Annotated in this window: 44 protein-coding genes and 2 pseudogenes; 9 read left to right on the top strand and 37 right to left on the bottom strand. The window is 39.7% G+C overall.

Annotation, left to right across the window (positions count from 1 at the left end):
- Window positions 1–145: 145 nt before the first annotated feature.
- The 11 genes from GZ996_RS06745 to GZ996_RS06795 form a co-directional block, all read right to left on the bottom strand.
- Entirely contained in the window at window positions 146–4102 is a 3957-nt protein-coding gene (locus GZ996_RS06745) for a glycoside hydrolase family 2 TIM barrel-domain containing protein (protein WP_162011658.1), read from the bottom strand.
- Window positions 4103–4149: 47 nt separating this feature from the next.
- Complete coding sequence (locus GZ996_RS06750; protein ID WP_162011659.1) at window positions 4150–5454, bottom strand: response regulator transcription factor; 1305 nt, start codon at window positions 5452–5454, stop codon at window positions 4150–4152.
- On the bottom strand, window positions 5447–7096 hold the full coding sequence (locus GZ996_RS06755) for a sensor histidine kinase (protein ID WP_156805337.1): 1650 nt from the start codon (window positions 7094–7096) through the stop codon (window positions 5447–5449). The genes GZ996_RS06750 and GZ996_RS06755 overlap by 8 nt, the downstream gene beginning before the upstream one ends.
- 11 nt (window positions 7097–7107) lie before the next feature.
- Window positions 7108–7704: a DUF624 domain-containing protein gene (locus GZ996_RS06760; protein WP_162011660.1), complete on the bottom strand. Its 597-nt coding sequence runs from the start codon at window positions 7702–7704 to the stop codon at window positions 7108–7110.
- Window positions 7705–8408: 704 nt separating this feature from the next.
- Window positions 8409–9887, bottom strand: a complete 1479-nt coding sequence (locus tag GZ996_RS06765) for an ABC transporter substrate-binding protein (protein ID WP_161978505.1) — start codon at window positions 9885–9887, stop codon at window positions 8409–8411.
- A 160-nt stretch (window positions 9888–10047) separates the two neighbouring features.
- Window positions 10048–10968, bottom strand: a complete 921-nt coding sequence (locus tag GZ996_RS06770; RefSeq protein WP_156805340.1) for a carbohydrate ABC transporter permease — start codon at window positions 10966–10968, stop codon at window positions 10048–10050.
- 12 nt (window positions 10969–10980) lie between these two features.
- Window positions 10981–11916, bottom strand: coding sequence for an ABC transporter permease (locus GZ996_RS06775; protein WP_156805341.1), 936 nt, complete (start codon window positions 11914–11916; stop codon window positions 10981–10983).
- A gap of 289 nt (window positions 11917–12205) precedes the next feature.
- Window positions 12206–14050 (bottom strand): beta-N-acetylhexosaminidase, encoded by a 1845-nt coding sequence (locus GZ996_RS06780; RefSeq protein ID WP_162011661.1) that lies wholly within the window; start codon window positions 14048–14050, stop codon window positions 12206–12208.
- Window positions 14047–14925 (bottom strand): ROK family protein, encoded by an 879-nt coding sequence (locus GZ996_RS06785; protein ID WP_162011662.1) that lies wholly within the window; start codon window positions 14923–14925, stop codon window positions 14047–14049. The genes GZ996_RS06780 and GZ996_RS06785 overlap by 4 nt, the downstream gene beginning before the upstream one ends.
- Before the next feature lie 110 nt (window positions 14926–15035).
- Window positions 15036–17672, bottom strand: coding sequence for an alpha-mannosidase (locus tag GZ996_RS06790; RefSeq protein ID WP_162011663.1), 2637 nt, complete (start codon window positions 17670–17672; stop codon window positions 15036–15038).
- Between the two features lies 1 nt (window position 17673).
- The gene (locus GZ996_RS06795; RefSeq protein WP_161978508.1) at window positions 17674–18960 is read right to left on the bottom strand and encodes a glycoside hydrolase family 125 protein; all 1287 of its coding nucleotides are present in this window, start codon (window positions 18958–18960) and stop codon (window positions 17674–17676) included.
- Window positions 18961–19305: 345 nt separating this feature from the next.
- On the opposite strand from GZ996_RS06795, the gene GZ996_RS06800 reads away from it, so the two are divergent.
- Both GZ996_RS06800 and GZ996_RS06805 read left to right on the top strand, forming a co-directional pair.
- Window positions 19306–21429, top strand: coding sequence for a GH92 family glycosyl hydrolase (locus GZ996_RS06800; RefSeq protein WP_156805346.1), 2124 nt, complete (start codon window positions 19306–19308; stop codon window positions 21427–21429).
- Window positions 21426–22826, top strand: a complete 1401-nt coding sequence (locus tag GZ996_RS06805; protein ID WP_162011664.1) for a glycoside hydrolase family 1 protein — start codon at window positions 21426–21428, stop codon at window positions 22824–22826. Before GZ996_RS06800 ends, GZ996_RS06805 begins: the two co-directional genes overlap by 4 nt.
- A 201-nt stretch (window positions 22827–23027) precedes the next feature.
- Here the strand turns inward: GZ996_RS06805 and GZ996_RS06810 are convergent, their stop codons facing one another.
- The 22 genes and pseudogenes from GZ996_RS06810 to GZ996_RS06910 form a co-directional block, all read right to left on the bottom strand.
- Complete coding sequence (locus GZ996_RS06810; protein WP_162011665.1) at window positions 23028–23711, bottom strand: DnaD domain-containing protein; 684 nt, start codon at window positions 23709–23711, stop codon at window positions 23028–23030.
- Between the two features lie 108 nt (window positions 23712–23819).
- Entirely contained in the window at window positions 23820–24752 is a 933-nt protein-coding gene (gene metA / locus GZ996_RS06815) for a homoserine O-acetyltransferase MetA (RefSeq protein ID WP_156805520.1), read from the bottom strand.
- A 283-nt stretch (window positions 24753–25035) separates the two neighbouring features.
- A complete protein-coding gene (locus GZ996_RS06820) occupies window positions 25036–25554 on the bottom strand; it encodes an adenine phosphoribosyltransferase (RefSeq protein ID WP_156805349.1) in 519 nt (172 codons plus the stop codon).
- A 284-nt stretch (window positions 25555–25838) separates the two neighbouring features.
- Window positions 25839–28631: an isoleucine--tRNA ligase gene (ileS, locus tag GZ996_RS06825; RefSeq protein ID WP_162011666.1), complete on the bottom strand. Its 2793-nt coding sequence runs from the start codon at window positions 28629–28631 to the stop codon at window positions 25839–25841.
- A gap of 300 nt (window positions 28632–28931) precedes the next feature.
- Complete coding sequence (locus GZ996_RS06830; RefSeq protein ID WP_156805351.1) at window positions 28932–29708, bottom strand: DivIVA domain-containing protein; 777 nt, start codon at window positions 29706–29708, stop codon at window positions 28932–28934.
- A gap of 13 nt (window positions 29709–29721) precedes the next feature.
- On the bottom strand, window positions 29722–30513 hold the full coding sequence (locus GZ996_RS06835; protein ID WP_162011667.1) for a YlmH family RNA-binding protein: 792 nt from the start codon (window positions 30511–30513) through the stop codon (window positions 29722–29724).
- Window positions 30507–30785 (bottom strand): YggT family protein, encoded by a 279-nt coding sequence (locus GZ996_RS06840; RefSeq protein ID WP_156805353.1) that lies wholly within the window; start codon window positions 30783–30785, stop codon window positions 30507–30509. The genes GZ996_RS06835 and GZ996_RS06840 overlap by 7 nt, the downstream gene beginning before the upstream one ends.
- A 2-nt stretch (window positions 30786–30787) precedes the next feature.
- Window positions 30788–31348 (bottom strand): cell division protein SepF, encoded by a 561-nt coding sequence (locus GZ996_RS06845; RefSeq protein WP_156805354.1) that lies wholly within the window; start codon window positions 31346–31348, stop codon window positions 30788–30790.
- Between the two features lie 12 nt (window positions 31349–31360).
- Window positions 31361–32038 carry a YggS family pyridoxal phosphate-dependent enzyme gene (locus tag GZ996_RS06850; RefSeq protein ID WP_156805355.1) on the bottom strand — a complete coding sequence of 226 codons (678 nt, stop codon included), beginning with the start codon at window positions 32036–32038 and terminating at the stop codon, window positions 31361–31363.
- A gap of 2 nt (window positions 32039–32040) precedes the next feature.
- Complete coding sequence (gene ftsZ / locus GZ996_RS06855) at window positions 32041–33324, bottom strand: cell division protein FtsZ (RefSeq protein ID WP_161978514.1); 1284 nt, start codon at window positions 33322–33324, stop codon at window positions 32041–32043.
- A gap of 20 nt (window positions 33325–33344) precedes the next feature.
- Window positions 33345–33533, bottom strand: coding sequence for a cell division protein FtsA C-terminal domain-containing protein (locus tag GZ996_RS12215; RefSeq protein ID WP_380433848.1), 189 nt, complete (start codon window positions 33531–33533; stop codon window positions 33345–33347).
- Window positions 33509–34703, bottom strand: a pseudogene (gene ftsA, locus GZ996_RS06860) (cell division protein FtsA); the annotation flags it as partial. The pseudogene ftsA and the gene GZ996_RS12215, both read right to left, overlap by 25 nt.
- A gap of 158 nt (window positions 34704–34861) precedes the next feature.
- Window positions 34862–35551: a 5'-methylthioadenosine/adenosylhomocysteine nucleosidase gene (locus GZ996_RS06865; protein ID WP_156805358.1), complete on the bottom strand. Its 690-nt coding sequence runs from the start codon at window positions 35549–35551 to the stop codon at window positions 34862–34864.
- Between the two features lie 605 nt (window positions 35552–36156).
- A complete protein-coding gene (macP, locus tag GZ996_RS06870) occupies window positions 36157–36411 on the bottom strand; it encodes a cell wall synthase accessory phosphoprotein MacP (RefSeq protein ID WP_156805359.1) in 255 nt (84 codons plus the stop codon).
- A gap of 2 nt (window positions 36412–36413) precedes the next feature.
- A complete protein-coding gene (locus GZ996_RS06875) occupies window positions 36414–36965 on the bottom strand; it encodes an NUDIX hydrolase (RefSeq protein WP_156805360.1) in 552 nt (183 codons plus the stop codon).
- 386 nt (window positions 36966–37351) lie between these two features.
- Window positions 37352–38731: a bifunctional UDP-N-acetylglucosamine diphosphorylase/glucosamine-1-phosphate N-acetyltransferase GlmU gene (gene glmU / locus GZ996_RS06880; protein ID WP_156805361.1), complete on the bottom strand. Its 1380-nt coding sequence runs from the start codon at window positions 38729–38731 to the stop codon at window positions 37352–37354.
- A gap of 302 nt (window positions 38732–39033) precedes the next feature.
- Window positions 39034–41766, bottom strand: a complete 2733-nt coding sequence (locus tag GZ996_RS06885; RefSeq protein ID WP_162011668.1) for a GBS Bsp-like repeat-containing protein — start codon at window positions 41764–41766, stop codon at window positions 39034–39036.
- 51 nt (window positions 41767–41817) lie between these two features.
- A complete protein-coding gene (locus GZ996_RS06890) occupies window positions 41818–42801 on the bottom strand; it encodes a Gfo/Idh/MocA family protein (protein ID WP_162011669.1) in 984 nt (327 codons plus the stop codon).
- Window positions 42802–42871: 70 nt separating this feature from the next.
- On the bottom strand, window positions 42872–43744 hold the full coding sequence (locus GZ996_RS06895; RefSeq protein WP_162011670.1) for a DUF4300 family protein: 873 nt from the start codon (window positions 43742–43744) through the stop codon (window positions 42872–42874).
- Between the two features lie 239 nt (window positions 43745–43983).
- The gene (locus tag GZ996_RS06900) at window positions 43984–44649 is read right to left on the bottom strand and encodes a hypothetical protein (protein ID WP_161981038.1); all 666 of its coding nucleotides are present in this window, start codon (window positions 44647–44649) and stop codon (window positions 43984–43986) included.
- Between the two features lies 1 nt (window position 44650).
- On the bottom strand, window positions 44651–45499 hold the full coding sequence (locus GZ996_RS06905) for an ATP-binding cassette domain-containing protein (protein WP_161978521.1): 849 nt from the start codon (window positions 45497–45499) through the stop codon (window positions 44651–44653).
- Window positions 45496–45864 carry a GntR family transcriptional regulator gene (locus GZ996_RS06910; protein WP_156805367.1) on the bottom strand — a complete coding sequence of 123 codons (369 nt, stop codon included), beginning with the start codon at window positions 45862–45864 and terminating at the stop codon, window positions 45496–45498. Before GZ996_RS06910 ends, GZ996_RS06905 begins: the two co-directional genes overlap by 4 nt.
- Window positions 45865–46030: 166 nt before the next feature.
- Between GZ996_RS06910 and GZ996_RS12110 the strand changes: the two genes are divergently transcribed.
- Genes GZ996_RS12110 through GZ996_RS06930 form a run of 5 tightly spaced genes read left to right on the top strand, consistent with a single transcriptional unit; the run spans window position 46031 to window position 48214 of the window.
- Complete coding sequence (locus GZ996_RS12110) at window positions 46031–46159, top strand: SPJ_0845 family protein (RefSeq protein WP_269747706.1); 129 nt, start codon at window positions 46031–46033, stop codon at window positions 46157–46159.
- Complete coding sequence (locus GZ996_RS06915; RefSeq protein WP_161978523.1) at window positions 46146–46325, top strand: hypothetical protein; 180 nt, start codon at window positions 46146–46148, stop codon at window positions 46323–46325. The genes GZ996_RS12110 and GZ996_RS06915 overlap by 14 nt, the downstream gene beginning before the upstream one ends.
- Window positions 46306–46503: a hypothetical protein gene (locus GZ996_RS06920; protein ID WP_156805369.1), complete on the top strand. Its 198-nt coding sequence runs from the start codon at window positions 46306–46308 to the stop codon at window positions 46501–46503. The genes GZ996_RS06915 and GZ996_RS06920 overlap by 20 nt, the downstream gene beginning before the upstream one ends.
- Window positions 46503–47399: a permease gene (locus GZ996_RS06925; RefSeq protein WP_162011671.1), complete on the top strand. Its 897-nt coding sequence runs from the start codon at window positions 46503–46505 to the stop codon at window positions 47397–47399. The genes GZ996_RS06920 and GZ996_RS06925 overlap by 1 nt, the downstream gene beginning before the upstream one ends.
- Entirely contained in the window at window positions 47399–48214 is an 816-nt protein-coding gene (locus GZ996_RS06930) for a TIGR03943 family putative permease subunit (RefSeq protein WP_161978525.1), read from the top strand. Before GZ996_RS06925 ends, GZ996_RS06930 begins: the two co-directional genes overlap by 1 nt.
- A gap of 206 nt (window positions 48215–48420) precedes the next feature.
- Here GZ996_RS06930 and metG read toward each other — a convergent pair whose 3' ends face one another.
- Window positions 48421–50481, bottom strand: coding sequence for a methionine--tRNA ligase (metG, locus tag GZ996_RS06935; protein ID WP_162011672.1), 2061 nt, complete (start codon window positions 50479–50481; stop codon window positions 48421–48423).
- A 133-nt stretch (window positions 50482–50614) separates the two neighbouring features.
- Window positions 50615–51949: a M20 family metallopeptidase gene (locus GZ996_RS06940; RefSeq protein WP_162011673.1), complete on the bottom strand. Its 1335-nt coding sequence runs from the start codon at window positions 51947–51949 to the stop codon at window positions 50615–50617.
- Between the two features lie 147 nt (window positions 51950–52096).
- Here GZ996_RS06940 and tehB point away from each other — a divergent pair, with 147 nt between their 5' ends.
- On the top strand, window positions 52097–53005 hold the full coding sequence (gene tehB, locus GZ996_RS06945) for an SAM-dependent methyltransferase TehB (RefSeq protein WP_162011674.1): 909 nt from the start codon (window positions 52097–52099) through the stop codon (window positions 53003–53005).
- 84 nt (window positions 53006–53089) lie between these two features.
- On the opposite strand, the gene GZ996_RS06950 is transcribed toward tehB, so the two are convergent.
- Window positions 53090–54760 carry a hypothetical protein gene (locus tag GZ996_RS06950; protein ID WP_162011675.1) on the bottom strand — a complete coding sequence of 557 codons (1671 nt, stop codon included), beginning with the start codon at window positions 54758–54760 and terminating at the stop codon, window positions 53090–53092.
- Between the two features lie 178 nt (window positions 54761–54938).
- Window positions 54939–55389, bottom strand: a pseudogene (locus tag GZ996_RS06955) (GTP pyrophosphokinase).
- A gap of 290 nt (window positions 55390–55679) precedes the next feature.
- Between GZ996_RS06955 and GZ996_RS06960 the strand changes: the two are divergent.
- Entirely contained in the window at window positions 55680–56507 is an 828-nt protein-coding gene (locus GZ996_RS06960; protein ID WP_156805376.1) for an exodeoxyribonuclease III, read from the top strand.
- Window positions 56508–56872 lie beyond the last annotated feature (365 nt).

Here is a 56872-nt window from a genome sequence, read left to right on the forward strand (position 1 = left end):
CTACTTGTATTTTGAATTCAGGTGGATACTTTGTAAATTTACTTCCTTTTTTAGCCATGAGAAAAGAACCTCCTTATAAGAACAGTATAGTACTTTTTATACTGTCCATTATAAGGGGTTCTTTTCATTTGGACTTGCTTTTCCCTTAATCTGACCTTTCATCACGATAAATCACATAGCGTTCTTGGTGACGACCATCTTCTGAAGTGGTTAAAATCAAACTAGTTTTTTTATCCAGATGGAGGACTGTAATTGCCGCATTCTGGTCAGAGGTTGCCACAATGTTAGTCATATCCCAATCAGGATGCCTAAGCTCATGGCAAATAGCTTCACCTTCTAGAAGGTGATTACCGATGGTTAATCGTGTTAGAGCTGCCGATGTCTGACGTTCAAAAAAGGCAATGGCAGTATAAAGTTCTATTTTAGCCATTCTAATCAATGAAACTTCTCTGCTTCTCTGCTCTGCAGCCTCCAAGTGAATGGTGAACTGAACGGCTGGAACTGGTCGTTCTAAATCATAAATCACCTTGATTAAACCACCCTGTATAGGAATTTGAGAAGCACTTACTGAGATGATTTCGAAAGGTCCAGTATCACTCTTTCGCCATGAAAAACAAACGGATCTCGGAAGAGAACTCTCTGATCGACCGTCAAAAAAGATAACCACGCGAGATACATTCTGAGCGGTGTCATAGCTAAAGGTCAGTTTTGAGGTCGTTAGACCAGCTCTCACAGCCTGTTCATTTGACCATAGGGGCTGGTGGTCTGCTATATCTTCTTTCAGTTGTTCTCGAACAAGATTTTGGAGACAATCTATTTGAGTGTTAACATTACTATCGTCAGTTAATTGAACCACCGTCGGCGCAACATTATGGTCGATATGAAGTGTTTTACTAGCGACACGAACAGTTGCCATCACTGGTAACTGCTGACCCAAAACATCCACCTGACCATCTACCGTTTTTATCCCTTCGGTGTTCCAGACTGTACCATTAGGTACTTGCCAAGCAACAGGAAACTGAGCAGAAAGGAGATTAGCTCCCTTATCATAAACACCGACTTTCTGTGGCAGATGCAATGGCTCTCCAACTTCCAAGCCAAAGCTAATGTTTCTCGCTGCAATAACCTTATCCATCACTGTAACAATCACTGGAATTCGAGCCGGCAACCCATCAACTTTGCCGTAAACGATAAAATCTTTTCCTTGTTTTAGCTCCTTATCAAGAGTTGCCTGCTCAAAAACAATTGGTTTGTCACAAACAGTTCCGTCAGCTGTTCGTATCCTAATCGTCTGTGGCAAAGTTAACTGGCTATCTTTTAGCAATAATATCTGCCTTGATAACTGATAGGCATAAGTAGAGCTGGTCTTGGCCTCCTCTAGCTGACTGACTGTAAACGTTAAAGAGTGAGGGAGTAAGCCATCCGCCATTGCTGTCACATTTACATCACCACTACCTCCAGTCATCTTGATAACAGCTAATACTTGACCTGAAAATGCACGACGATTGGTGTCCCCATAAGGTTGATGATCAATAGTATTGCCATTATCCATAGCTAATAAACGAGCTGGCCCCTCTACCTGAACCGTGACACGATGATCCGTTGAGGCAACAGGTTGTCCTCTGTCATCTTCAATAGTAATGGTCAGATAGCGCAAGGATTTTGCTGTAACCTGATGAGGTGAGGTAAAAGGCTCTATTCTAAGATGGTGCGGGTCACCAAAAGTGCTGATTTCAGACCTCCCAACCGTTTCCTTAATGACATTATCATTGGCATCGTAAGCCATTGCAATCAATTTACCGGGTGCATAAGGAATGTTCCAAGTCAAATAAAGGTTTTGATGGGCTTGGGGCTGCTTGTCAGTTCCTTCGTAAAGCTGATAACGCACACCCGCCTTAGTTCTTTTTACCGTAAAAGCCTTGGTACCATAATCAATCACCGTGCCATTCTCATCTTGATGACATAACCTTACCTTTGCGGCATTAGAATACACCACAACCTCTACCAAGCCTTGCGAGTCTTTCCGAATCAGACCCTCTTGCCACACTGGTAATACATGCAAGGTCGTATCTGAAGTATTCCACTGACTACGATAAAAATAATAGGAATCTTTCGGAAAACCAGCTGTGTCTAAAATCCCAAAATAGGAATGTTTAGGCGAAGGCCACTCCGTCACAGATCCTGTTCCAATACCATTCCACGGTGTAGGTTCTCCTAAATAATCAAAACCACACCAAACAAATTGCCCCATTACAAAATCTCGTGTGACAACATCATACCAAGCCTCACTCGCTAAATGGCCCCAACTAACGGTACTCTGATCATAGGAAGTTAGCTGCTTATCCTTGCGCTCCTCACCTCCCATCACATCATAGACACCACGGCTATTGATTGCTGAAGCAACCTCTGAGCCATAAATTAACCAGTTAGGATAGGTTTTATGGCAATCATCATATTGCGCTCCACTAGCATAATTATAGCCAATAATTCCTTGCACCTCCTCGTGCAAGGTCTGTGCCATCTGGATAGCCGTCTCATCCTGCCACTTTAATTTGTTATCTCCAAAGGTCACAGGTCGGCTTCCATCAATGTCAGTAACAACCCTTGCCATTTCCTGCATTAATCCTGGATAATCTCGACAATCTCCAGCATGTCCCTCTAATAATTCATTACCTACTGACCACATCACGATAGCTGGATCATTTTGACCACTTTTAACCATTTGTTTAAGATGAAAATCATGCCATTCTTGCTCTGAACTTTCAGCACCGTGTAAATGCTGAGCAGTCTGTCCAATTGGTTGGTGAAACCATTTAGCATAATCATTAACATTCCCATTTTTGGTATGTTGCCAAGTGTCAAAGGCTTCCTCAATCAACAAAAGCCCTAATTTATTGGCAAGGTCTTTGAAAACACGCGCCGACGGATTGTGGGTAACACGGATACTATTTACCCCCATATTTTTCAGGAGTTTAAACTGGCGTTCAATAGCGTCTGGGTAGGCTGCTGCCCCTAAACTTCCCTGGTCATGATGTAGACAGACACCTTTGAATGTCATTGCCTTATCGTTTAACCGAAAGCCTGTTTCCCGATAAAAACTGAGGTAGCGAAATCCTGTCTCCTGTTCACGACTTTGGATACAAACGCCATCTAGATACAGTCTTACCCTTACCGTATAGCACTGCGGTTGTTCGGGATTCCATAAGATAAGGTTAGGTACCTTGATAACCTGACTAACTCGCCCACCTTCTCCTGGGGCTAAGATCAATGCTGGCGATAGACAGGGGAGTCCGACCTCAATCAGCTCTCCGTTTGGCAGTTGTTCAAAGAGGCTAACATCTACTGTCACAGGAACATTGTCATTACCATCATTGCGTAGCGCTGATACTACCATAATCGTTACTTCCTTATTAGCGCGTATCTCCTCTTCTAAGTGAGGGGTTGTGATGGTGATGCCGTATTCTTCCAAGTGGACAATCGGTTCAACAATAAGAGTTACCGACCTGTAAAGACCACTTCCTGAATACCAACGAGAACTTGGAACAGCATTGACTACCTTAATGGCAAGGCTATTTTCTTCATTAGCCATCAGGTAGTCTGTTAAATCAAAACTAAAAGGAGTATATCCATACGGATGCATTCCAAGACAATGCCCGTTGATAAAAACGGTCGTCTCCATATAAGCCCCGTCAATATGGAGGGAAACACGACCAGAAAGCGCCTCTGGGCTGACTGAAAATACCTTTCGGTACCATCCTATTCCGCCAAGTTTATAACCGCTCTCTGATTCGCCATTGGGATGATAGTCTTGCCCAATACTAAAATCGTGTGGTAAGTCAACCACCTGCCACTGACTATCATCACAATAAGGCTCAGCAGCTTCTGAAAGGTCCCCTAAATAGAATCGCCAGTTACTATCAAGACACACTTGCTGATTGGTTCCTTCAACAACTAGAACTTCCTGCCAAATCCCTGGAGACAACATCTCCTGCTCCTTGTCCATCAGGCATCGGCTGTTCCCCTTTGCAAAAACTTCTCTATCTCCACCTAACGCCAGCGTTTCTTGATCCTCTGAGACATAACCTCCCTCTGTCTCTACCATACTACTTTTCCTCCTAACTGTAACCGACAGATGTCGCTAGAAAAGTCTTAAGAAAGACTAGTTTCTTTCCGACTCCTAATTTGTTCACGATAAGATTTTGGGGATTCTTGACACAGCCGTTTAAAAATTTTATAAAAATAGCCAATATTAGTGTAACCAACTTGAAAACAAATATCTTCAATATTATCATTAGTTGACAATAGCAAACTTTGAGCAATTCTAATCCGTTCCTGGTTCAGCAATTCTGAAAAAGTTGAACCTGTTTCTTTCTTGATGATTTGCCCTAAGTAAACCGCATTAAGAAAAAGGCGTTCACTAACCAATTTCAAGGTGAGTTCCTTTTGGTATTCTTGGCGAATGATGTCAAGCACCTGACCAACATGGCTATTATATTTGTGCTGCGTAATTAATCCTAACAAACGCTGAATCACTTCTTCTACGAGTTGTTCTAACGTTTGACACTGTTTTGCATTGGTATAAAGTGGTGCAATATCTTCATTACTAATACGATTAAACTGCTGGTAACTATCAACCATCAACTGAATGAAAAATTGACGCGTCAAATGAACTGGTGGGCACTTATCATTAAATTCCTGCTTTAACAAGGGAAGCTGGTCTAAAATCCCCTGTATATCTCCAGTTTTAATAAGAGGGTAAAGATCTTGGTAAACAGGCATGACCTGCTCATCCGCAGATACTGCTTTCTCATAAAAGAGGCTTGCTTTGACACTTTCCTTAATGGCATACATGGTTGATGTCACCAGTAACTCCTCTTGATAAATACAGGCTTGCTGCGGCTCTTCACATAATGAAAAAAAGAGAGCATCTTGATCGACATGGCGCAAAACACTGACTAGAGCTGTAGGGATGTCTTCACGACTAACCACCACATAGACTTGTGAGACTCGTAGATGCTCTTTTAGGTCTTGAATAGTAACCTTATCTCCCCGTAAAAAGGCCTGCGCCTGCTGACTTTTGTGCATGCGTTGAGCTACAATAGTTTCTAACAACTGACGGAGCTCCTGCTTATTGATAGGTTTTACCAGATAATCTTTAACTCCTAGCGAGACAGCCTGCCTAGCATAGTCAAACTCCTGAAAACCTGACATGATGATAAAGGCAACATCCGGAGACCGCTCTTTAATAGTAGCAATCAACTCCAAACCCGTTAAATCAGGCATGGAAATATCGGTTAAAATCATGTCCAAATCATGTGTTAAGGCATAATTTAGCGCTTCACGGCTACTATCTGTAGTATAAACCAACTCGATTCCCAAAGCAGAATAGTCAAACAATCTTTTCATCCCTTCCAAAATCATGTACTCGTCATCAACAATCATTAATTTATACATTCTTAGCCATTTCTCCTGTCACAATCGTTTTTATGCGTATACTATAAGTTACCCCACCACCAGGTGTCTCAGATAAGTGAATGTCGTAAGCCTCTCCAAAATACAATAACAAGCGCTCATGGACATTAAGAAGCCCGATAGAGCGTAGCCCTGTCTCCGTCCTCAACGAACGATTGGCCAACAATCTTTGGTAATCTGCCATGATTTCCTCTGACATACCTTTACCGTTATCCCGAATGAGGATTTCTACCCCATCTTCCTGACGCAACACCTTGACACTCAAAGCATTATCACGCTTGGTTAAATCAATACCGTGCACAAAATAATTTTCAACCAAAGGTTGAATACAGAATCTTGGCAATACAATCCCTTCACATCCCTTATCAATTTGGTAAGCATATGCAATGGATTTAGGGTATCTAATCTGGCAAACATAGCTATGCTTTTCACAAAAAGCTAATTCTTCTGCAACTGTCGTTTCTGGTTTTTGTGAAATACTCCCTCTCAGCAAGCTTGAAAATTCATAAATCATATCTGCTAACTCATCTTCATCTCTCGTCACCGCATACATCCTAAAAAATTCCAAGGTATTATATAAAAAATGAGGGTTAATTTGAGCTTGTAAAGCTCTCATATCAGCATCTTTTTGCGCAAGTTGTAGCTGATAAATATCTTTAATGTTTTTATCCAGAGAATCCAACATCTGGTTAATTTGGTTGGCGATGAGATACAATTCCTGCCGTTTTGTTGTCGTATCAATACGAATACTGGTATCCGCATGCGTAATCGTCTGCATAGTATTCACCAGATCTTCAATCTGAGACTGATAATGGTAAAAAATGCGCTTTAAAAGAAGCAACAAAATACCAATAAGCCCCAAACTAGAAAGAAAAATAAAGAAGGCCAGTCGAGAAACCTCTTGAAAAGTATAAGATTTAGGCACACCAACAGCAATGTGAACATTTCCATCAACATAATTTTGAGCGTCCAAGTCATCATCTGTAGGATTCAAGGTATAGAAAGGATTTCCTAAACTATCTGTCATCGCCACAGACATAGGAAATTCGGTTTCATTCTCCACAAGCGTCGTTATGTGATCCATATCAATACTAATAAAAACAGTCGCAAAAAGATGAGCGGAATAAGGCTCATACATAGCCATTGAAAAAGCATTTTGTGGACTCTTATAAGAAGTAGCAGTAACTTTTTTACCACTCTTCAATGATCGTTTAGAAGTAAAGACCTCTTTTTCACCCACGAGAGCCAAATCAATCCCCTCAACAAAAGCATTGTCCATGTAAATCCTATTGATGTTGTCGTGAAAAGATAACTTAATCACATCTGCCAAAGGGTGATGCAAGAGCCACATTTGATAATCAGCTGGAGACAACTGAAAATAGGCTTCAATCCCATCTAATTTATGGCTATCTCGAGAATAATTGTAAACGTCATTTTTCAAGCGACGATAGTAATAGGTCATGTCCTCTGTCAATCTACCTAACACTTCTTGCTCCGCTTGTTCAACTGTCCGCAAATAGCTCACATAATTGGTATAGGCAACAATACTCGCAAAGAAAATAATAATCCCAATAGTGAGATAAGAATAGGTTTTTAGGAGCGAATGAATTAAAATTTTCTTCATAACTTCTCCTGCTAGGATAGGCGTTGTTCAACCTGATAATAAATAGGCTCCAAGACATCAAATAAAAAGACTAACCAAAGCACTGGAACAAATATACCTATGATGAGAGGCAGTTTCCAACCGATAAATAGGCAAATTCCAGTCCCAATCAACAACTTCATAAATGGAACAAGACTTAAAAAAACTGCCATTGCTGATAGTTTCAGCCCTTCTATGAGTGTAAATTCATAATACACTTGTAACTTGAGGTAACTAGCATAAACCGCCCCAACATAACACATGCCAAAAAGGTTAATCACCGTAAGAAAGAAAAATGCTTGTGGTAATTGTACCATGAAAAAAATACCATAACCTAGCAATCCCCAAAAACCAACTGTCATTCCAAAGATGGCATTTGCCTGCCAAAATTGTTTACGAAAAAGCTGAAAGGCTGTCTTGAACTGATACTCCTCTGCGTCAAGACCATGCTCATGGTAAAGGGTTAAGAGAACAGCCGCAGCTGGTGATACTCCCAAAACAAAGCCCGCACAAGCAGACAAAGTAAGTCCTATCATACTAAGCTTCATCATCACAAATAAACGTGCAAAGATACTATCCAATCTATCCATATTTTTCAATCCCTTTCTGATTGCTTCTATTATATCATAAAAACGCTTTCAATTTGATTGTAAGTTAGACATTTTCATCATTTTTGTATGAAACTAATATCTCCTTAGGAATGAGAAATTCAATTTAATTCTCTTTTTACATTTTTAGAAAAATAAATCAACTACTGTCACCGATGGACAATCACTTAATATTTCGTCGTTTCTAGCTATTGTTCACCTTGAGTAAACGCTGTCCACATTTTCACAACAATCGCCAATCTTCTCCATATTATCTCATTCAATTAAATCAAGTTGATAAAAAGACGAGGTTGGGACAAAAAATATCTCAACCTTCTCTTTTTATAGTAATAACAGATAGACGCAGTGGTTGATTGGAAGTTTGCAACTAGACACTTTTTCATTTTCAAGTGTCCACCTAAAACATCCACTGGACTATTTTACAACCATGCATCGTTAGCGGCCATCCTATACGAATGTGATGCACTTCGTTTATCTTATTTCCAACCTCTAAAGGACTGAGAGACCTTTGGAGCTGTGCGGATGTGAGAGTGAATATCCAATGGACAGTTTCAGTCTGATCTTATAAACCAGAGAGCGAGGGGAAGTCAAGACTTCAAAATCATGATTTCTGCCCCACTCTCATATTAATTATACTCAGGGAGCATGAAATAATAGAAATAGGAACTGCATTTACAATGACGAACTTAGTTTTTCTTAGCTAAGAACTCGTCATACTGACGTTGCATTTCTGCTTTAACTTTAGTGTATGAGCCTTCGGAGTTCAATTTATCCATCAATTCTTTAATGCCTTGTTCTGGATCCACTGTACCTGAATTGATACCAGGAGCATATTGCTTGATAATGTTTTGAACGCTAGTTACTTCAGTTTTAACTGGATCAATGTTAAAGTTAAAGCCAAGTGTCGGTGCTTCAACTGCTTCTGCCAAGACTTTTTCAGCTTGCGCAACATCGGCGTCGGTTACTTTATCAGTGACATAAAGGATTTGGCTGTTACCAGTATTCCAAGCTGACATACGTGTATCTGCTGCATAGCCGTCTAACAATTTAATGCGGTTGTCGTCCTTAGGATCTTTTTCCCAGTTTTCACCTTCTGGACCAAAGACAAGGCCATTGAGCAATTCTTTATTAGTGTTCAATAAAGTCAACACTTCCATAGCTTTTTCTTTATTTTTAGAAGTTTGTGAGATAACAAAGTTGGCCACTTGAGTGGTATCATTTGTCTTATAGGCTGTAGTGATTGGCACTGATTGGATTTCGTAGCCTGCAACAGTTGAGAGAAGGCTGTCACCGAAGTCTGCTGGACCTTGTGTTTCTTCACGAACAAACCAGTTTTGAGTCGCTAAATCATAAGCAACATCAGATGTGGCAACGTCAGCTGCAATATAACCTTTTTTGTAGAAATCGTGGAATGTTTTAAGATGTTCAACGTAACCCTCAACTTCATAAGGGTTGACAATTTTGGTTGTGTCACCATCAAGGTTGACAACCAGAGGAAGGTCACTCTTACCTGGAAGGGCAAAGTTCATGTGTGGTAGACTAAATTTTGTCCAGGCAATTGGTGTTACTTCTGGTTCTTTTTCTTTAATAACTTTAAGAAGTGGTTCCAAGTCTTTGTAAGTCTTAACTCCTGAAATATCAAGATTGTGTTTTTTCACCAAGTTCATGTTGAAAGACAACATTTGTTGACTTGCCACATTTCCCTGGACAGGAACAGCATAGATTTTACCGTTGATGGTATTTCCTTTGATATAAGCTGGGTCAAGGACATCGTAGAGGGCTTTTCCTTCTTTTTTATACAAATCAGTTAGGTCAGCATAGGCTCCTTTACCGGCATTGAGGACATAGTTATTGGCAAAGGCAATGTCGTAATTTTCACCCGATGAGGTAATGATAGACATTTTTTCTTCGTAGTCACCCCAGTCAATGTACTGGATATTAAGTTTGGCATCTAGTTTTTCACCAATAATTTTATTGGCATTTTCCATTAATTTGTCAATATTTTTAGGAGGTTGTCCAATTTGATACATCAAGATTGACGTTTTTCCGTCTTCTGTTTTTCCAGTATTATTGGCCTTATTTCCAGTTAAGTTACCACAGGCAGTCAAGCCTGCAATAGCTGACACACCTGCTAGCACTAGTGAGCATTTTTTAAAAAGTTTCATGAGTTATCTCCTTTTTTAATCCATAATAATATGTTTATTAATGATTTTTAGTGACTTTAAGCCACTTGTCACAAGGTCCTAGATTTTTCTATGAGTTAAATGGTTTTCATTCCTAGACGCATAACGCTCTTCACATCACATCCTTTGCACAAATCATTGCTTATTCTTTAACCCCACCTATGGTCAAACCTTTGACAAAGTACCGTTGGAAAAACGGATACAGGCAAGCAATCGGTAGTGTTGATACGACAACGATAGCCATTCGGGTTGCCTCTCTTGGTACACTGGCTGCAACACTAGCAAGGTTGGCACCTGCTCCAGCATTTTGTGCCAAATAATCAATATTTGACTGAATTTTCATCAGTAAGTATTGCAAAGGTACTAAATTGTCACTCTGAATATAGAGGAGGGCATTGTACCAATCATTCCAAAAGGCGAGGGCCGTAAACAAGGAGATAGTTGCAATACCTGGCAATGCCAAAGGTAAACAAATCTTAAAGAAGATCTTTAGTTCACCAGCACCATCAATGCGGGCGGACTCAATTAAGGAATCAGGAATGGTTTTCTTAAAGAAGGTTCGCATCACCATGATATTAAAAGGACTTAACATCATTGGCAAAATCAGGGCTGCGACAGTATCCTTCAAGTTCAGAAACGAGGTCATAATAATGTAAGTTGGAATCGTTCCTGCTCCAAATAACATGGTAATCAATGCCATCATAGTAAAGAACCGACGGTATTTAAAATCTTTTCGTGAGATGGCATAAGCATATAGTGAGGTGAAAAATACATTAACTGTGGTTCCAACCACTGTGATGAACATAGTGATAAAGAGTGCTTGTAAAATCTCATCTTTCAACGTCATCAAGTACTCGTAGCCCGAGCTACTAAAATCCGCTGGCCAGAATGAATAGCCGTTTAGGTTTAGGGATTTTTCATCAGTTAACGAGATGATAATCACGAAGATAAAGGGTAGGATACAAGAGAAGGAAAGAATGCCAACCAGTACACTAAAGATCCAGTCTGTCTTCGTACTAAACGAGTGAATACCGACATGATCAATCTGTTTCTTTTTTGCCATGAGCTCTCCTTTCTAAAATAAGGCAGATTCTTTATCAAAGCGTCTGACAATCAAATTGGTCGTCACCACTAGGAAGCAACCAACGATTGACTGATAAAGACCTGCTGCCGATGCCATCCCGATGTCTCCTGCTCCTGAAATACCGTTATAAACATAGGTATCGAGTACCAAAGTCACATCATATAGGGCACCTGAATTTTTCGTCGTCTGATAGAACAAACCGAAGTCTGCTCGGAAGATATTTCCCACCGCAAGGATGGTTAAAATGGTAATCAAGGGCACCAATTGAGGAATGGTAACATGCTTGATGCGCTGCCATTTCGTTGCTCCATCAACAATCGCCGCTTCGTAGTAGGAAGGGTTAATCCCCATAATACTTGCATAGTAAATGACGCTATTATACCCAAGGCCTTTCCAAATCCCTAAAAAAATCAGAATGAACGGCCAGTAAGTCTTATCGCTGTACCAATTAATTGGATTAAGTCCAAGCCCATGTAGCATCTGATTCACCAATCCCTTATCTGGGCTTAGAAAAGCATAGACGAAAAAGGAAATGATGACCCAAGATAAGAAGTAAGGGAACAGCATCGTTGTCTGATAGATTTTAACCAGCTGCCGTGACCGCATCTCACTAAAGACAATGGCAATCCCAACAGCTAAAATCAAACCCAAGATAATAAAGCCTAAATTATACAGCAACGTGTTTCGAGTGATAATATAGGCATCTGATGAATTAAAGAGAAACTTAAAATTATCAACTCCTATCCACTTACTCTTCATCAAGCTATCAACAAATCCGTTCCCCGTGTGCCGGTAATCTTTGAAGGCAACCACATTCCCAAGTACTGGAATGTAGAAGAACAGAATCAGCCATATCGCACCTGGTAACACCATGAGCAGAAAGATGAGATTACGCTTTAATTCCTGCCACCTTTTTTTCGTTTTCATAAAGACTCCTTTCCTTAGTGTTTTAGACTTGCTTTGACTTTTGTGATATTAGTATAACGCAGTTTTTCACAAAATAACATGTTCTGATTAAAGCTAAACCTATACAAATTATAGTCACTAGATTAAAAATTGGATAATCTTAATATAGACATTACAATCAGAGGCCTCTGAAGTTATTAGGCTTTTTCTGCCCTTTATCCTACACATTCATCCTTCTCCTTGAGTCATCTATCACTAATGTCTAAACAACGCATCCCTCCTAGTAACTAGCTAAGAAGGATGTGCTTTATTAGGTTGTGTAAATGGTTGAGGCTGTTGCCATGAGATGCCATTGATTGGCTGTTGTAGCGATGTGGTCACGGTAAAAATCATTATGTGGTAATAAGTCAACCTCAAGCTCATCAATACGTTTAACATGACCAAGGAGATAGGCCGTTAACCGCTCATGCGCTCTTTGAATACGAGCCAAAAGCCCACCTAAACGAATATCAATAGTATCAAGGCCAAACACCTTGTTCTCAATCAGCCATTGACGACTATAGGTAACATGGAACTCGTGAACAAGATCTGCAAGGGTATCCAAGGTATCAAGACAGTTTTGTAAAGCATTTGTATCCTTAATACGGTAAGCATGACGAATGTCGTTGGACAGCCTTGCCTTAACCGCTAAAATACGGCAGAGTTTCTCTTGCGTTGTAAAGAGGTAAGCTAGACGGTGCTCACCTGTGGCAATTTCCGCCAGATGTTCTGCTACCTGTGCATAATACTGACTGTCCTCTTCATGAGCAATATGCAAATCCAACAAGGGGCAAAGGATATCCTGATACAAAATATAGCGTCCAGGATTCATGCCGTTCAATTGACCTGGGTTGCTTGGTGGGTGATTGGCACTGTCAATCGCAAGGAAATCAGTAGCCGATAGACCAAACAAGGTCTCAAACACCTTCTCCCAGCCTGTAGTACTATCTTGATAAACCAACTGCGCCCAAGCCTGAAGCGTTGCTAAGACAGAAAATTGAGAGCATTCACCACCGTTATCGCCCCACCCCGTGATGGTCACCTGCTCTACCCCTGCCTTCTTAGCGGCATGATGAGCCTCTGGTGCAATCTGCAAACTAAACCGATTATCAGGAGCATAACCAATCCATTTCCACGCGCCGCCTGCAAAGGCAATATTATCAGTCAATTGTTTATGGCGCTCAAAACTCTTCGTATAACGCTCCTCAGTCAACTGGTAATAATCCCAATAAATCAATTGCACACGCTCTTTCAAACGATTTAGATAAGTACGAACCTCTTGGTCAATCTGCAAGGTGTCGTCTTTTGCATCTAATAAATGGAAAAACATGTCACTCCACATGGAGCAAGTAAACCCATATCGGTCTGCAATATCTAGCACACGTTCTAAATGCTGACACATGATAAGGCTGCGTTTTTGGTAGCCATTTTCGGTTAAATACCGTCCCAATCCAAGCATAAACGCCTCGTCCATACCAATATTGATTCGGCGTGTTTTCAGCTGCGATAATGTACAAAACATCTGATCAATCAAGTCATAGACAGGTTCACTACCAACTAATAAAATGTCGTCCACATCACGTAAATCCTGTACCTCTTTAACTTGCCATCTGACAAAAGCACTCAGGTGAGCTAGCGTTTGAATGCAAGGAATGAAATCCATGCCATAACTATTGGCACATTCTTCAATATCCTGTAATTCCTCAGTTGTGTATCGACCACGGAAATACCCAAAATAAGGTTGGTTCTCCAATTCAAAGGTATCTTCTAAGTATAATTGATAGTTGGAATAGCCCATAAGCGCTATGTCTTCAATCAATTGTTTTGAAGAGTCAACAGAAATAACGCAGTTGCGACCACAATCCACCATGTAACCAAAATCAGAATAAGCTGCTTTCTCTGTGATTGCGACCGTTGTCTGTCCTTCTCTGAGAGCAGTAGCTAATAATAGCAAGCCACGATAAAGCTGATGCTCTTTTTCTGCACAAATGGTATAGTGCCCATCAGAGCCTAAAACCAGTATCACTTTTCCTGATACTTGACAGTCTAAAGTCACATCCTGTAAGCCTAGTCTCTCTAACAAGTGTACAGGAAGCTCTTGTTTTATTATTGTCATGCATGCTCCTTTTCTTGACATGTGTTAATATATGTACCAATAAGATTGGCGTGTTTAGTATGATGGCAAGCCTTAATATGAGGAATTTGTGGAAAATCTTCTGGAAATAACTGTTGCAATTCTTGCAAGCGGTCAACCAGTCGTTTGATAAAGGCTTTACTTTGGCTAATGCTACCTCCGATATAAATCAATTCTGGATCAATCACATAATGTAGGTTTAACAAGCCTTGGCAGAGCGCATCCACCATCTCTCCTAGTGCTGTTTGGCAAACCAAATCCCCTTGCTCAGCTAACGCAACAATAGCTTTACCGTCCAGAGAATGGTAGCACTCTTTAGGATGTGCTTGAACACGTCGTACCAAACTGCCTGTTGATGCTAGTTGTGACCAATTTTTCAAGGGAAAATCCATCCCTTTAAGCATCATGTAGCCAAATTCTCCACCATAAGAGCGAGCTCCTCGGACCAATCGACCATTGAGGATTAAGGCACCTCCAATTCCTGTTCCTACTACAACACAGGCACAGTTCTTAAGAGTTGGTTGCTCTGCCAAGGCACTTAATCCAACACAGTTGGCGTCATTTTCAAGATAGATAGGTAAATGATAAGTCTCCAATAAATCATACCAAGAAACCCCGTGAATATAAGGAATGGCTGATAATCCTCCAATCGTTCCATCGCAGTAGTTAATTGCTCCAGGGACACTTAAAGAAATCGCTGTGACACCTTCTTGACAAATGACTGCATCCATGTGAGCTAACAACATTTCTAACTTGTCTGGAGTTGCTATCTCCTGATAAGACCGCAACTGCAAGTCATCTGATATCAAGGCCGACTTCACCCCTGTTCCTCCAATATCAAAACATGCTACTACCATAACATCCTCCTCATAATTGCTTTTATATTATTCAGTGCTAAAGTTTGAGTATTTGCCAGACCATAACAAGCCTTGCTCCTCCTTAGTGTATTACTATACTTCTCAACACCTTAGAAATACAGAGGAGTAACCTTTTCAGTACGAATTTCTTGTGGCCCAAGTTGCTGAGATAGCTCACCTATCTCCTGCTCCAGCAAGTCAACACCACTTGCTAAATGCGACAAGATAACTGTGTCATGTGATAAATTATAGTAACGAAGCAAAATAGTCTCACTTTCTTCTGCCTGTTTCAAGGCTGTCACATAGCAGGCCTCTTCTTGCAAAATAGGATGAGTGAATTGCCCTGATAAAGCAACGGTTCCTGCGTGCTGACAGACTTGTCCCACATAGAGAGGAACAGCTAGATTTTGAGCCCGATGAATGGCTTGGTAACGCTCTTGACTGGCATGACATTCCACTGCATATACAAGCTCCGATGGTCCTAGACACTGAGCATCAGGGGTTGGAAAATCACCCCAATCTCCCAATTCACCAACACTGCGCAAAAGGGTTAAGGCTATGGTTTCCTTATCCAGAATTTCATACTCATGAAGCCCTGTTGAAGACACCGTTAGGCAAATTTCCGCATCTCCCAAGGAGATGAATGTGCGGTGCCGCTGCGAATGATGAGGATTTTTCCAATGAGACGATGGAGTATTTGATCGCTCTACCGTTTCATAAATGCTATCGGCCAAATGGCTTTCAGCTTGCAATCCTGTTGCAATTAAAACCCTTAACCGATGATCCAACATCTGATTATCAAATCGTGTCTTAAAGATTAGTTGAGAACTGTCACGAAAAAGGGTAATCTCCGTTGTCACCAGTAGCGATTTAGTCTGCTGATGACGTCCTGCTTGACGTTTGAAGTATTCTACCAAGCGCTTCTGTTCCTCAAACAATCGCTCATCTGCACTGATTGGTATCTCAAGCTGGTGTATCACACAGGCACGTTGGTAAGTAGGTGCCTCTTCCTGAATATAAAAATCAACTAATTGGCTATAAATTGGCTGGCAAGAGGTAGGGGCAAAGTGGGCATACTCGTTACCCAGTTCTCCCACATCTTCAAACTTCAGTAGGTTAGCAATACGATGACCGAGTTCTTTGTGGGTCAAGACAAGATTATTCCCCTCACGCTGAAGCTTGACAAAATCATTTTCCAGATAGGCAAAAGGACTCACTCCTGGTAGAGCGGCGGCTGGTTTCACTTGATAAGTTTGCCATGACCAAGCTGGTAAGTTTTCAGCAACAAAGGACACCCTTATCTTCCTAGCAAAAACAGCAGAGCGGAAGGTATCTATTGGTAGATGATAATCAAATTGCACTCCCAAATCCTCAATATCTGCCCAAACACGCTCGCCATCTGCTGTAAAGAGTCCGAGTTCTGGTAAGTCAATCGCATCCATCTTGTGATGATGTTCCGCAAGGCGACCATCACGAAAATCAGTCTCATCAACAATCAGATCAACAGTCACCTGCTTAGTCTGAGGAAAGGCAGTCGTATTGACCACCGTAAAAAGATGACCCTCCAACTCACCAGTATCAAGCTTTTGAGACCAGTTGGCAAAAGTCTTTTCCGCTAAATAAGTTCCCACCTGCTCAACCTTATCAAAACGTGTCATCATTTCCCGATGGACCGCATCAACACTACAACCGCAAATACTATCGTGTGGAGCATTTTCAAGCAAGAGCTTCCATGCATAGCGTAGCTCATCTTTAGGATAGGGTTCTCCAGTGATGACTAGTAAGGGCTCAACCACTTGTTCTAGAAGGTTGCTGACTCTGTCATTAACCTGCTTCAGATAGATTCGTGAGGAAGCCGTATTGGCTAGGGTGTACCATCCGTCTGTTTCTTGACTGGTCAATTCTCCAATGACCTGACTAAGTTGCTCTGGTAAATTCTGTTTGACAGCCGATACGTATTGCTCAAAGCTACTGTGAACAAAGTCAATATCAGGATACAAGTCGCTAGCGACCCGAATGGCTTTTGAAAGATTTTTCTGCACTGGCTGATGGTCACACCCATTCATCATTAAGAGATGAGAGGTAGCAGCGTATTTTCTTGCGTCAGCTAATTTCTTATCCCAAAAAACCTTGGCCACTTCTGGTTCAACTGGAATTTCATTCCCATTGCTGTACCAATTAGCGAATAAAATCCCTAAAATGCTAGTTCCATCAGCACCGGTCCATATCATTTCAGAAAACTGAGACTGGAATTGGTCATCTGATAAGACCTGATTATCAAAACCAATCGGCTTCACCCCACGTCCAAAAAAGGCCACATCAATACCTGCCTGCTTTAATAATTGCGGGGTCTGTCCCATATTGCCAAAGGTATCTGGAAAATAACCAATTTTAGGCGGCTTTCCCCAGAAACGACTTTCCAAATGACCAAGGAGGGTATTGCGAACATTGGCTTCGCTACTAATCAAATAATCGTCCTGCAAAATATAAAACGGACCAACAATTAATTTTCCCTCACGGATATACCGTGCTAACTGCTCACGTTTATGTGGTCTAATCGTCAAATAATCATCCAATGCAATCAACTGTCCATCAAGATGAAAACTCTTGAATTCCTCATCCGTTTCAAAAAGCTCACACAAATCATCAATCAAGGTCACTAAGCGCATGCGATGTTCTTCAAAAGGAAGATACCACTCCCTATCCCAATGACTGTGTGAAATAATGTGTACCGTTTCTCTCCCCATGCTAATCTCTCCTTCTTAATGCATCGTAATCTAACACTAATTCACAAAACATCATATTAGCCCATGAAAACCACTCTCTCGAATAAAGACTAGGATTATCTACATGGAAACTTTCATGCATCACACCGGTTCCACCGTCACAAGTCACCATTAAATCCAATAAACGAGCTTTTTCGTCCTTATCATCTGTCGTCAATCCTTCAATAGCTAGAGCAATTGGCCAGATATAGCGATAAAAGGTGTGGGTACTTCCACAACCAGAAGCATAAGTGCCTTCGTAATAATAAGGATTTTCCTTGCTCAAAATGGTTCGTCTCGTCGCCTGATAAATAGGATCTCGCTTATCACAATAGCCTAAATACGGTGCAGCTAATAGACTAGGAACATTGGGATCGTCCATGATAGATTGATTGCCTAAACCATCCACTTCATAAGCAAAGATGGTTTCTCCGTTAGCATTCTTCGTCAAACCATAAGTTTTGATACCTTGGTCAATTTCTTCACGTAAGATCCGTGCTTTCTCTGCTAACGCCTCATAACCTTCTGGCTGTTGGACTGCGAGGATCTCTGATAAATACCGTAATACCACCACCGCAAACATATTGGACGGAATCAAATATGGATAAACACAGGCGTCATCACTTGGACGAAATCCTGACCAAGTCATTCCTGTGTAAGCACACGGATTCCCCTTGCCCTGATGAGGTAAGGTATCTTCTAGTCGTTCCGTATCACGCTCAAATTGATAAGGGGACTGCTCATGACGTTGCTCTAATCTCCAAGTATCGACAATCACATTTGCTGTCTGATAAAAGTCCTCTTGTAGATGCGCTGTTTCCCCCGTCACTTTCCATAATAAATAAGCCAATTCTAAAGGATAGCAAAGCGAATCAACCTCATACTTTCTCTCCCAAATACGACCCGTCATCGTCGTATGATCAGATTGGTGCCCACGGCCATTATCATCTTGGTTAAAAGCATTGGCATAGGGATCATGGCAAATAAAATCACATTGTCGCTTGACCAAACCAACGATGGTTTGCCGTAATTGCTCATCATCACGTGCCAAGGAAAGGTAGGGTTTGATTTGTGCTGTTGAATCCCTCAACCACATGGCAGGAATATCACCTGTCAGAACAAAACTAGTGCCATCTTCCAGAACCGTCACCGTATTATCCAAAGTGTCGGTAAAGCAAGTTTCAAAAATCTTCTGCCAACTTGGATGATCAGCAATTCTCTCACCAATCACCTGCAACCAATTCTTCATTTTTTCTTTGTTGTAACTCATGTTATTAGGTCTCCTTTAAGTCCTATTGCTTAGGCAAACTTTTTCATGCCAATAACAGTCCACATTAGCAGGCTCGTGCGCTTGCTGAGCTAACATCACTAATGTATCAACCTAGCTAACGCTAATCTGTCATTATTAGTTTAGACAAGATCACTGACAATTCCCATACACAAATTAAATCCTTTCTTACACAAATATGTGATTTTCAGCGACAGCTATTTTTTTCCAAAAAAGCTTCTACTATAATGAAACTAAGCGATTGTCTAGTCCGCAATGAGACGACCCTTTTAAACCGTTAGGCAATAAAGGGATTTTCTTGATAATCCTACAAACAAAGGAGATCTTATGACCACTACTTCTCAGATTGATACCCGATTGGGCACTTATAATTCTCATTCCTACTCTAACGGCAATTGCCTCCCTTTAACCGCTGTGCCGTGGGGAATGAATGCCTTCTGCCTACAAACGACCGATCAACAAGGCAACTGGTTTTTCAATCCCTATGAACCTATTTATCAAGGCATTCGACTGACACACCAGCCAAGTCCATGGTTGGGAGACTTTGCGACTTTTCTTATCACTCCTGTGACCGGTCCCCTAAGCCAATCAAGCCTGTTTCATCGTCAATCCAGCTACCAATTAAACACGGCTAACTTCCGACCTGACTACCTCAAGGTGCATTCTACCCGTTACCAAGTTACTAGTGAACTTACCCCCACTTGTTATGGAGCTAGTTGCCGCTTTACTAGTGATACAGAGATGCCTGTGAGCCTTGTCTTGTTTGCACCAGATCAAGCGACTTATACCTATTGCAATGACAAGCACATTCACATTACTTTGCACAATGCGACAGAGACACAAGCTACGTACTTCAGCTTTTATATGGATTTACTCTTTTCCGAACCAATAAAAGACTGGTACTCATTACAGCAAGGACAAGTTGTTTCTAAGTGTTTGATAGATTGCCATGATGGACATATTCGCCTTAATTTTCACTGTTCTCAGCTCGAAATGACCTTAGCCACATCCTATATTAGTGCCGAGCAGTCTCTCTATCAGGCAAGACTTATCGGAGATTTTGACACGACACTTAGCCAAGCTAGTACCATTTGGGAACAGCACTTAAACCGCATTACTATTCACGACAAGGAGCCTTCTGAGCAGAAAGCTTTCTTTTACCATTGCCTTTACCGTACCCTACTTTATCCACAAACCTTCCATGAAATCACAGAGAATGGTGACGTTCTTCATTTTGATACCAAATCTGGTCAGGTCAAACCGGGTAGATACTACACCAATAACGGCTACTGGGATACGTTTCGGACAACCTATCCTTTTTACAGTCTCCTTTATCCAGACCAATACCAACATTTTTTAGAAGGTATTTTGAACCATTATCAAGATACAGGCTTTCTCCCCAAATGGTTGTCACCAGATGAAAGAGGAATTATGCCTGGAACTCTGGTAGATGGTGTCATTGCTGACGCTGCTAGCAAGGGTATCGGCAAACATCTCCTGCCTCAACTGCTACAAGCTATGGAAACCACTCGTCACACAGAAGACCAAACACGTCGCTACGGCAGACACGGTGCCAAAGATTACCAACAATTCGGTTATCTTCCAAATGACTATCATGAAAGTGTCAGCCACAGCTTAGATTATGCTTACAGTGATTGGTGTATCGGTCAAGTAGCTAAGGCTCTTGGACAAAATGAGCTGGCGCAAGCCTATGAAAGTTCTAGCTTATCCTACCGTCAACTGTTCGATCCTAATACTGGCTATATCCGCTCTAAAAATCGACAGGGACAATTTAGAAAGGAATTTTCACCTAAAGCTTGGGGCTGTGATTATGCAGAATGCTCTGCCATTCAGGCGACTTTAGGAGCCTTACACGATATTAACGGACTCATTGCGCTCATGGGTGGCAAACAAGCTTTTACCGATTACTTAGATGACGTCCTAAGCTCTAAACCACTTTTTGACTGCCAAAACTATGGTTATGAAATCCATGAAATGAGCGAAATGGCACAAGCTAACTTTGGCCAATTAGCCATTTCCAATCAACCAAGTTTTCATATACCCTACCTATACCAATTCAGCCAAACACCTGAGCGAACAGCTCAACTAATTCAAACCATTCGACAAGAAGCCTTTCTCCCTAACTTCCAAGGCTTCCCAGGTGATGAAGACAACGGCAGTCTAGCAGCTTGGTACCTCTTTGCCTGTCTAGGATTCTATCCGGTTTGCCCAGGTAATGCCACTTATCAGCTTGGGCAACCAGCCTTTCGCCACCTTACTTTGCACTTGGAGCAGCATGACTTGCACATTTTACATGACAAGCTAGAGCCATCACCTGCCCAACTCCAAGTGGCATTGGATGGCAAAAGGATGACAGCACTCAACCACCACGACCTCATCACAGCTAAAGAGCTGATCTTTGTTACAACTCATGAAAAGGAAATCAGATGACACATTACACCTTTCCAAAACACTTTTTCTGGGGGAGCGCAACTAGTGGTCCTCAGAGCGAAGGCCGTTTCCCAGACGATGGAAAAGGCGATAACACCTGGGACTACTGGTTCCAACAAGAACCCCATCGTTTCCATAATGGGATTGGACCAGACAAGACCTCTCAACTTTACAAGCACTTCCGAGAAGATATCCAACTCTTGAAAGCCACTGGGCATAACTCCTTTAGAACATCAATCCAATGGAGCAGACTATTCCCAAAAGGTACTGGTGAGGTTAATCCTGATGCAGTTGCCTTTTACAATAACTACATCGATGAGCTCCTTGCCAATAATATCGAACCTTTCATCAACCTTTACCACTTTGATTTACCCATGGCGCTGCAAGAAAAGGGAGGCTGGTTAAACCGTGACGCTGTTTTAGCCTTCGAGCATTATGCTAAAACCTGTTTTGAGCTGTTCGGTGACCGCGTACGCTACTGGTTTACTCAAAATGAACCCATTGTCCCTGTCGAATACGGTTACCTTTACCAAGGGCATTACCCTTGTGAAGTCAATTTGAATCACGCTATTCAAGTTGGTTTTCATTCCGCTCTAGCTAGCAGCCTAGCCATAAAAGCCTACCGCGAAGGAAAGCACGACGGACAAATCGGTATCATCCTCAACCTGACACCTAGCTACCCTAGAGACCCTTCCAATCCTAAGGACGTCAAAGCAGCTCAGATTGCGGATGCTTTTTTCAATCGTTCTTTCCTTGATGTCTCTGTCAAAGGACACTTTCCAAAAGACCTTGTTGAGATTATCAAAGCCTTAAACATGATTCCTGATTACCAGCCAAAAGATTTAGCGATTATCCAGCAGCATACCGTTGACCTCTTAGGCATCAATTACTACCAGCCACGACGAATCAAAGCTAAGGAAACCCCATTACCTACCAATCCACATATCCCTATGCCAGATGATTATTTTGATTACTATGATATGCCAAACAAAAAAATAAACCCCTATCGGGGTTGGGAAATCTATGAAAAAGGCATCTATGACATTCTCATCAATCTCCGTGATCACTATGGCAATATCCCTTGTTTTATTGCGGAAAACGGTATGGGAGTTGAAAACGAAAATCGTTATCGTAACGAAGCAGGCTATATCAATGACCAATACCGCATCGATTTTTACAAAGACCACCTGCGCTACGTTCATCAGGCCATTACAGAAGGGGCTAATTGCCTCGGCTACCATGTTTGGGCCGGGCTTGATTGCTGGTCATGGCTCAATAGCTACAAAAACCGATACGGCCTTATAGAAGTAGATTTGAGCCAAAATGCCCAACGCCGCATGAAACAATCCGGCCTCTTCTTTAAACAGCTCTCCACACAAAACGGCTTTTCAGATTAATTGAGCACCCTCCGACTCACTAAACTCTGTAATAAACTACAACATAAAAAACGGTCATCTCCAAACTCTGAAATGTCCGTTTTTATACTTTAGTATGTTTTACTTTAAGAGTAAATTCTATTAAAATTATACTATTTCTCATACTAAGTTCCGCTTTCTAGAGACATAGAACCTACTTTAAGAAATACCGTATGGTATTCTCTAATCACTCCATATACTCATTGCTGACAGAAAATCATCTGAAACAGTAATATTTTCGGGACTAATACGTTCCCTCTCTAAACGTCGCTCTTCTACTTGACGTAACGTTCTAATCCCCTCTTTGCGCCAATTTCGCAAAATGGCTTGAATATACTTCCAATTTGTCTTATTATTAAAAACAGCTTCGCGGAGAGCTTCGCGAATAAGTTCCGGGTCTGTATTGTCTTCATAAACCAATTTTTGAACATCTTCCAAAATCATAGGATTGAGCATCCCCATAGCTTGCTCTAAATCATCTGTTAAACGTTTAATCGCTTCACCTTGACCAATATATTGGACTGTTTTTTCATCCTTCTTTGCCATGCTCAAAATGTTATCCAGTTTCGCCAGAGCCGGACTAGCATCAAAAATGACTTCCACCTCACCTGCCAATTCTATCGTTTTAACATCAAGGACCCCTTCTCTTTCTAAATTAGAAATCAAACGGTTGATTTCAGTCACTGTTTTGCCCAAAGCATTCGCAATTTGACTTGGAGCAATTTCTTCTAACTTTGTCGTGTTTTGCATATAGAAAAATTGCCAAACTAAAAATTCATCCGTATTTGAAAATAATTCTTTAATATGAAAAAGCAGAGCTGATGGTAAGACAAGATTACCCAAATGAAAATTTTCTAAATAACTCATATTCAAGGTTATAGAGAAGAGTAGCGGATATCATAGATATCCTCTTCTCAAATCCAATTCAACAAAAAACTGGACAATCCTTTCTATTTTTTAACTCATACCACCCTATTACTCTACTGAATCAGATAATTCTTCCAAACGATAGGGGGTCTCTTGATAAACAGCATAATTAATCCAGTTACTAAAGAAGGTAGAAGCTGCTAAATTCCAACGCATAACGGGGGCTTTTTCAGGATTATTTTCCGGAAAATAATTATCAGGAATACTTATATCTTTTCCTGCTAGCAGATCACGGTTATATTCTTTAGCAAGGGTATCACGGTCATATTCTAAATGACCAAAACTATAGACGTTGCGCATATCCTTACTCGCAAGAAGAGATAAACCAACGCTGTCACTTTTCGATAAAATATCTAACTCTTTAATCTGACTAATATCCTCTTCCAATACTTCAGTATAGCGAGAATGTGGAGCTAAAAAAGTATCATCAAATCCTCTCATCAAAGGACTTGTTTTAGCAACGACATCTTGGCTAAAAACTCCTGATAGTTTACCATCTTTACGCAACCATTTTTCAATTCCATATTGAAAATAGAGCCCCGCCTGTGCTCCCCAACATAAATGAAGTGTTGAGTAAACATGCGAGTCTTTCCATTGAAAAATTTGACTTAACTCTGTCCAATAATCAACCTCTTCAAACGGAAGCGTCTCTACAGGAGCACCCGTAATAATGAAACCATCATAATATTTCTCTTTGATATCATCAAATGTCTTATAAAAAGTCTCTAAATGAATAGCCTTAGTATTTTTAGATTCATGACTCTTCATATGAATAAAATCAACATTAAGTTGCAAAGGAGTATTGGATAAATGGCGGAGCAACTGCGTTTCTGTCGCTTCTTTAGTCGGCATAAGATTCAAAATTAAGACTTCCATCGGACGAATATCTTGATGAATCGCCCGCTTATCATCCATAATGAAAATATTTTCTGCACGTAAAATATCTACCGCAGGTAATTTTTTATCAAGAGTAATTGGCATTTCAAAAAACTGAGAGCATGTATTCACCTATCAAATCATTAATTCAATAGAAATCATCATACTAAATAATAAAACTCTCCCTTTCTAAATCATTCATAATATCATTATAGAAGATGACACTATAGGTTTCAAATATAAATTTATTTGATAAATCCATAGTTTAAAACTATAGCAATGATAAAAACAATCAATAACCTAGAATACCAATTTAAGAAATAACTTCACCATCTGTTCCACAAAAGATGATGAAGTTTTTGAGATAAATAAATTAATAAAAACTAATTTAACCAGGGAAATTCATCAATACTTTGACATCATAGTCACCAATCGCTTCACGACCATTTAAACCATCAAGTTCAATAATAAAAGCACAGCCCGCCACTACACCACCAAGTTTTTCAATCAATTCGATAGTCGCTTTGACAGTCCCTCCTGTAGCCAAAAGGTCATCAACGATAAGAACACGTTGTCCTGGCTTAATAGCATCTGAATGCATGGTTAAAGTATCGACACCATACTCCTTTTCATAGTCGGCAGAGACTACTTCACGTGGTAATTTACCAGGTTTACGAACTGGTGCAAAACCAATTCCAAGCTCTACTGCAACAGGACATCCAATGATAAAACCACGAGCCTCTGGACCCACAATCATATCAATATCGTGATCACAAGCATATTGTGCAATTTCACGAACAGCATAACTATAAGCCTTTCCATCAGCCATAAGTGGCGAAATATCACGGAAGGTAATACCTTCTTTAGGATAATTTTTGATACTTGCAATATATTGTGTTAAATCCATAATTCTTTTAGCGAAAAACTCGCTATCCTTTCTCAAAGGGAGCACTCCCCAAAATGTTTTACACTATATTATATCAAAAAAAGAACGACTGGTCTAATGCCAGTCGCTTAATGACTCAATTTGCATACGAGAAAAATTTCCCTGTAATATAGTTTCCTGTAAGGAGAACTTAAAAATTAAGCTCAAAATTTGACATCCATATCAGACAGTCTCCCTAATATCTGGTAACTGGAAAATTATCAAACTGATAGTATCCAAAAATTCCCCTAACCTAGTCACTATTTTCAATTAATTTCAAATCCTTCAGCTACTGCTTCTGCAAAGTTTGCTTCAACGATTGACGCACAGTGATCACAGATTGTCACATGGTATGAACGTTCTGCAGTTGTCGTATCTACACGGCGGCAACGGTCACATACTTCACCTTCTGCATGAGCAACGGTAAAGGCAACACCTTCAAAGCTAGTCGCTTCAGCTGGAGCTTCTTCTTCTGTCACTGTCAATTGCGATACAATCAATAGCTGCGCTACATCACTAGACAAGTTGTCAAGCAGAGCTTTTACTTCAGCTGATGCATAGATTGTCAAGTGAGCTTCCAATGATTTACCAATAACTTTTTCATTACGAGCTTCTTCAAGCGCTTTTTGAGCTTGTGTACGAAGCGTCATAAAGGCTTCCCAGTTTTCAAGCAAGGCTTCTTGGTTTGCAAAGATTTCAACCTCTGGCATTTCAGCTAATTGAACGAATTCTTCTGCTTCATGTTCAAGGTAAGACCAGATTTCCTCAGCAGTGTGAGGCAAGATTGGTGTCAATAATTTTGTGATTTTCACCAAAATGTCATAGAAGACGGTTTGCATTTGACGGCGAACCAAGCTGTCTGTTGCTTCGATGTACACGACATCTTTAGCAAAATCGAGATAAAAGGCAGACAAATCAATGGTAATAAAGTTGACAACGGCTTTGTAGATGGCCATAAAATCATAAGACTCATAAGCTGATTTGATAGCGGCCACCAATTGGTTGAATTTAACTGTCATGTATTGGTCAACCGCACGAAGCTCATCATAGGCAACAGCATCCGTTGCTGGGTTAAAGTCAGATGTATTGGCAATCAAGAAACGAAGAGTGTTACGGATTTTACGGTAAGTTTCTGATACTTGACCAAGGATATCCATAGACACACGCACATCGTTATCGGTATCTACTGACGTTACCCAAAGGCGAAGAATTTCAGCACCATATTGCTTAGCAACGTCGTTAGGTGAGATAATATTACCTTTTGATTTAGACATCTTCTCACCCTTACCATCAAGAACGAAACCTTGTGACAAGACTGACTTGTATGGTGCATGCCCATTGACCGCAACAGAGGTAATCAATGATGAGTTGAACCAACCACGATATTGATCAGAGCCTTCAAGGTATAGGTCTGCTGGGTAAGAGAGGTTCTCACGAGCATTCATGACACCGTTCCAAGATGATCCTGAATCGAACCAAACATCCATGATGTCAGTTTCTTTTTCAAAGAGACCATTTGGTGAGCCTGGGTGTGTGAAGCCTTCCGGAAGCAAGTCTTTTGCTTCTGATTTCCACCAGATAATTGACCCATGCTTTTCAAAGAGATTTGCCACATGATCTGTTACTTCCTTAGAAAGAATCGGTGTCCCATCTTCAGCATAGAAAATCGGCAATGGTACTCCCCAAGCACGCTGACGAGAGATAACCCAGTCGCCACGGTCACGGATCATATTGTAAAGACGTGTTTTACCCCATGATGGATTGAAGGTTGTTTTTTCAATTTCATCCAAGATTTCTTGACGGAATTTAGACACTGAGGCAAACCATTGTGGAACAGCACGCCAGATGATTGGTTTTTTCGTACGCCAGTCAAATGGGTATGAATGGTTAATCACTTCTGAAGCAAGCAACAATTCACCCAATTTTTCTTTAACTGTTGGGACAACCTTGTCATAGAACTGCCCTGCAAAATCAGCACCAGCATTTCCCATCATCGACCCACGGCTATCAACCGTCACAGCTACTTCAAGATTGTATTTCACACCAACATTGTAGTCATCCTCACCAAATCCAGGCGCTGTATGGACAATACCCGTACCAGAGTCAGTTGTCACGTGGTCACCGAGGATAACCAACTCATCAACTTCTGTATCCCATGGGTGTTCCGTCACGATGTACTCAAAATCAGCACCTTTTCGAACTTCAAGGATTTCAAAGTTTTCCCAGCCAAATTTAGCAGCAAGAGTATCAACAAGTGCTTCTGCAACCACGTATTTACGGTCGCTACCATCTGGCATTACAACCACGTAATTGATATTTGCACCCATGGTTAAACCACGTGAAGCCGTTACCGTAAATGGTGTTGTCGTCCAAACCACGATGTAAGTATCTGTATCAATAATACCTTTACCATCTTTAACTTTATTGGCATAGTAAAGCGAGGTAGAGTCAATATCATGGTACTCAATCTCAGCCTCAGCAAGTGCTGACTCTGATGACCATGACCAGTAAACTGGCTTAGCTCCACGGTAGATATAACCTTTATCAGCCATCGTACCAAAGACACGAATTTGATCTGCTTCGTATTCTTGTTTTAGAGTGATGTATGGATTGTCCCAGTCTGCTGAAACACCTAAACGTTTGAAGTCATCGCGCTGTTTATCTACTTGAGAAAGAGCATAATCACGACACATTTCAAGGTATTCAGCCAAATCCATTTCCTTACGTTTGACACCTTGTTTAGCTAACACTTGCTCAATTGGAAGACCGTGTGTGTCCCAACCTGGCACATAAGGTGCACGGAAACCAGACATTGATTTTGACCGTACAATGATATCTTTTGAAATTTTGTTAAGCGCATGCCCAACGTGGATATTACCATTGGCATACGGAGGGCCATCATGCAAATGAAATGACGGTTTGCCTTCGTTTAATTGCTGACGTTTATTATAAATATCCGCTTCATCCCATGCTTTTTGCCACTCTGGTTCTTTGTTTGGAAGGCCAGCACGCATTGGGAAAGCCGTTTTCCCCAAATTCAATGTTTTTTTTAATTTCATTGTAACTCTCTTTCTAGAAATAACTCATTTAAAACGATAAAACCACAAATAAAAAATGCCACAAAAAATCGCTCAAAGGACGATTAATCGTGGTACCACCTTTTTTCAGAAAAACGATACAGAGCCTCAAAACGATGATCTAAGTATCTGCTTTTCCCTCTTTGGTTGATAAGGAAACCACCCCTCCTAGCTTACTTTAGTTCAGCTAGAACTCTAGAAAATGATAAGATTCTAATGAGGGATTATAGGTCTTACACCATCACCTACTCGCTAAAAATATCATTAGATCTTGTGTTTTTCTTATTCTTCAATATTAATAGTGAATGTTCGAGTATCACCTAAAGCAAGGTCATTAGGCTCTAAAATAGTTTCTTCAATCAAAGGATTGGGTGCTGATTGTGCATTTTCCAATTCCATATTTGCCTCTGCTACACGACGATAGATTTCTTCCATTTCTTCTGGAGTAAACTGACGTGTTGCGTCAAATGTAACAGGCTCATCAGTGTCTGAAAAATTCTCTTGCAATACTTTTTCAACGACTTCTTTAAATGCAGCATCAGAATTTTGAAGGTAAACTGCTGTCGGTTGCAAGAGTTCCTGCCATTCTGGCGAATTGACAAGGTTCACTTGACTTTCCATTGCCGATAAAAGACGTTGATGGAAATGACGACTTTGACGTTTCAATTCCTCTGTTTCAACTGCTACACGTTTGGCATTATCAGTCGCATCACGTAAAATTTCATTAGCTTTTGTTTTAGCTTCTTCAATCAAATGTTGCGAGTCGAAAGTCGCCTTATTAATAACATTAGCCGCCTCAGCTTGAGCCGATGCCTTCACTTTATCTGCTGTTTCTTGTGCTAGCAATACAGATTGCATCAACGATTCTTTCATATCGTTAAAATAGGCTAATTTTTCTTCCAAATCACGGATTCGTAACTCTTGATCGCGATTAATACGCGTTAAAGCCTCATAATCATCTGTCACGATATCTAAGAAGTCATTTACTTCGTCTTCGCTATAGCCACGAAATTTTATTTTAAACGTTTTGTCTTTAATGTCAAGTGTCGTTAAAGCCATTAGTTTCTCCTCATTATTCTGTTATTTTTTCAATTGTAAGTTTAATTTTACCAGATTTACTTAGGCCATTTTCTCGGGCAATCTCATAACGTCCGTAGCCTCTAATACTTAGCAAATCACCAACTTCTAAGTCTTGTGAAACTTTTCCAAGACTGGCATAATTAAGCTTAACATTATCTTTTTCTATCAATTTCACTGCATTGCTTCGAGATAAATTCAAAATCTCTGAAATAAGGACATCTGCTCGCCAACTAGTAACTAAAATATCTTTCTCTTGTTTATGAACCATTCTAGGAAGCAAAAAATTAAGATTTTTTTCCTTTAGAGAGACTGAAATTTTACCAATTTTTCCTATATTTTGACTAAAATAAGATGCCATATTGGTTTCAACTAAAATTTGAACTTTTCCCTCAGCTATTAAGATATCACCAAAAATACTACGTTTAATACCAAGATGATTAATGAGTGTTCCCAAAATCTGCCTATGAGTTAAATGATTAAATTTAGTATTATAAGAAAATTCTAACAAACTAATTTCAAAATCTTCCAAATTCAAAACATAATAATCTGGAGAGATTAAAACTCTTGCATACTCTGTGTCATAATAATCTGAAGAAGCATAACAAGATAGCCCTGTTTGATTGACCAAACTAAGTAAAATAGCAACCTGCCTAGGATTAAGGAATTCTGTCACTTGAAAAGTATAGGTTGCCTCAACTTGTTCAATCAAATCTAAGCATTTTTCAATAAAAGTTTGTTCATCTGGACGAAAATGTTGGTAAACTACCCTATCGCCTTTTACCATAATGTGAATACCATGATATATAATTGCATCAATAAATATCGAAGAAACTGTAGAGCTACAAATGCTACTAAAACAGTAACATCAAATATCCCAAAATGCAATTTAAGTTTCCTAAAAGGCTTCAATAACGGTTCAACAAAATAAGCAACCCAATATCCTAATCTTGTTTGATAGGCACCGGGAAACCATGATAATAAGACATAAACACCTAACAACATCATATAAACTTCAATTACTTTAAATAAGATGCTAAAAATATAATAATTCAACATGTTTAACGTCTCTTCATATCATAATCAAAACTAGATGCTTCGTTATGTTGACCACGTTCTGACAAGCCAAGATCTTCAATATCGACAACAACATTTGCTGGAGTTAAAAGATACATGGAAGAACTAACTTTTTGCAAATTTCCAAAAAGAACAGAGCTCGCTCCACTAAGAAAATCAAGACAACGACGTGCAGGCGCATCTAACATATATTGAAAATCAATCAAGACACTCTCATTCTCAATCAAAAGATTAACAATTTCTGGAGCATCTTCATACTGTCTTGGGTATTTAATCGCAATTTTAGATTTTTCAGAAATTGGAGCATTCTGAGCCATATGTTCCCGTTGTTGAGCTAAACTAGGTCCACTTTCGGTAACAGCTTTCAAATGTATTTGTTCTTTTGCTGTTACCCGTTGCGATTCCTGACGGTAAGGTACTGGTTGCACGGGTGCTACTGGTCTAGCTGTTTCTTGATATTCAGAAGTCTCAACTTCTTCTGTATCAGATACTTCATCAGTATCAAAATAAGAAATGAAACTATTAATTTTATCCTTCAGTCCCATATATCCTCCTATTTAGTTAAAGAATGCCGTTCCAACGCGCACAAATGTAGCACCTTCTTGAATAGCAAGTTGATAGTCACTTGACATCCCCATACTAAGTTCAGTCATTGGCATATTCTTTATCCTTCTATCTCTTAGCGTTTCCTGTAATAGTTTTGTTTGTCTAAAAATATTCACTAATGTTGTCTCGTTAGCTCCAAAAGGTGCCATCGTCATCAAACCTACAATTTCAATATGATCACATTGCTCTAATTCAGGTAACGCGTCTTCTAATTCCTCTATTGAAAAACCATGTTTGGTTGTTTCACCAGAAATATTAACCTGTAAGAAACACTTTATTTTATGTTGAGCTCGTTTTTGAATTTCTTGTGCTAGTTTAATCGAATCAAGCGCATGAAAATAGTCAACTAAATTGATAACATCTTTCACTTTTCTCCGTTGTAGACTACCTATGAGATGCCAGGTCAGTTCATTATCATTAGCCTTTAGGGCCTCATATTTTTCTAAAAATTGATCAACACGATTTTCTCCAATATGGCGAACGCCAGCTTCAACAAGCTGGCTAGCCACTTTATGATCAACATATTTTGTCACTGCAATCACAGATACAGACTCTGGTGAACGACCAATCTTATGGCAAGCATGATTAACTACTCCAAAAACTTTATCTGTTTGACTCTTTATTGTCATATTTAACGATTTTTAAAGAATGGAGGTGTTTCCAATTCATCATCACCTTCAAAGCTATCTTTGAAACTTGTTACAGATAATTGACTATCTAACTCACCTTCTGTTGGTCGTGCAATAGGATCACGACGAAGATTCCAATCACCAAATGGACTTTGTGAAGAGGTTTGGGTAGGTGAATTTTCTTTTGCCATAGTTGGCATATCTGACGGCTCTGCCATGTCAAATTGAGCAGGAACTTGACGATAAGTCGTGGATGGAGTCACAGGTTGGCTAAAAGTACGTTGAGATTGTTGATTTTGAGCAAATCCTCCAATCACACGTTGAGTTTTCTCTTGACCAACACCTGTTGCTACAACAGTTACTCTAATTTCATCGCGCATATCTGGATCAATTGAGGTCCCTAACCAAATATTAACGTTGCTGCCAGCCGCTTGACTAACAATCTCTGATGCCTCTTCTGCTTCTGTAAGAGTCATATCAAGACCACCAGTCACGTTAACAATGACATCTTGAGCACCATCAATTGTAGTTTCAAGGAGCGGAGAGTAAATAGCCTTACGAGCCGCCTCAACAATACGCTCTTCACCAGAACCGATACCAATTCCCATAAGGGCGTTGCCTTTATTTGCCATGACCGTTTTAACATCCGCAAAGTCAAGGTTAATAAGCCCTGGGCTTGTAATAAGATCTGTAATCCCTTGAACACCTTGTCGGAGAACATTGTCTGCTTCGCTAAGAGCTTCCATAAGAGGAGTTTTCTTATCAACAATCTCAAGAAGATTATTATTTGAAATAATCAACAGCGTATCAACATGCTCACGTAACTCTTGAATTCCCTCAACGGCAAAGTTACCACGTTTATTTCCTTCGAAACCAAACGGACGAGTTACAACTGCTACTGTCAATGCACCAAGTCCTTTTGCAATACGTGCAATAACCGGAGCAGCTCCTGTACCAGAACCACCACCCATACCAGCAGTAATAAAGACCATATCTGCTCCAGAAAGTGCCTCTGTTAAAACTTCCTCACTTTCTTCAGCCGCTTTACGCCCAACTTCTGGTTGGCCTCCAGCACCAAGTCCACGAGTTAATTTAGGACCTAACTGAATAACTGTTTCAGCTTTTGATGAGCTAAGAGCTTGGATATCAGTGTTGGCAGCAATAAACTCAACACCCGCTACTCCTTCATCAATCATACGGTTAATGGCATTACCACCACCGCCACCAACACCGATTACTTTAATGATTGCGCCAGTTACAGACGCTGCATCAAATGAAAATACCATTTTATTCCTCACTTTAATAATTAGTCAAACATAGAACCAAAAATATTACGCATACGATCACCAAACTTTGGTTTGTCATTGATTTTCTCTTCTGTAGGAACCGGTGGCTCTACAACTCGAGTCTCAGTAGACATATGAGACTGTGGCGTTACCGGCTGCACAGGAGCAACTGTGTAAGTTGTCGTCATGTCAATCGGTTTACGTCTCAAAAGTTCCTCATTATGAACTGCATTTTGTGCAATTGCTTCAACCTCTGTCATGTTACCTACATATTCCACAAGACTGATAACGTTAGCAAACATTGGATTACGAATACCAACTTGATTTGGAATATAAAGTTTAACAGTAGTTCTAAAAATCTTCTCTGCTAGTTCAACAACACCGGGTAAAATTGCTCCACCACCAGATAATACTACACCACCTGGCATATCAAGTACTCGCCCACGGTCTAAATCTTGTTTTACACGTTCTAAGATGTGGCGAACACGCGCAGAAATAATCTCAGATAAGTAACGCTCACTGACATCAATTGGCGAGGTCTCACCAACAACATCAACTTGAACGGTTTCTGTTGTACTTGATGCGTCAACGTCTGCATTGCCAAAATTAAATTTCAAAGCTTCTGCAATATCACGAGAGGTTTTCAAAACTTTTGAAATATCTTTAGTAACATAGTCTCCACCTTCAGCATAAATATTAGTGTACTGTAATTCCTGATTACGCATAGAAGCAACCGTTGTTTGACCACCTCCCATATCAATTACAGTAGCACCAAACTCACGCTCACCTTCATTTAATACTGTTTGTGCCATAGCAAGCGGAGAAATCACGATATTTTCAAGAGCAATGCCTGCTTTTTCAACTGCTTTACGCAAATTGTGAAGAATCGTACTTGGACCTGTGTAGAGAATACCACGCATCTCTAGACGAATTCCCATCATTCCACGAGGATCTTTAATACCTTGGAATCCATCAATAATAAATTCCTCAGGAATTAGGGTAATAACTTCACGTTCTGGAGTCACACTCTTTGTAAGAGCCGACTTAACAACGCTATCAACGTCTTCATCACGAATCTCTTTTGTTTCACTTGGTACTGGAATCATGCCTTGGGTTGATTCAATCTGCAAGTGATTAGCTGGCAAAGCCACATTTACTTTATCAATGCTTACTCCAGCCTTTTCTTCAGCTTGTTCAACAGCAGTTTTAATGGCTCCAGCTGCTACGTCAATATCAACGATAATACCGTCTTTGACACCTGCGCTTTTAACCTTGCTTACTCCAATAACATTCATTTCGCCACCGATAAATTCAGCGACTAGTACCTTAATCGTACTTGTTCCAATATCTAGACCTGTAAAAAAGCCACTTCTAGCCATTCACTTGACTCCCATTCTTACTGTTCTTGCTGGTAATTTTTGCTATTTTACCACCTTACGCTATTATAACATAAAAAAACATAAATTGTCTTTATTTTCCCCATTTTTAAGGATATTATCGTAAGTTTTTTTATTTCTGTCACATTATAGTCACGTCTTTATAATAATTGTAAAAAAGTTAGAAGAATCTGAGCTGATTTTTCTCCCGCTTCAATGATAAACTCATCAAAACTAATATTGGCATCATGATTAGCACTGTCACTCATCGCTCTTACCACAACAAAAGGTTTCCCAATATTCTGCGCTGCTTGAGCAATGGCTGCTCCTTCCATTTCAACCGCTAGAACTTCTGGAAAATTTGCCTTAATCCCATTGAGTTTTTCTTGACTTGCAATAAAACTATCTCCAGTAGTGATAAGCCCTATGTGACTTGATAATTGTTTTTCGTGTAGTGCTTTTTGGAATATGAAAACTAAGTGACTATCACTTTCAAAATATAAAGGTTGTCCAGCCATTTGTCCGTATGAATAACCAAAAGCAGTAACATCAACATCATGGTAAGCAAGCTTATCTGCCACAACAACATCACCAATCATAAGCCCATCTGAAACCGCTCCTGCAGAACCAGTATTGATAATGGCATCAACATTAAAATGGTCTGCAAGGATGGCTACACTCATCGCTGACATGACTTTTCCGATTCCTGATTGAACCAGTACTACTTCATGTTGAGCAATTTTGCCAGTATAATAGTTTTTTCCAAGTACTTTACTTTCTTTTGCATTTTTTAAATGTGGAATAAGAGTTCGTAATTCTTCTTCCATAGCAGCAATAATTCCAATTTTCATCTTTTAGTTTAAGATAGCCTCCAAAATTATAAAAGAGATTTCCCAACAAAACAACACCTTAGAAAATCATTTTTAATATTTTCAGCTCCTGTTCAATTAGAGATTCTAACCAAACAATCCTTTCTATAAATTTTGTATTAAGCCAAAATCAAAAATTAGTTTTTTGTTTTTTCTTAAAAGTGCAGACACTCAGAAAGTCTGGGGGATAAAACTGCTAATGTCAGCAACAAAACCTTCATTAATAGATTTAAACCTAAGTATCGCAGAAGATGTTTGGCTGTACTTATCAACTACTCAACGGAGGCCAACCTAATCATTCTTGCGAGGGCACGACTACGGCATTGATTCTCAATTTCTGTAATCCTTCCAAAAGTTTGTCCTTCTCAAGAATAAACTCTGAGTTCTCTCATCTCTAAATTTAGGATTTTGTCGTTCTCCTATCTCTCAGCAACATATTTTGATAATCTCTCCCTGGGCTGTCAGCCTCCACCAGATGGTTTCACCAATAAAAATCGCCATATGGGGAAAGAAATATTTTATTCTCCACTATATAGCTCATCAATGGTATGAGGACTTAAAACTTTAATTTTGATTTTGAATGAGTATTACCAGTTAAAAATAGCATATGCTAACAGACATAGCAATACTAAAATAATTGCTAGAATCATATTAAGTTTCCGACGAAATTGATTTTTTTTTGCATTCTCAATACGTCTGCTTTTTATGATTCGATCAATATCAATTTCTTCAATCCTTATGGTTTGACCAGTTTTTAATTCATGCTCATAAAGTAGCTCTTCTAAATCTTCACCATGATTGTAACGTTCAATAATTTCATCTGTCAAAAGCGGTTGGCTCATGACTATTTCCCTCCAACTGTTAAAGCAAAATACTGCAGCGCCATAATTGTTTTGGCATCACAAATATCACCTGTTTTTATCAATTCTAGACACTCATCCAGACCTAGTTCAACTATTTCAAGAACCTCATCATCATCTTTGGGACGGGGATTTGGTACTTTAACAAGATCAGTCGCCATGTAAAGTCTGATTTTTTCATTGCAAAAACCAATAGCTGTATAAAACTCATACAATAAGTTGAGCGCAGCTGTATAGCCAGTTTCTTCTTCAAGTTCCCGTAAGGCAGCTTCTGTTTCAGAACCGTGTTCTCCAACCTCTAATTTTCCAGCAGGAATCTCATAGGAAATTTTTTCAATGGCCTTACGGTATTGCTTGACAATAATGATTTTATCGTCTGGAGTCACTGCCAAAATAGCTACCGCCCCTTTGTGAAAAATTAATTCCCTTTTGGCTTGGCCAAGATTATTTGGTAATTCAACATCATCAACTGCCACCGTAAAAATATGACCTTCAAATTTGATATCTCGTTTCAATGTTTTTTCTTCAAAATCCATGTTATCTACCTCTTGATTTCCTTGACTTATTTTACTACAAATCGTTTAGAATTGCTATTCAATGTTAAAATAGTAATTAAATAAACCAGTTTAAGTACTGCCTAGCTAAAAAACAAGCACTTTCAAAGAGGGTGGGACAAAACTCTGAACAATAAAACAAAAAACGAACAAAGGTTATCTCTTATATATTTAAAGAGCATCTTTGTTCGTTTTTATGTACATTTTATTAGAAAAGTAGATTTATTGGTATAGATTTTCTAAACTAAAAATCTTTTTGTACCAGCCTCCGTATTTTAAAATTTTTCAATTTCTTATTTTCCTCCAAGCCAAAAAAAAGCGATAGCTTTGAAAAATTAACTTTCAAATGCTATCACTTTTGTTAACGATTATCTTTTACTTGGGTGATATGGGAAATGTTTCGCATATCCATCTTTATTCTCCTGACGACCACGTCCGATAGCAATTGAATCCTCTGGGACGTCTTTAGTTACGGTTGAACCGGCAGCTGTTACCGCCCTATTTCCAATAGTCAATGGCGCAATAATGGTTGAGTTGCTTCCAACAAAAACATTATCTCCGATAGTCGTCTTAAATTTATTTTTTCCATCATAATTAGCAAGAATGGTGCCTGCACCAAAATTCACTTCTGTACCAACTTCAGCGTTACCAATGTATGTAAGGTGTCCTGCTTTGCTATTTTCTCCAATCGTAGAGCCTTTAACCTCTACAAAATTACCAATATGAACATTTTCAGCTAATACTGATTCTGGACGAATATGGGCATAAGGTCCTACCGTTACACCATCTGCTACTGTTGACTCTTTAATCGTAGAGTTAGTAACGACTACTCTTTGACCAATGTTAGAGTCTACGATGCAAGTTCCATTTGTCAAAAAGCTCTCTGAACCAATCTTCGTTTGACCTTTTAGGGTCACATTAGCCTCAATCACCACATCTGGTTCGATGACAACGTCCACTTCGATATAGGTTGCTTCAGGATTTTGGAAAGATACTCCGTTTACCATGTGAGCTTTGTTAATACGATTGCGCATAACACTTTCTGCTGTGGCAAGTGCAACACGGTCATTAACACCTAGGCTCTCGTTGAAATCACGAAGAACATATGCTCCTACCTTTTCACCATTTTCACGGAAAATAGAAATCACATCTGTTAGGTAATATTCTCCTTGTGCGTTGTTTGTATTAATATTTTTTAGTGCTTCAAAGAGACGCTTGTTATCAAAAACATACGTTCCAGTATTGATTTCTTTGACTTGTTGTTCAAACTCTGTCGCGTCTTTTTGTTCAACAATCTTAGTCACTTCACCATGTTGGTTACGGATAATGCGACCATATCCAAATGGATCATCCGCTGTTGCGGTTAAAATTGTTGCGACATTTTTATGATTGACATGGAAATCAATCAGATTTTTCAAGCTCTCACCTGTGATAAGGGGCGTATCACCCGCAATAACCAAGGTTTGCCCTGCTAGCCTTGCTAACTCTTCTTCAGCCATCATAACGGCATGACCTGTTCCTAGTTGCTCTGTTTGAAGAGCAAATGAGGATTTGCCAGAGAGTACTTCCCTCACTAGCTCTGCTTTATGCCCAATGATCGTTACAGTTTTCTCTGGATTAAGAGCAGAAACCGCACGAAATACATGTTCAAGCATTGTGATACCAGACACTTTATGTAACACTTTTGGCAGATCGGATTTCATGCGAGTCCCTTTGCCCGCTGCTAAAATAATGGCGTAGTTTGACATCAGTTTTCCTTCTTTTCTTTCATTTACCTTTTCATTATAACATAATCATTCTTAAAAATTCAAAAGTAACCAGACAGAGAATAAGGAAGCAAAGCTGACAAAAAAGTCCCCTAGCACCTTTGAAAATTATAGAATACTGATTTATCCATGCCTGCTCACCGATAAACCAAACTAAGTTTACTTCACAGTCAATATAAAGCAATTTTTTAAATTCTTTTAACCATCTACACACTATCCAGTCAGATATTAATTTAGCCTGAGTAGGATTGAATGATAATACACTCAAATCAGATGACTCTAGACTAGTTCCTATAATCGCCACCCTCAAAACCATAATATTCTTCTAAAGACTTACCAGAATGATAAATGTCGGTTGCTTCACGTCCAACAAAACGAATATGCCATGCCTCTGGCATATAGCCTGTTATATGTTCTTTTCCTTGCTTATAACGTACGACAAATCCATATTCATGAGCATGGTTTGCCAACCAAGAAACTGCATTGGGTTGAGCTAATAGACTACTATTCCCACCTAAAACATCAAAGGCTAGCCCAAGTTGATGCTCACTGTGTCCTGCCCTTGCTGAAAAACGATCAGCTTCTGCTTGACCGTACAGAGAGACGTAATTCCAATACAATGATTGCTGAGTGCTATAGCTGCGGTACCCACTATAGGAATGGCTAATATCAAATCCTAAACTTCTCATTTTATTCGTTAAGTTGATAAAAGCCGCCTTAGCAGTTGGATTTTCGCCAGGTGCATATTGACTACTTACTGAATATTTTTTATTAGCAATTATAATATTGTCATACTTACCTTGGATACTATAATATAATCCATTGTAAATCACCTTAGGCTTAGGTGCCACAATACCATCTACTACCTCATTAGCTACAAACTCCCGTTTACCACCGTCATTAGTCACATACAAATGCACATAATACTTACCACTTGTGTACTTGTGATCACTCGCTCTAACCGTCAAACGATAGTTCCCATCCGCCTGCTTGGCGGCTGTGTACCACACGATGTCATCTTGACCTCCAGCTTCTGACCAGGTCGGTAATTGGACTAAGGAAACGCCTCCTACTGACTTCAAGTCAGAAACGACAACCTCAAAGGTCCCCTTCTCCTTGTTCACATTTTCAATAGCTATGGTCGCTGTTGGTTTTGGCAAGGCCTTAACCGTTACCTTATCACCATCTAGGAAAATCAACTTCCCATCACTAGTCCGACCATAACTATGGATGTGATACACACCGGTATCATACTGATGGTCTTTGATGTTTACCGTTAAGCTATAGCTACCATCGGCTTGTTTTTGTGCCTGATACCACTTGAGATCATCTTGGTCTCTCTGAGCTGACCAAGTGGGTAAGATAACCGTTGACAGGTAACTTGGAACATTCTTTACGGTCACCTTAAAGCTCGTTGCTGTGACTGATTCAACAGTCGTTTCTGCCTTCGGTGTAGCGACGTTATAGGTCTTATTGGCATTCAGGAAGATGTTCTCTTCCTTACCGGCGTTCCCATAAACATGAATGTGGTAAAGTCCACTGGCATATTGGTGGTCCTTGATATTTACCGTTAACCGATAGCTCCCATCTCCTGCTTTTTGAGCGATGTACCATCTGATATCATCTTGACCATTCTGATCACTCCATGTTGGAATCCGAATCTGATCAATGTAGCTTGGCACATTTCTTACCGTAACGGCAAATTGGTCATCCTTAACCCCAACAACTGTTGTTTCGACAGCTGTCTTCGGATGGTTATAGCTTGCCTTGGCTAGGAAGGTTTTCTTTTCTCCTACCTCACCGTATAGGTGAAGTTGGTAACCCTCTGTCTCAAAATGATGCTGGTCAAGGCTCACTGTCACTCGGTACGTTCCGTCTGAATGTTTCTGGGCACGATACCACTTGAGGTCATCTTGGTCCTTCTGAGACGTCCAAGTTGGTAAGACCACACTGGTATACTTGGCTGAAACGTTACTGATTGTCACCTCAAACTGACGATCATTGCGTGGACTCACACTTAAGGTTGGGGCTTTAGGAACAGGTTGAGCGTAGCTAGCTTGACCAACATAAACTTTCTTACCGTTAGGTTTCCCTTCATAATAATGAAGGTAGTAAAGGCCTGTCGAAGAGTTGTGGTTATCAATATCAACAGACACCTTATAGCGTCCATCGCTCTGCTTTTGCCCCTCATACCAGATGAGATCGTCCTGGTCATGAACAGACGACCAAATCGGCACATAGAGTTTATGGAAGTAGCTCGGCACATTTGAAATGGTTACCTCATAACTCGTTTCACTGGTCGCTTTAATCTGGGTATCCAGTTTTGGAGGGGTGAGGGTAATGCTTTCTGAGATGATAAAGTTCATCTTGCCTGTCGCTTTTTGGCGGAAATAAGCATGGAGGTGATAGAGCCCATATTCCCAATGGTTATTATAAGGAACAGTGGCTTGACCTTTTGGCAGAGAATACCAGATGAGATCATCCTGATCACCCGCTTGAGACCAGACCGCTACTTGGAGGTCACTCTCTGCTGGAATCTCTTCCGTGTAGGTCAAGGTCATACTTTCTGTCCCTTGAGTGACTGTCAGAGGCTTTTGGACCGTTGAATCTGTCACGGGAGCTTCTGAGGTTTTCGCTTTGGAGACATCTTCTGTTAGCTTTGTGTCAACCTGAGGAACAGTCACACGGGATGCTGTCCTTGCTTCTTCTTTAGGTTCTAGCGTCAGTACTCTTGATGCCTCACTGACTTCAGGAGACGAAGTCACCGCTTCGGTCACCGGCAAGTCAGCGACTTGTGAAGCAGAGTCAGTCGTGGAGGTACTGGGTACTTCAACAGGAGTCTGTGTTTCTGACGGAGCAGTTGTGCTCTCAGAGGTTTCTGTGGCAACGACTGCAGACGTTTGAGAAACTGAAACCTGCTCCTCTGCTTGGGCAAGCGTTGAAGGCGTCAGAAAAGCAGCTGCTGCTACACCTGCAACTACCCAACGTTTTTTAGCTTTGTACATTTTCTTTTTCATTAAAATCTCCTTGTTGATATTAACTATCAATATCAATGCCCTTTTTAGGGTTTAAATCTCACTTACTTTGGAGTTCATACTTTCAACCGCCTGCTCTAAGACTGTCATCACGAGACGACTATGTTCCAGGGCCACATCACGCGCAGCAAGATCATTTTCTCTAATAATATGTTCAAATGCTACAAACTCTGCATACATGCGGTGATGCGGGGTATTGGCATTTTTGAGTTGAGATTTTTCCCCATTCAATGTCAGACTTATTTCAGGCATCGTATTTGTTGGGCCTAAAATTGCAATTGCTCCCTTATCACCTTGAAGTGTTGATTTTATTTCAGCAGAGCAATCTTTTGCACCAATAGTCACTGCCTTAAAATTGCCATAATCCATAATTAATATCCCAGAGGTATCCACTCCCCGTTCCATATTGGCAAGGTATTGGACTGATTGCGGAGCTCCAAATAAGCCGACTACCAAGTGAATATTATAGATATTCAAGTCACGCAAAGCACCGCCACCCATCTCTGGGTTAAAAGCTGGCGCAATTTCACCACGTTTAAAGGCATCGTAACGTGAACTGTATTGAGAGTAATTACATTCCACAATTTTAAGCTTGCCCAACTGCTTCAAATTTTCTCTGATATAGTGAAAATTCCCTAAATACTGATTAGTAATCGCTTCAAGCAATATTAGCTTTCTCTGCTCTGCTATGACCATTAAATCCTCAAATTCTGCCAATGTAAGGGTAAATGGTTTCTCACAAATCACGTGTTTACCTGCCAATAGAGCCTGGCGTGCATAGTCATAATGAGTGTGATTTGGCGTGCCAACATAAACAGTATCCACAATAGGATTGGCTAAAATGTCGTCATAAATGCTAGTTGCCTGTGCTATATCATATTGCTGAGCTAAGTCTTCTGCCGTAGCAATCGAACGTTGTGTTGACATAATCGCCACTAATTCTATCCCATCAATTTCTTGTAAAACCGGTAAGACTTCTTTAACAATCATACCTGTTCCCAACAAAGCTAATTTCATCTTTGCTTCCTCTTTGCTTTTTTAATAAATTGTCTAATAACAGTTGAATTTAACATTAAATTCTAATTGATTAGCCGATAAAGTCCCTGTCATTCTCCATAATGAATGGCTTTGTACTTCCAGATGTATCCGTATCATACTTTGCCATAAGATAATCATGCAACGCTTTCTTGTCAGCAAATTTCAACACCTGATAAGGTTCTTCAAAGGATATCTTTTCAATAAATAAGTACCCCCCCTCTGAGGGAAAAAGCATTCCTACATGACCAATAAATAATTTTGTCGCTACTCCATCTAATTGATCATGAAACCAGACGGACACCATAGTCACATTAGATTTAGCAAAAGTGACACCTTGTTGTTTCCAGTATTCTTGGACCTTTTCCAAATGAATTTTTGTATCGTTAATATTTTCCGTTGCTACAGCACTAAAAAGAATCTTAAAATTCTCCTGTTCCTCAGGTTTAACTTGGTAAATTGCTGGCGCATCCACTAGAGCTTCCTTATCAATAAAAAGCAAACTATCATCAGCTGGAAGGGTTGGTGATAATTTAATCATGGATTTAACTAGTTGAAAGGTTGTTAAGCGGCAATTATAACCAGGAAACAAGGGAAAGTGGTTCGACCATTTATCACTGATAACTCCTATATCATAGATAGGTATTAAGCTTTTTGAAGTACCGTAATCAGATTGGACTAAACTGTCTGTAGGGATATGTTGATTATAAAAATTGACTTGTTCAAAAAAGAGGTTGATATCTTCTGCTGGTAATAATTTACTTAAAGACTTCGCAACATCATTTTGTGTTTTTTTATCAAGAAGATTTGAATATGTAATTGTATACTTATCTGGTTTATTTAATGATTTTTGGGACTTATGTTGACAAGCAACCATAAACATAACAAGCAATACAGATAACACAAGCACTTTTAATTTTCTCACGAATCCAGCTCCTTTTCTAACTTATTATAGCATAAAGAGGCTGGGAAAAAGTACCCCAACCTTCTATTTTTTATAACACTGACCCTTTGACCACATGCTTGATTGTAGGTCTGCAACTGGACATTTCTTCATTTTAAGCGTCCCCTAAAACATCCACTGGACAGTCTCAGCCAGAGTTTAAAATACAGAGAGTACAGGAAGTCAAGACATCGAAATAATGACCTCCCCACTCTCAAATCCTATTTATAATACTCTTTACTATTATGTTTATAAATACTAAACCAAAGCAGAGCTAAAAGAATGACAAGCAGTCCTAATTGAGTAACTTGCAAAGCTGTCTCTAACAACCATGCCAAATACTCTCCAGCTCCCATATCCCAAAAAACACTAAAAGTCCAAACCAGCACAATAATACCTCCGAGAAGCAAGCCACGTCCATTAGCGGTTACCTTATTAAATAAGAGGGCAAGGTGGACACCCAAAATCCCAAAAATCAAATGGGCTAATAAAATAGAAAGGTAACCTCTCACAAGTTCAAGTTGAGACAGCTTGCCATCTGTAGTAACAAGAGACAACAGAACATTATCGGGATACGTTTTATCAATAACCGGTGTTAAAAAGGCTAATAACAAGAAATAGATCAGCGCAAAAGTCAGCTGTCTTGCTACCAAGCTCAAGTAAAAATCCTTTCGACTAACACCAATCTGAGCAAACTGACGAAACATAACCGCTACTCCTGTCATTCCAAACACAAAACTGATTACATACATCAGGGGATGAATCGTATAGTGAGCTTGCCCTGCATTAACATTGATAATCCCTCTATGGATAAACAAACTCCCCAACATCACCGGCAAAAAATAGCATAAAGGTTTTAATTGATAAAAATATAGCTTTTTAAACATCCTAGACCTCCTGTGTCAGATAAATCAAGTAATCTTGCAAATTGAGAGATGTCATCTCAACCTCCGAAGGAAGTTGAGGAGGTCGATTTCCCAAAATCACTACCTGTTTGGTTTTTCCAAGAGTGCTCGTCTCAAGGATTGTCTTTCCAAGCGACAATTCTGTGACCAAATGCTTAGGTCCCGTCAAAGTATAACCTTTTGTAAGCAGGTGTTCAACAGCATCCTGAACCTTGATTGTCCCCTTGTCAATGATAATCACCTCTTCCAACAGTGGGGCAATTTCCTCAATTAAATGACTTGAGACAACAAACGTTCTGGGGCGTTTGTCGTAGGCTAATAGCAGAGCTTGATTTACTTTTTTACGTTGGGCTGCATCAAGTCCTAGAACTGGTTCATCTAACAGGACATAATCAGCTGACACGGACAAGGCAGCGATAAGTTTTGCTACGAATTGGTAACCTGTTGAAAGTTTGATTATTTTCTTTGATGAATCTAAACCAAATAACTGAATCAACTCCTCCGCAAATTCACCGTCAAACTTATCATCAAACTTGTTTAACCATTTGAGCTGTTTTGCCATAGACCAATTGGCAGGTAGCCAATGTTCAGTTGACACGAGGTAAATACGTTTCTGCTGCAGACTATCTTTTCTAGGATCAATGCCATCAAGAGAAATCTGTCCAGAAGTTTCCGTGAGTTGATTAGCAATCATTTTTAAAGTTGTTGTTTTACCTGCACCGTTTCTACCTAGAAAACCGTAAATCGTCTTTTCCTTTAACTCGAATGAAACTCCAGATACGACCTCTTTCCTGCCGAAACGTTTTGACAAATTTGAAACCTTTAATGTCATTGATCATATACCTCCTCAATGAGTTTTAGTAGCTCTGCTTTTTCCAAACTAAGTCCCTTAGCCATGTGAACCAGCTCCTGGACCTGTCGTTCACTAAAGTACGTCTTTCTTTTTTTCTGTAAAATGGCTAGCGCACCGCTTGTCACAAAAGTTCCCATACCTCGACGTTTCTCAAGAATGCCTTCCGCAACTAAAAGATTCATCCCTTTTAGAACCGTTGCTGGATTGATTTGATAGGCTGCTGAAATTTCTGTCGTAGACGGAACCTGCTCTCCCTCAGCATAAATTCCTTGAAAAATGGATTCCTCTAACTGCTGAGCTACTTGCTGAAATAGGGATACATCGCTATCATAGTTGAACTTCATTGTTTCCTCCTTTCTTGGTTATATAGTTAGTTACTTATATAACTAACTATATAACTAAAAACATGATATGTCAAGAAAAAAAAAACTAAATTACCTAGTCAATTTTTATTAAAAAATTAAAGTTTAGAATATGGTATAATGATAGAAAAAATAAAGGAGACCTCTCATGGCATTAACCTATAAAAAACAAGATGAATTAGAAAAAGTCCTTGAATCATTCGCAAAACTCCCTGACCTTGAAAACGTTACTTTTCCAGAGTTAATAAAAAAGGAAGAGGCACATGACAAAAAATAAACGTGATACATTTTTTTATATCGTTGTAGGTCTTATTACTGCTTTTGTGGCTAGTTTTCTCCAACAAGGTTGGCAACGATTTGTCATTGTCGTTTTGATTATAGGATTAGCTGGGTATGCCTATGAAAAATGGAAAGGAACATCAAATGGCAACAAACAAAAATAAGAACACTGATAATCAACTGGCAATAGGGATTTCATTAGGACTTAGTTTGGGTACTAGTATCGGATTAATTTTCGGAGAAATGTTTGGAAAGCCTTTACTCGGATTGAGTTATGGACCTAGTATCGGAATGCTACTAGGACTTATAGTTGCCCTACTCTCTAAGGAAAAAGGTGACTAATGCTAGATTTTTTACCTAATCACGTCTTACAGTGGATGGCAATTTTTCTTTCAATTATTATAGAAGCTCTGCCTTTTGTTTTAATTGGCGCCATTCTTTCAGGTTTTATCGAAGTTTTTGTCACACATACGGTCGTTGAACGGTTTCTTCCCAAAAATAAAGTCTTGCGTATCATTTTTGGTTCCTTGATTGGATTTATTTTTCCGTCCTGTGAGTGTGGAATTGTCCCTATTATCAACCGTTTTTTGGAAAAACAAGTGCCGAGCTACACAGCAGTACCCTTTTTAGCAACTGCTCCCATCATCAATCCCGTTGTGCTTTTTGCCACTTATTCTGCTTTTGGAAATAGCTGGCGCTTTGTATTCTTACGTCTCTTTGGAGCTATCCTCATTGCCCTTGTTTTAGGATTACTACTAGGTTTTGTGGTCGATGATAATATTCTAAAACTAACTGCGCAGCCTAACCATTTCCACGATTATTCAGATAAGACTCTCTGGCAAAAATTATTTTACGCTTTGGCACATGCCATTGATGAATTTTTCGATGTCGGACGTTACTTAATCTTTGGTACTTTGGTTGCTTCTGCCATGCAGATTTACTTACCAACAAGGATTTTGACTTCCATCAGTACGACACCCCTTTTAGGAATTCTGATTCTGATGCTCATGGCCTTTATCCTATCTCTGTGTAGCGAAGCGGATGCCTTTATCGGTGCTTCGCTCCTTTCAAGTTTTGGAATTGCACCTGTCATGGCTTTTTTACTAATTGGTCCAATGGTGGATATTAAAAACCTACTTATGATGGCTAAATCCTTTAAACCGTCATTTATTTTCTTTTTTGTCGGTACATCTAGTCTGATGGTCATCATTTATTGCTTAGTATTGGGGGTGATGTAATGATTCGATTTTTGATTTTAGCTGGGTATTTTGAGATGTCCATGTATCTTTACTTATCTGGAAAACTTGACCAATATATCAATATTCATTACACTTATCTGGCCTATATTTCTATGGTGCTCTCGCTAATTCTTGCTATCGTTCAACTGGTGATTTGGGTGAAAAACCTTAAGGTGCACAGCCATTTGTCTGGGAAAATAGCGGTGCTAACCAGTCCGATCATTTTGATGTTTCCCATCTTCGTTGCCCTGCTTGTCCCTACAGTAACCCTCGACGCAACTACTGTATCTGCCAAGGGCTATAACTTCCCCTTGGCCGCTGGTTCGGACCCTGAAGTTGCCGAGCAAGAAGGTTCTGATATCCAGTATCTTAAACCAGATACCAGCCTCTATTTCACCGCGACCAGCTACCAAAAGGAAATGCAGAAAGCTCTGGCGAAATACACTAAACACAACCTAGTAGAGATTACAACCGAAAATTACATGGAAGTGATGGAGCTCATTTATCTCTATCCTGATGATTTTCTTGGAAAAAGCATTCGCTTTACAGGTTTTGTCTACAATGAACCTGAACATGAAGGACATCAATTTCTGTTCCGATTTGGCATTATCCACTGTATTGCAGACTCAGGCGTCTATGGTCTTTTGACCGCAGGGGGAACACAAACTTATCAAGACAATACTTGGATAACTGTCACAGGTCATCTAAAATTAGAATACAACCAACAACTAGAACAAAACCTTCCAGTCCTCCAAATCGAAAATGAAAAACAGGTCAACCAACCTGATAATCCTTATGTTTATCGTGTGTTTTAAGGAAAGAATTTTATGGATGTTATAACACTTTTTAAGAAATTACTTCCTGCCATTATCGGCTTGTCACCATGTTATCTTACCCAATATGCGTTGGCAGACAAGACCTCTCATCCAAGACTTAAAACAATCCTAATTTATCTACTATTGCCCATATATTGAACAGATAAAAAACAGCCTCGCAATTGAGGCTGTTTTCAATGTACTTTCTACCCAATCACGCTTCCATTTGGAACACTTGGATCAACTGTTAAGACTGTTAACTTACCATCATGTTCTGCTGAGAGAATCATGCCTTGGCTGATGTATTTTTTCATCATTTTGCGTGGTTTGAGGTTGGCAACGATTTGAAGTTTTTTGCCGACCAATTCTTGTTCATTTGGATAGAATTCGGCAATGCCTGACAGGATTTGGCGGTCTTCTCCATCGCCTGCGTCTAAGCGGAAGCAGAGAAGTTTATCAGAACCTTCTACTTTTGAGACTTCCTTAACTTCTGCGACACGGATTTCTACTGCATCGAAGGTTTCAAATTTAACCTCATCCTTAGATAATTTCAATTCGACTTCTTCTGGGTTCCATTCTTTTTCAGCAGCTGGTTTGCCTGCTGCCATTTGTTCTTTGATATAAGCAATTTCTTCTTCCATGTCAAGACGCGGGAAGATTGGTGTTCCTTTAGCAACGACTGTCACACCTGTTGGTAGACCAGACAATTCAAGGTTTTCAAGGTCAAACTCACTACCTAGTCCAAGTTGTTCCATGATGGCATTTGAGGTTTCCATCATAAATGGTTGAATGAGGTGAGCCACCATGCGCAGACTAGCTGCTAAGTGAGCCATAACAGCAGCTAACTGCTCTTTGTCTCCATCTTCTTTTGCGAGTACCCACGGAGCTGTTTCATCAATGTACTTGTTGGTACGAGAAATAATGTTCCAAACAGCTTCCAAGGCACGAGGGTAGTCAACCGCATCCATGTTTTTATGATAGGCTACTAGATTTTCTGCAACAACTGCTGCCAAATCAGCATCAAATTCAGTTGACTGTGCAAAGGCTGGAATGGCACCGCCAAAATATTTGTTAATCATGGCAACCGTACGGTTGAGGAGATTGCCAAGGTCATTAGCTAATTCATAGTTGATACGACCTACGTAGTCTTCTGGTGTGAAAGTACCATCAGAACCGACTGGCAATGAACGCATGAGGTAATAGCGAAGTGGATCCAGGCCGAAACGTTCTACCAACATTTCTGGGTAAACAACGTTACCTTTAGATTTAGACATTTTACCATCTTGCATGACAAACCAACCATGGGCAATGAGACGGTTTGGCAATGGCAAGTCAAGCGCCATCAAGATAATTGGCCAGTAAATGCTGTGGAATCGTAAAATATCTTTCGCAATCATATGATTAACTTCTGATGCCACTTGAAATTCCCAAGTTTTACCAGTTTCATCTGTCCATGATTTTGTGACAGTATTACCTAGCCAAAACTTGTCAAAGTTCTCACTATCAGCTTGCCCATAACCAAGAGCTGTCGCATAGTTGAGTAAAGCATCAATCCAAACGTAAACCACGTGTTTTGGATTTGATGGAACTGGAACTCCCCATGTAAAGGTTGTACGTGACACAGCCAAATCTTCCAACCCTGGCTCGATAAAGTTTTTCAACATCTCATTCATACGAGAATTTGGGCTGATAAAATCTGGATGAGCTTTAAAGAAAGCTTCTAAATGTTTTTGGTACTTGCTAAGTTTAAAGAAATACGATTCCTCTGTAACTAACTCAACTGCGTGTCCAGATGGGGCTACACCACCGATGACATTTCCATTTTCGTCACGATAGACTTCTGCTAACTGGCTTTCGGTGAAAAATTCCTCGTCCGATACAGAATACCAACCTGAGTATTCACCAAGGTAAATATCACCCTGCGCTAGCAATTTTTCAAAAGCAGCAGCGACAACAGCCTCATGGTAATCGTCAGTTGTGCGGATAAATTGGTCATAGCTAATGCCCAAAAGTTCCCACAGCGCTTTAACCCCAACAGCCATACCATCCACATATTCTTGTGGTGATAATCCTGCTTCTTCAGCTTTTGTTTGAATCTTTTGACCATGCTCGTCAAGACCTGTGAGATAAAAAACATCCTTGTTCATCATGCGCTTGTAACGTGCCAAAACATCACAGGCAATAGTTGTCGTAGCGTTACCGATATGCAATTTACCAGATGGGTAATAAATCGGTGTTGTAATGTAAAATGAGTTGTTTTCTGTCATTTTCTAAATCCTTTCAAGGCTAATGAAACCTGATTTTTGGACTAGCTATAAAAATTTTTTATAGTTTCTAATCAATTGGTATTATACCATTTTTTTAAGTTAAAAAAAACTCCCAAATGGGGAGCGTTAATTGTTACTCACAAGCCAAACGATATACTGCTTCTGCGTAGATGTCCATGGCCTTGTAGATATCTGATAAAGCTAGATGTTCATTTTCTTGGTGTTCGGTCTTGTCTGAGTCTGGGAAACACGCGCCAAAGGCAACACAATTTGGCATGGTACGGGCAAAGGTTGCACCTCCTGATGCTTTGGCTGGGGTCATGTCCCCTGTCTTATCTTGATAAACAGACATGAGGGTGCTTACCAATTCACTATCTTGAGGGACATAAAGCGGATCTAAATAATCGTGTTCAACATAGGTTAGACCGTAGTCACTTGCTACTTCTTTCAACTCCGCCACTAATTGCTCAACGTCAGCAAGAACTGGAATCCGTAAATCTAAGCGAATTTCCGAAAACTCATTGGTAATGGTTAAGCCAGCTATATTAAAGGATAAATGGCCTGATTCTTCATCCCAGATGTTACCAAGTAGTTGAGCACCCGTTGCGTCTTCACCAACGCCTTTTACGATAAAGTCTAAAGCGGGATGCTCAACTAATTCTGTCAAGCCTTTGGCTAATCTCACAATAGCATTGATCCCAAGGGGAGCGTCCTTAGTATGCTTGGCAAGTCCAAAAACGGTAACAGCATCAGCTTTTTCCTCAAAAGCAAAGCCAAGAGAAGTCAGAATTGGAACTAAATCAGATGTTAAGTGACCTTGATAGGTTGCCTTAGCTGGAACAACGTTGTAAGCCTCACCAGCTTCGAGTGACAGGTCCTTGCTTCCTGGTCCAAGGAGACGAGCCTGTAAGAGCCCCTTTTCAACGTAGATGACTGGGAATGTTGCATCAGGCGCAAAGCCCATGGTAGCCTGTTCTTCTTTCTCAGTAAAAGAACGAAGACAACGCCACAAGGTCTCCTCATCTGTCCCAAAGATAAAACGAATCCGTTTCGTCAATTTTTCACCACTGTCCATCAGAGCTTTGACCGCAAAGAGTGCCGCCATTGACGGGCCTTTATCATCTTGAACACCACGACCATAGAGATTACCATCTCTGATAACAGCTTCAAAAGGATTGCTGTCCCATTTACTCAAATCTCCCTCTGGAACAACATCCAAGTGACAAAGAATAGCTAGTAAGTCGCTACCTTCCCCAATCTCTGCGTAGCCGTAATAACCGTCTGGGTCTCTATAAGTTTTAAACCCTAATTCGCTACAAAGGGTTAAAGTATCTGTCAGTACATCAGATATCGCCTGACCAAACGGCGTTCCATTCTCACCTTCATGGCATACGGACGGAAAAGCAACTAAGCGCTGGATGGCTGAAATAATTTGCTCTTTATGAAATTCTTGAATAAATACTTTCATCTTGATAGTCTCTTCCTTCAACATTATTAATTTATATAATATGACAATTTTAATGTATTTATATCAATGATTAGTTAATCGTAATTATTTTACAGTTGAAACTTTCCAATATGATATAATGGACGAAATAACTCTAGAGAGGTCACTATGAGAGTAACTTATGAACAACTAATGTGCTACAAAAGCAATCCCATTTGGACTGCTGAAACCATGCCTGACACCATCAAAGTACGCCACAATACAAAAATTGGAACTTATGGTAAACTAACCGTTCTAAAAGGAGCGCTCTGCTTTTTCGAGATGGATGAGAAGGAACAGATTTTAGCTGAACATGTATTCACTTCAGACTCTGAAATCCCCTTTGTTGAACCACAAGCCTGGCATAAAGTTGCTGCTGCAAGTGATGACTTGGAATTCCGTTTAGATTTTTACTGCAAGCCCGAAGACTACTTGTCAAAAAAACATGGATGGACTAGAACACACTCAGAGGTCATTGAAGCAGCTCCGCTATTTGGCACTAACTCAAAAATTCTTGATTTAGGCTCTGGTCAAGGACGTAACTCGCTTTATCTTAGCATGCTCGGTCATGATGTCACCTCTGTAGATGCAAATGGGCAAAGCCTTGTTATGCTAGAAAATATGGCTATTGAAGAAGATATTCCATCCAAGATTGATTGGTATGATATTAACGAAGCTAACCTTACTGACATCTATGATGCCATCATTTCAACAGTTGTCTTCATGTTCTTAGACCGTCAAGCTGTGCCTGAAATTATCTTCGATATGCAGGCCCATACTAAAGTTGGAGGTTATAATCTTATTGTCTGTGCTATGGATACCCAAAAACATCCCTGTCCAATGCCTTTTTCATTTACTTTTAAAGAAAATGAGCTTCGCCATTACTACCAAGATTGGGAATTAATTAAATACAATGAAAACCTTGGGGAATTGCATAAAACTGATGAAAATGGAACTCGCCTCAAAATGCAGTTTGTTACCATGTTAGCTAAAAAAATAAAGAAGCAAGAAAAATTCAACTCTCAGTCCTTCTTTTAAATATGAATAATCTAAAAAGGCATTAAATGAGCGTTTGTTATCATCTCGCCACTCAATGCCTTTTACTGTTTTCTAGATTCTCTATTATTCAGTTGGTTTTAAAGTAAGATTAGTGAGATAATTATCTTTACTAAGTTCTCCTGCAAACTGATCGCCAACTTTGATAAATGGTAGATTATCTGGTGTAGTTGTACTTGCTTTAACCTTATAAATGGTTTCGCCAGATTGTAGATAGTAAATAGTGGTTCCGTTAATAGTCTGAACCGCCAAAGCTTCTACCATCCCTGAAATACTACTTTTCTTAGTGGTGCTACCGTTTGTTCCAACACCTGATAGAACTCCTGTATCAGCATCTGTAAATTGAGCGATAAGACTGGCAATATCATTATTAACGGTTACTTGTTGATAATCTTCAGCATCGACAAGGGCATAGGATTTCACAAGCCCAGCATCATCTTTTAGTGATACTAGATAAAAAGCTTTGCCATTTAACTTTACTAAAGAAGGAGCTGTCGCACTGTAATTCTTTTCCTGAACCTCACCTTCTGCGGACTCTTGCGCTGCTGACTCTGTAGCTGAAGCAAGTTTATAGTTAACAATCTCACGTGTGCGCATATTAACTAAGATAAATCCTAGATTTGAAGAATCAGCTGTTGCTGAGGTAATTCCTGTGTAAAGATAGATGTCACTACCAATACTAATGTAATTGTAAATATCTGTTGTTTCTTTCACTCCAGTCTGGCTAAATACCGTATTCCAAAAACCTTTTTGGTAAGTATAATAGTCATCGATGCGTGTAATCACATTATTAGCCGAAAAGACACGGTCAACCCAATTAGGGATATCTGCCAATCCATATTCCTTGGTTTCACCTGTTACGGCATTTAGTAGCACAACACCTTTTGGATCGTTTGCACTAAGCATGAATTTGGGCTCATAAATAGTGGCTACATAATAAGGATTTCCTTCATCATCAACTTCAAAAGACGGATCTCCGAAAATCGTAAATGGATAGCGCAAGCGCAAGTGACGCATTGTGTCATTAAAGAAATATTCAGAGTCAGAATACTTCATTCCCTGATCAAGTTTTGCCAACTCCGCCTTACCTGTTGTTTGATTAACTTTGACATAATAACCGATACCCTCATTATGATTGCTCAGCCATTTCCAAAAACTTTTATATTCAAGCGGAGACACACGATAGGGTTGCTCACCGATTGTAATCTGACGATAATCATCTGAAATACCAAATTGAGACACTTTATCAATAGTTCCTAAGTAAGTATCTCCAATTTTCTCAGCAGATGAACGGTCAAGCAGGGCTAATTTGGTAATATCCGTTTCTGGAAAATCTTCGATAAAATCTTTTTCAGTCACCGTAATGATATTAGCGTAGCTTTTTGCCCTAAAAATGCGTGAGTTAAAGAAACTTAGAACTGTCATCAAAAGAAAAATGATCGTCGCTAATGTTAAAGAAAATCCCAAAGGCTTTAGATAACGTTTAAAATCAATGGTAACATCACGCGCCACACCATGGCGACCAACCTTGTTATTTTGCAACACCTTTTTTCCGGCGGAAATTGTGTTGATAGCACTTAACAAGAAGAAAGCACCTGCCAACAACACCAAAACCCAAATCATGAAGAACCAGAATTCTGAACTCATCGGATTAATAGGCGGAAGGTAAATCCAGTAACTTCCCAATAAAATCACTCCCCACAAAATCCAAACCGTCGATTGAAATCCCCTTTTCATGGTAGCACCTCCTATAACTTTGATTTTATTATATCATATCTCTAATACAAGTAAAGCATTTACCTTTTTCTTTGTCTAGGCAACTTCTTCTGCACGATTTTTGACTAAATCAACAACCTGTATAATACTTTTCAAAACAGGCATTTGATTTTCAAATTAGGAGTTAAATGGGATTGTATCACTTCACAAAACCTCGTTTATACTTGATATGGCTAGTAATATTCTTTTCCTCATCTTTATCATCCCTTCCCATGGATAGTAAAAATTGCTCTCATTTTTAAAATAGACATGAATGCCAACATACTCATCTTTATCACGAAGATACCAATTTTTCAAACCATATTCTTCTCGCCAGTCATCTAAACGCTCCAGAACTTGGCCAATTTCTTCAGAAGTTAAAATCATGCGTGCGCCAAAAATATTGTTTAAAATAGAATTGATTGAGTAACCTTCTTCTCTGTCTTTAAAACGTTCAATCTTATCTAAGATCAAATCGGCTCAGTTGGAATTTTGGCAAAGGTATGTTTTAAATTAATTTTTTCCACCTTACCTGTTTCAAAATAGTCTTTTGAAAACTCAAAATGTAAACGATTGATTTCACTAATCAAACATTCCACTTTTTCAATCATCATTTGTCCTCCAATCATTTTTCATTCCAGCAAAACTAGCCTGAATTTATTAACAGAAATCGGATAGCTATTCCTTTGATTTCTTTCGTTATACCATTTTTTACCAGCTTATACTCGCATAATGACGCTTGGCTTACTCATATTGGTAAAACTTATTGCTAATAAATTCCTTAACAATAGCTTTTATAAAAAACCATCATCCACTCCCAAAAAACTCAAATCCCTAAAGTCGCGTAGATAGCTCATTTTTGATAAAATATAAAAAAGAAAACTAGAAAGAGAACCTTTAAATGAAACTTATTTCTTGGAATATTGATTCCCTAAACGCAGCTTTGACTGGTACTTCTCCACGTAGCGAACTTTCACGCGCGGTACTTGATACCCTAGTCTTTGAAAATGCAGACATTATTGCTATTCAAGAGACCAAGCTCTCTGCAATTGGCCCAACTAAAAAGCACTTGGAAATCCTAGAGACTTATTTTCCTGATTATAAGAACGCTTGGCGTTCGTCAGTTGAGCCTGCGCGTAAAGGCTATGCTGGTACAATGTTTCTTTATAAACAAGATTTAAATCCCATCATCACTTTTCCAGAAATCGGTGCTCCAACTACAATGGACTCTGAAGGCCGTATCATTACACTTGAATTTGACAACTATTTTGTCACTCAAGTTTATACTCCAAATGCTGGTGATGGACTAAAACGTTTGGAAGACCGTCAAGTTTGGGACGATAAATACGCAGACTACCTAGCAGAGCTTGATAAACAAAAACCAGTCCTAGCAACTGGTGACTACAATGTCGCTCATAAAGAAATTGACTTGGCAAACCCAGCAAGTAACCGACAGTCACCAGGTTTTACTGATGAAGAGCGTCATGGATTTACCAATCTATTGGCAAAAGGCTTTACTGACACCTTCCGTCACCTTAACGGAGATGTTCCAAGCGCCTATACTTGGTGGGCACAGCGCAGTAAAACCTCTAAAATCAACAACACAGGCTGGAGAATTGACTACTGGCTAACTTCCAATCGTGTAGCAGATAAGGTAACTAAATCAGATATGATTGACTCGGGTGCCCGTCAAGACCACACACCAATTGTATTAGAAATTGATTTGTAATTAAAAAGATTGCTTCAAGATAAAACTCACAATTTTCATCTTCCCACGCAGAAGCTCTTTACATCCAACCTGTAAAATAGTAAACTACTGAGGTGCATAAAAACAAGGAATTTCCCTTGGACTGATTCGAAAACTTCCCAGAATAAAAAAACTAAGTGCCCTAAATTGCTGGTTTGTCCCAACCTCTTTGATAATTGATTATTCACTTTTCTGGAACAAAAGAACCAAGCAAGATAACTGAACTGCTCCCTGTCAAGTGGACAATGAAATAATAAAAGATTAAGCAACGGCCTTGTCCCTCAATTCAAGAGGGGCAAGGCCGTTGTGCTTCTCTTGAAATCGTTCGTTATTGTAAAAATAGATAT

This window comes from Streptococcus sp. S784/96/1, from assembly GCF_902729355.1.
Lineage (GTDB): Bacteria > Bacillota > Bacilli > Lactobacillales > Streptococcaceae > Streptococcus > Streptococcus caledonicus.

What these genes read in the sequence shown, in the direction of transcription:
- GZ996_RS06745 (WP_162011658.1), bottom strand. Translation starts at nt 4,102, where the DNA reads ATGGTAGAGACAGAGGGAGGTTATGTCTCAGAGGATCAAGAAACGCTG.
- GZ996_RS06750 (WP_162011659.1), bottom strand. Translation starts at nt 5,454, where the DNA reads ATGTATAAATTAATGATTGTTGATGACGAGTACATGATTTTGGAAGGG.
- GZ996_RS06755 (WP_156805337.1), bottom strand. Translation starts at nt 7,096, where the DNA reads ATGAAGAAAATTTTAATTCATTCGCTCCTAAAAACCTATTCTTATCTC.
- GZ996_RS06760 (WP_162011660.1), bottom strand. Translation starts at nt 7,704, where the DNA reads ATGGATAGATTGGATAGTATCTTTGCACGTTTATTTGTGATGATGAAG.
- GZ996_RS06765 (WP_161978505.1), bottom strand. Translation starts at nt 9,887, where the DNA reads ATGAAACTTTTTAAAAAATGCTCACTAGTGCTAGCAGGTGTGTCAGCT.
- GZ996_RS06770 (WP_156805340.1), bottom strand. Translation starts at nt 10,968, where the DNA reads ATGGCAAAAAAGAAACAGATTGATCATGTCGGTATTCACTCGTTTAGT.
- GZ996_RS06775 (WP_156805341.1), bottom strand. Translation starts at nt 11,916, where the DNA reads ATGAAAACGAAAAAAAGGTGGCAGGAATTAAAGCGTAATCTCATCTTT.
- GZ996_RS06780 (WP_162011661.1), bottom strand. Translation starts at nt 14,050, where the DNA reads ATGACAATAATAAAACAAGAGCTTCCTGTACACTTGTTAGAGAGACTA.
- GZ996_RS06785 (WP_162011662.1), bottom strand. Translation starts at nt 14,925, where the DNA reads ATGGTAGTAGCATGTTTTGATATTGGAGGAACAGGGGTGAAGTCGGCC.
- GZ996_RS06790 (WP_162011663.1), bottom strand. Translation starts at nt 17,672, where the DNA reads ATGGGGAGAGAAACGGTACACATTATTTCACACAGTCATTGGGATAGG.
- GZ996_RS06795 (WP_161978508.1), bottom strand. Translation starts at nt 18,960, where the DNA reads ATGAGTTACAACAAAGAAAAAATGAAGAATTGGTTGCAGGTGATTGGT.
- GZ996_RS06800 (WP_156805346.1), top strand. Translation starts at nt 19,306, where the DNA reads ATGACCACTACTTCTCAGATTGATACCCGATTGGGCACTTATAATTCT.
- GZ996_RS06805 (WP_162011664.1), top strand. Translation starts at nt 21,426, where the DNA reads ATGACACATTACACCTTTCCAAAACACTTTTTCTGGGGGAGCGCAACT.
- GZ996_RS06810 (WP_162011665.1), bottom strand. Translation starts at nt 23,711, where the DNA reads ATGAGTTATTTAGAAAATTTTCATTTGGGTAATCTTGTCTTACCATCA.
- metA (WP_156805520.1), bottom strand. Translation starts at nt 24,752, where the DNA reads ATGCCAATTACTCTTGATAAAAAATTACCTGCGGTAGATATTTTACGT.
- GZ996_RS06820 (WP_156805349.1), bottom strand. Translation starts at nt 25,554, where the DNA reads ATGGATTTAACACAATATATTGCAAGTATCAAAAATTATCCTAAAGAA.
- ileS (WP_162011666.1), bottom strand. Translation starts at nt 28,631, where the DNA reads ATGAAATTAAAAAAAACATTGAATTTGGGGAAAACGGCTTTCCCAATG.
- GZ996_RS06830 (WP_156805351.1), bottom strand. Translation starts at nt 29,708, where the DNA reads ATGGCTTTAACGACACTTGACATTAAAGACAAAACGTTTAAAATAAAA.
- GZ996_RS06835 (WP_162011667.1), bottom strand. Translation starts at nt 30,513, where the DNA reads ATGGTAAAAGGCGATAGGGTAGTTTACCAACATTTTCGTCCAGATGAA.
- GZ996_RS06840 (WP_156805353.1), bottom strand. Translation starts at nt 30,785, where the DNA reads ATGTTGAATTATTATATTTTTAGCATCTTATTTAAAGTAATTGAAGTT.
- GZ996_RS06845 (WP_156805354.1), bottom strand. Translation starts at nt 31,348, where the DNA reads ATGGGACTGAAGGATAAAATTAATAGTTTCATTTCTTATTTTGATACT.
- GZ996_RS06850 (WP_156805355.1), bottom strand. Translation starts at nt 32,038, where the DNA reads ATGACAATAAAGAGTCAAACAGATAAAGTTTTTGGAGTAGTTAATCAT.
- ftsZ (WP_161978514.1), bottom strand. Translation starts at nt 33,324, where the DNA reads ATGGTATTTTCATTTGATGCAGCGTCTGTAACTGGCGCAATCATTAAA.
- GZ996_RS06865 (WP_156805358.1), bottom strand. Translation starts at nt 35,551, where the DNA reads ATGAAAATTGGAATTATTGCTGCTATGGAAGAAGAATTACGAACTCTT.
- macP (WP_156805359.1), bottom strand. Translation starts at nt 36,411, where the DNA reads ATGAGCCAACCGCTTTTGACAGATGAAATTATTGAACGTTACAATCAT.
- GZ996_RS06875 (WP_156805360.1), bottom strand. Translation starts at nt 36,965, where the DNA reads ATGGATTTTGAAGAAAAAACATTGAAACGAGATATCAAATTTGAAGGT.
- glmU (WP_156805361.1), bottom strand. Translation starts at nt 38,731, where the DNA reads ATGTCAAACTACGCCATTATTTTAGCAGCGGGCAAAGGGACTCGCATG.
- GZ996_RS06885 (WP_162011668.1), bottom strand. Translation starts at nt 41,766, where the DNA reads ATGAAAAAGAAAATGTACAAAGCTAAAAAACGTTGGGTAGTTGCAGGT.
- GZ996_RS06890 (WP_162011669.1), bottom strand. Translation starts at nt 42,801, where the DNA reads ATGAAATTAGCTTTGTTGGGAACAGGTATGATTGTTAAAGAAGTCTTA.
- GZ996_RS06900 (WP_161981038.1), bottom strand. Translation starts at nt 44,649, where the DNA reads ATGTTTAAAAAGCTATATTTTTATCAATTAAAACCTTTATGCTATTTT.
- GZ996_RS06905 (WP_161978521.1), bottom strand. Translation starts at nt 45,499, where the DNA reads ATGACATTAAAGGTTTCAAATTTGTCAAAACGTTTCGGCAGGAAAGAG.
- GZ996_RS06910 (WP_156805367.1), bottom strand. Translation starts at nt 45,864, where the DNA reads ATGAAGTTCAACTATGATAGCGATGTATCCCTATTTCAGCAAGTAGCT.
- GZ996_RS12110 (WP_269747706.1), top strand. Translation starts at nt 46,031, where the DNA reads ATGGCATTAACCTATAAAAAACAAGATGAATTAGAAAAAGTCCTTGAA.
- GZ996_RS06915 (WP_161978523.1), top strand. Translation starts at nt 46,146, where the DNA reads ATGACAAAAAATAAACGTGATACATTTTTTTATATCGTTGTAGGTCTT.
- GZ996_RS06920 (WP_156805369.1), top strand. Translation starts at nt 46,306, where the DNA reads ATGGCAACAAACAAAAATAAGAACACTGATAATCAACTGGCAATAGGG.
- GZ996_RS06925 (WP_162011671.1), top strand. Translation starts at nt 46,503, where the DNA reads ATGCTAGATTTTTTACCTAATCACGTCTTACAGTGGATGGCAATTTTT.
- GZ996_RS06930 (WP_161978525.1), top strand. Translation starts at nt 47,399, where the DNA reads ATGATTCGATTTTTGATTTTAGCTGGGTATTTTGAGATGTCCATGTAT.
- metG (WP_162011672.1), bottom strand. Translation starts at nt 50,481, where the DNA reads ATGACAGAAAACAACTCATTTTACATTACAACACCGATTTATTACCCA.
- GZ996_RS06940 (WP_162011673.1), bottom strand. Translation starts at nt 51,949, where the DNA reads ATGAAAGTATTTATTCAAGAATTTCATAAAGAGCAAATTATTTCAGCC.
- tehB (WP_162011674.1), top strand. Translation starts at nt 52,097, where the DNA reads ATGAGAGTAACTTATGAACAACTAATGTGCTACAAAAGCAATCCCATT.
- GZ996_RS06950 (WP_162011675.1), bottom strand. Translation starts at nt 54,760, where the DNA reads ATGAAAAGGGGATTTCAATCGACGGTTTGGATTTTGTGGGGAGTGATT.
- GZ996_RS06960 (WP_156805376.1), top strand. Translation starts at nt 55,680, where the DNA reads ATGAAACTTATTTCTTGGAATATTGATTCCCTAAACGCAGCTTTGACT.